The organism is Streptomyces sp. NPDC002032 (assembly GCF_042890765.1).
Classification (GTDB): Bacteria; Actinomycetota; Actinomycetes; order Streptomycetales; family Streptomycetaceae; genus Streptomyces.
The window spans coordinates 1-53,421 of sequence record NZ_JBIASM010000015.1; the positions used below are offsets into that span (position 1 = coordinate 1).

60 protein-coding genes and 3 pseudogenes (1 of these 63 only partly in view) are annotated in these 53,421 nt (G+C 73.7%); 37 read left to right on the forward strand and 26 right to left on the reverse strand.

Annotated elements, in window-relative coordinates; all coding sequences use genetic code 11:
* Positions 1-84, forward strand: a pseudogene (locus ACFYYT_RS27915) (lytic transglycosylase domain-containing protein); the annotation flags it as partial.
* A 94-nt stretch (positions 85-178) separates the two neighbouring features.
* Here ACFYYT_RS27915 and ACFYYT_RS27920 read toward each other — a convergent pair.
* The gene (locus tag ACFYYT_RS27920; protein ID WP_351826611.1) at positions 179-718 is read right to left on the reverse strand and encodes a hypothetical protein; all 540 of its coding nucleotides are present in this window, start codon (positions 716-718) and stop codon (positions 179-181) included.
* A gap of 152 nt (positions 719-870) precedes the next feature.
* Here ACFYYT_RS27920 and ACFYYT_RS27925 point away from each other — a divergent pair, with 152 nt between their 5' ends.
* The 4 genes from ACFYYT_RS27925 to ACFYYT_RS27940 all read left to right on the forward strand — a co-directional run bounded on the left by ACFYYT_RS27925 (position 871) and on the right by ACFYYT_RS27940 (position 4,775).
* Entirely contained in the window at positions 871-1,704 is an 834-nt protein-coding gene (locus tag ACFYYT_RS27925; RefSeq protein WP_385324788.1) for a DUF1206 domain-containing protein, read from the forward strand.
* Positions 1,705-1,760: 56 nt separating this feature from the next.
* Positions 1,761-2,114: a hypothetical protein gene (locus ACFYYT_RS27930; protein ID WP_351826609.1), complete on the forward strand. Its 354-nt coding sequence runs from the start codon at positions 1,761-1,763 to the stop codon at positions 2,112-2,114.
* Positions 2,115-2,199: 85 nt separating this feature from the next.
* Positions 2,200-3,696 (forward strand): carotenoid oxygenase family protein, encoded by a 1,497-nt coding sequence (locus ACFYYT_RS27935; RefSeq protein WP_351826608.1) that lies wholly within the window; start codon positions 2,200-2,202, stop codon positions 3,694-3,696.
* 269 nt (positions 3,697-3,965) lie between these two features.
* A complete protein-coding gene (locus ACFYYT_RS27940) occupies positions 3,966-4,775 on the forward strand; it encodes a DeoR/GlpR family DNA-binding transcription regulator (RefSeq protein ID WP_351826607.1) in 810 nt (269 codons plus the stop codon).
* Between the two features lie 311 nt (positions 4,776-5,086).
* On the opposite strand, the gene ACFYYT_RS27945 is transcribed toward ACFYYT_RS27940, so the two are convergent.
* Together ACFYYT_RS27945 and ACFYYT_RS27950 are read right to left on the reverse strand one after the other, a co-directional pair.
* On the reverse strand, positions 5,087-5,395 hold the full coding sequence (locus ACFYYT_RS27945) for a hypothetical protein (RefSeq protein WP_351826606.1): 309 nt from the start codon (positions 5,393-5,395) through the stop codon (positions 5,087-5,089).
* Positions 5,392-5,670, reverse strand: a complete 279-nt coding sequence (locus tag ACFYYT_RS27950; protein ID WP_351826605.1) for a hypothetical protein — start codon at positions 5,668-5,670, stop codon at positions 5,392-5,394. Before ACFYYT_RS27950 ends, ACFYYT_RS27945 begins: the two co-directional genes overlap by 4 nt.
* A gap of 91 nt (positions 5,671-5,761) precedes the next feature.
* Between ACFYYT_RS27950 and ACFYYT_RS27955 the strand changes: the two genes are divergently transcribed.
* Positions 5,762-6,244: a hypothetical protein gene (locus ACFYYT_RS27955; protein ID WP_351826604.1), complete on the forward strand. Its 483-nt coding sequence runs from the start codon at positions 5,762-5,764 to the stop codon at positions 6,242-6,244.
* Between the two features lie 32 nt (positions 6,245-6,276).
* Here the strand turns inward: ACFYYT_RS27955 and ACFYYT_RS27960 are convergent, their stop codons facing one another.
* A complete protein-coding gene (locus tag ACFYYT_RS27960; RefSeq protein WP_351826614.1) occupies positions 6,277-6,681 on the reverse strand; it encodes a MerR family transcriptional regulator in 405 nt (134 codons plus the stop codon).
* An 80-nt stretch (positions 6,682-6,761) separates the two neighbouring features.
* Between ACFYYT_RS27960 and ACFYYT_RS27965 the strand changes: the two genes are divergently transcribed.
* The 6 genes from ACFYYT_RS27965 to ACFYYT_RS27990 all read left to right on the forward strand — a co-directional run bounded on the left by ACFYYT_RS27965 (position 6,762) and on the right by ACFYYT_RS27990 (position 11,066).
* Positions 6,762-7,571, forward strand: coding sequence for an alpha/beta fold hydrolase (locus ACFYYT_RS27965; RefSeq protein ID WP_351826603.1), 810 nt, complete (start codon positions 6,762-6,764; stop codon positions 7,569-7,571).
* 106 nt (positions 7,572-7,677) lie between these two features.
* Positions 7,678-7,920 (forward strand): hypothetical protein, encoded by a 243-nt coding sequence (locus tag ACFYYT_RS27970; RefSeq protein ID WP_351826602.1) that lies wholly within the window; start codon positions 7,678-7,680, stop codon positions 7,918-7,920.
* Entirely contained in the window at positions 7,920-8,297 is a 378-nt protein-coding gene (locus ACFYYT_RS27975) for a fic family toxin-antitoxin system, toxin component (protein WP_351826601.1), read from the forward strand. The genes ACFYYT_RS27970 and ACFYYT_RS27975 overlap by 1 nt, the downstream gene beginning before the upstream one ends.
* A 127-nt stretch (positions 8,298-8,424) precedes the next feature.
* Positions 8,425-8,580, forward strand: a complete 156-nt coding sequence (locus tag ACFYYT_RS27980; protein WP_351826600.1) for a hypothetical protein — start codon at positions 8,425-8,427, stop codon at positions 8,578-8,580.
* 231 nt (positions 8,581-8,811) lie between these two features.
* The gene (locus ACFYYT_RS27985) at positions 8,812-10,314 is read left to right on the forward strand and encodes a UDP-N-acetylmuramoyl-L-alanyl-D-glutamate--2,6-diaminopimelate ligase (protein WP_351826599.1); all 1,503 of its coding nucleotides are present in this window, start codon (positions 8,812-8,814) and stop codon (positions 10,312-10,314) included.
* Between the two features lie 110 nt (positions 10,315-10,424).
* Positions 10,425-11,066, forward strand: a complete 642-nt coding sequence (locus ACFYYT_RS27990; RefSeq protein ID WP_351826598.1) for an SRPBCC family protein — start codon at positions 10,425-10,427, stop codon at positions 11,064-11,066.
* A 97-nt stretch (positions 11,067-11,163) separates the two neighbouring features.
* Here ACFYYT_RS27990 and ACFYYT_RS27995 read toward each other — a convergent pair.
* A pseudogene (locus ACFYYT_RS27995) lies at positions 11,164-11,331 on the reverse strand (2-phosphosulfolactate phosphatase); the annotation flags it as partial.
* A 338-nt stretch (positions 11,332-11,669) separates the two neighbouring features.
* Between ACFYYT_RS27995 and ACFYYT_RS28000 the strand changes: the two are divergent.
* Positions 11,670-13,373 (forward strand): trypsin-like peptidase domain-containing protein, encoded by a 1,704-nt coding sequence (locus tag ACFYYT_RS28000; protein ID WP_351826597.1) that lies wholly within the window; start codon positions 11,670-11,672, stop codon positions 13,371-13,373.
* A 91-nt stretch (positions 13,374-13,464) separates the two neighbouring features.
* On the opposite strand, the gene ACFYYT_RS28005 is transcribed toward ACFYYT_RS28000, so the two are convergent.
* The gene (locus tag ACFYYT_RS28005; RefSeq protein ID WP_351826596.1) at positions 13,465-14,454 is read right to left on the reverse strand and encodes a YafY family protein; all 990 of its coding nucleotides are present in this window, start codon (positions 14,452-14,454) and stop codon (positions 13,465-13,467) included.
* Between the two features lie 127 nt (positions 14,455-14,581).
* Between ACFYYT_RS28005 and ACFYYT_RS28010 the strand changes: the two genes are divergently transcribed.
* Together ACFYYT_RS28010 and ACFYYT_RS28015 are read left to right on the forward strand one after the other, a co-directional pair.
* Positions 14,582-14,977 (forward strand): VOC family protein, encoded by a 396-nt coding sequence (locus tag ACFYYT_RS28010; RefSeq protein ID WP_351826595.1) that lies wholly within the window; start codon positions 14,582-14,584, stop codon positions 14,975-14,977.
* Positions 14,978-15,048: 71 nt separating this feature from the next.
* Positions 15,049-16,140, forward strand: a complete 1,092-nt coding sequence (locus ACFYYT_RS28015; RefSeq protein ID WP_388609643.1) for a PP2C family protein-serine/threonine phosphatase — start codon at positions 15,049-15,051, stop codon at positions 16,138-16,140.
* A 13-nt stretch (positions 16,141-16,153) separates the two neighbouring features.
* Here ACFYYT_RS28015 and ACFYYT_RS28020 read toward each other — a convergent pair whose 3' ends face one another.
* A complete protein-coding gene (locus ACFYYT_RS28020; protein WP_351826594.1) occupies positions 16,154-16,366 on the reverse strand; it encodes a hypothetical protein in 213 nt (70 codons plus the stop codon).
* Positions 16,367-16,834: 468 nt separating this feature from the next.
* Here ACFYYT_RS28020 and ACFYYT_RS28025 point away from each other — a divergent pair, with 468 nt between their 5' ends.
* The 3 genes from ACFYYT_RS28025 (at position 16,835) to ACFYYT_RS28035 (ending at position 19,243) form a co-directional block, all read left to right on the forward strand.
* On the forward strand, positions 16,835-17,173 hold the full coding sequence (locus tag ACFYYT_RS28025) for a PadR family transcriptional regulator (protein ID WP_351826593.1): 339 nt from the start codon (positions 16,835-16,837) through the stop codon (positions 17,171-17,173).
* Positions 17,170-18,054 carry a hypothetical protein gene (locus ACFYYT_RS28030; RefSeq protein ID WP_351826592.1) on the forward strand — a complete coding sequence of 295 codons (885 nt, stop codon included), beginning with the start codon at positions 17,170-17,172 and terminating at the stop codon, positions 18,052-18,054. The genes ACFYYT_RS28025 and ACFYYT_RS28030 overlap by 4 nt, the downstream gene beginning before the upstream one ends.
* A 118-nt stretch (positions 18,055-18,172) precedes the next feature.
* Positions 18,173-19,243, forward strand: coding sequence for a substrate-binding domain-containing protein (locus ACFYYT_RS28035; RefSeq protein ID WP_351826591.1), 1,071 nt, complete (start codon positions 18,173-18,175; stop codon positions 19,241-19,243).
* Here ACFYYT_RS28035 and ACFYYT_RS28040 read toward each other — a convergent pair.
* The 4 genes from ACFYYT_RS28040 to ACFYYT_RS28055 form a co-directional block, all read right to left on the reverse strand.
* Positions 19,227-19,937: a sulfite exporter TauE/SafE family protein gene (locus ACFYYT_RS28040; RefSeq protein ID WP_351826590.1), complete on the reverse strand. Its 711-nt coding sequence runs from the start codon at positions 19,935-19,937 to the stop codon at positions 19,227-19,229. The two genes, ACFYYT_RS28035 and ACFYYT_RS28040, sit on opposite strands and share 17 nt — an antisense overlap.
* Positions 19,934-21,403, reverse strand: coding sequence for an amidohydrolase family protein (locus ACFYYT_RS28045; protein WP_351826589.1), 1,470 nt, complete (start codon positions 21,401-21,403; stop codon positions 19,934-19,936). The genes ACFYYT_RS28040 and ACFYYT_RS28045 overlap by 4 nt, the downstream gene beginning before the upstream one ends.
* A complete protein-coding gene (locus ACFYYT_RS28050) occupies positions 21,400-22,728 on the reverse strand; it encodes a solute carrier family 23 protein (protein ID WP_351826588.1) in 1,329 nt (442 codons plus the stop codon). The genes ACFYYT_RS28045 and ACFYYT_RS28050 overlap by 4 nt, the downstream gene beginning before the upstream one ends.
* Positions 22,729-23,063: 335 nt before the next feature.
* Entirely contained in the window at positions 23,064-23,705 is a 642-nt protein-coding gene (locus ACFYYT_RS28055; protein ID WP_351826587.1) for a C39 family peptidase, read from the reverse strand.
* Positions 23,706-24,305: 600 nt separating this feature from the next.
* Here ACFYYT_RS28055 and ACFYYT_RS28060 point away from each other — a divergent pair.
* Both ACFYYT_RS28060 and ACFYYT_RS28065 read left to right on the forward strand, forming a co-directional pair.
* The gene (locus ACFYYT_RS28060) at positions 24,306-24,647 is read left to right on the forward strand and encodes a hypothetical protein (protein ID WP_351826586.1); all 342 of its coding nucleotides are present in this window, start codon (positions 24,306-24,308) and stop codon (positions 24,645-24,647) included.
* Between the two features lie 56 nt (positions 24,648-24,703).
* Positions 24,704-24,865, forward strand: coding sequence for a hypothetical protein (locus ACFYYT_RS28065; RefSeq protein WP_351826585.1), 162 nt, complete (start codon positions 24,704-24,706; stop codon positions 24,863-24,865).
* A gap of 76 nt (positions 24,866-24,941) precedes the next feature.
* On the opposite strand, the gene ACFYYT_RS28070 is transcribed toward ACFYYT_RS28065, so the two are convergent.
* The 5 genes from ACFYYT_RS28070 to ACFYYT_RS28090 all read right to left on the reverse strand — a co-directional run bounded on the left by ACFYYT_RS28070 (position 24,942) and on the right by ACFYYT_RS28090 (position 28,930).
* Positions 24,942-25,217: a helix-turn-helix transcriptional regulator gene (locus tag ACFYYT_RS28070; protein WP_351826584.1), complete on the reverse strand. Its 276-nt coding sequence runs from the start codon at positions 25,215-25,217 to the stop codon at positions 24,942-24,944.
* Complete coding sequence (locus ACFYYT_RS28075; protein ID WP_351826583.1) at positions 25,217-25,702, reverse strand: DUF2975 domain-containing protein; 486 nt, start codon at positions 25,700-25,702, stop codon at positions 25,217-25,219. The genes ACFYYT_RS28070 and ACFYYT_RS28075 overlap by 1 nt, the downstream gene beginning before the upstream one ends.
* A gap of 140 nt (positions 25,703-25,842) precedes the next feature.
* On the reverse strand, positions 25,843-26,352 hold the full coding sequence (locus ACFYYT_RS28080) for a RidA family protein (protein WP_351826582.1): 510 nt from the start codon (positions 26,350-26,352) through the stop codon (positions 25,843-25,845).
* A gap of 153 nt (positions 26,353-26,505) precedes the next feature.
* Positions 26,506-27,987, reverse strand: coding sequence for an MFS transporter (locus ACFYYT_RS28085; RefSeq protein WP_351826581.1), 1,482 nt, complete (start codon positions 27,985-27,987; stop codon positions 26,506-26,508).
* 379 nt (positions 27,988-28,366) lie between these two features.
* The gene (locus tag ACFYYT_RS28090) at positions 28,367-28,930 is read right to left on the reverse strand and encodes a GNAT family N-acetyltransferase (protein WP_351826580.1); all 564 of its coding nucleotides are present in this window, start codon (positions 28,928-28,930) and stop codon (positions 28,367-28,369) included.
* 180 nt (positions 28,931-29,110) lie between these two features.
* Here ACFYYT_RS28090 and ACFYYT_RS28095 point away from each other — a divergent pair, with 180 nt between their 5' ends.
* The 4 genes from ACFYYT_RS28095 to ACFYYT_RS28110 all read left to right on the forward strand — a co-directional run bounded on the left by ACFYYT_RS28095 (position 29,111) and on the right by ACFYYT_RS28110 (position 31,511).
* Positions 29,111-29,551 (forward strand): hypothetical protein, encoded by a 441-nt coding sequence (locus ACFYYT_RS28095; RefSeq protein WP_351826579.1) that lies wholly within the window; start codon positions 29,111-29,113, stop codon positions 29,549-29,551.
* Between the two features lie 82 nt (positions 29,552-29,633).
* Positions 29,634-29,897: a hypothetical protein gene (locus tag ACFYYT_RS28100; RefSeq protein WP_351826578.1), complete on the forward strand. Its 264-nt coding sequence runs from the start codon at positions 29,634-29,636 to the stop codon at positions 29,895-29,897.
* A gap of 177 nt (positions 29,898-30,074) precedes the next feature.
* Positions 30,075-30,695, forward strand: a complete 621-nt coding sequence (locus ACFYYT_RS28105; protein ID WP_351826577.1) for a hypothetical protein — start codon at positions 30,075-30,077, stop codon at positions 30,693-30,695.
* Between the two features lie 183 nt (positions 30,696-30,878).
* Positions 30,879-31,511: a hypothetical protein gene (locus tag ACFYYT_RS28110; protein WP_351826576.1), complete on the forward strand. Its 633-nt coding sequence runs from the start codon at positions 30,879-30,881 to the stop codon at positions 31,509-31,511.
* Positions 31,512-31,534: 23 nt separating this feature from the next.
* On the opposite strand, the gene ACFYYT_RS28115 is transcribed toward ACFYYT_RS28110, so the two are convergent.
* The 3 genes from ACFYYT_RS28115 to ACFYYT_RS28125 all read right to left on the reverse strand — a co-directional run bounded on the left by ACFYYT_RS28115 (position 31,535) and on the right by ACFYYT_RS28125 (position 35,729).
* Positions 31,535-32,947 carry a diacylglycerol/lipid kinase family protein gene (locus ACFYYT_RS28115; RefSeq protein WP_388609660.1) on the reverse strand — a complete coding sequence of 471 codons (1,413 nt, stop codon included), beginning with the start codon at positions 32,945-32,947 and terminating at the stop codon, positions 31,535-31,537.
* Positions 32,948-33,123: 176 nt separating this feature from the next.
* On the reverse strand, positions 33,124-33,912 hold the full coding sequence (locus ACFYYT_RS28120; RefSeq protein ID WP_351826575.1) for an SDR family oxidoreductase: 789 nt from the start codon (positions 33,910-33,912) through the stop codon (positions 33,124-33,126).
* A 191-nt stretch (positions 33,913-34,103) separates the two neighbouring features.
* Complete coding sequence (locus tag ACFYYT_RS28125) at positions 34,104-35,729, reverse strand: FAD-binding oxidoreductase (protein WP_351826574.1); 1,626 nt, start codon at positions 35,727-35,729, stop codon at positions 34,104-34,106.
* A gap of 63 nt (positions 35,730-35,792) precedes the next feature.
* Here ACFYYT_RS28125 and ACFYYT_RS28130 point away from each other — a divergent pair, with 63 nt between their 5' ends.
* Positions 35,793-36,425 carry a TetR/AcrR family transcriptional regulator gene (locus ACFYYT_RS28130; protein ID WP_351826573.1) on the forward strand — a complete coding sequence of 211 codons (633 nt, stop codon included), beginning with the start codon at positions 35,793-35,795 and terminating at the stop codon, positions 36,423-36,425.
* Positions 36,426-36,620: 195 nt separating this feature from the next.
* Positions 36,621-37,598 carry a hypothetical protein gene (locus tag ACFYYT_RS28135; protein ID WP_351826572.1) on the forward strand — a complete coding sequence of 326 codons (978 nt, stop codon included), beginning with the start codon at positions 36,621-36,623 and terminating at the stop codon, positions 37,596-37,598.
* 71 nt (positions 37,599-37,669) lie between these two features.
* On the opposite strand, the gene ACFYYT_RS28140 is transcribed toward ACFYYT_RS28135, so the two are convergent.
* Positions 37,670-37,843 carry a CsbD family protein gene (locus ACFYYT_RS28140; protein ID WP_351826571.1) on the reverse strand — a complete coding sequence of 58 codons (174 nt, stop codon included), beginning with the start codon at positions 37,841-37,843 and terminating at the stop codon, positions 37,670-37,672.
* A 109-nt stretch (positions 37,844-37,952) separates the two neighbouring features.
* Positions 37,953-38,354: a hypothetical protein gene (locus ACFYYT_RS28145; protein WP_351826570.1), complete on the reverse strand. Its 402-nt coding sequence runs from the start codon at positions 38,352-38,354 to the stop codon at positions 37,953-37,955.
* Between the two features lie 192 nt (positions 38,355-38,546).
* Between ACFYYT_RS28145 and ACFYYT_RS28150 the strand changes: the two genes are divergently transcribed.
* The 4 genes and pseudogenes from ACFYYT_RS28150 to ACFYYT_RS28165 all read left to right on the forward strand — a co-directional run bounded on the left by ACFYYT_RS28150 (position 38,547) and on the right by ACFYYT_RS28165 (position 40,416).
* Positions 38,547-38,735 carry a hypothetical protein gene (locus ACFYYT_RS28150; protein ID WP_351826569.1) on the forward strand — a complete coding sequence of 63 codons (189 nt, stop codon included), beginning with the start codon at positions 38,547-38,549 and terminating at the stop codon, positions 38,733-38,735.
* Positions 38,732-38,797: pseudogene (locus ACFYYT_RS28155) on the forward strand (small membrane hydrophobic protein); the annotation flags it as partial. The gene ACFYYT_RS28150 and the pseudogene ACFYYT_RS28155, both read left to right, overlap by 4 nt.
* A 187-nt stretch (positions 38,798-38,984) precedes the next feature.
* On the forward strand, positions 38,985-39,479 hold the full coding sequence (locus ACFYYT_RS28160; RefSeq protein WP_351826568.1) for a cupin domain-containing protein: 495 nt from the start codon (positions 38,985-38,987) through the stop codon (positions 39,477-39,479).
* Between the two features lie 166 nt (positions 39,480-39,645).
* Positions 39,646-40,416 (forward strand): 1-acyl-sn-glycerol-3-phosphate acyltransferase, encoded by a 771-nt coding sequence (locus ACFYYT_RS28165; RefSeq protein WP_351826567.1) that lies wholly within the window; start codon positions 39,646-39,648, stop codon positions 40,414-40,416.
* Between the two features lie 111 nt (positions 40,417-40,527).
* Here ACFYYT_RS28165 and ACFYYT_RS28170 read toward each other — a convergent pair whose 3' ends face one another.
* From ACFYYT_RS28170 to ACFYYT_RS28180, 3 genes are all read right to left on the reverse strand, one after another.
* Positions 40,528-42,045: a hypothetical protein gene (locus ACFYYT_RS28170; protein WP_388609667.1), complete on the reverse strand. Its 1,518-nt coding sequence runs from the start codon at positions 42,043-42,045 to the stop codon at positions 40,528-40,530.
* A gap of 20 nt (positions 42,046-42,065) precedes the next feature.
* A complete protein-coding gene (locus tag ACFYYT_RS28175) occupies positions 42,066-43,622 on the reverse strand; it encodes a hypothetical protein (protein ID WP_351826810.1) in 1,557 nt (518 codons plus the stop codon).
* Between the two features lie 393 nt (positions 43,623-44,015).
* Positions 44,016-44,735 (reverse strand): hypothetical protein, encoded by a 720-nt coding sequence (locus tag ACFYYT_RS28180; protein ID WP_388609670.1) that lies wholly within the window; start codon positions 44,733-44,735, stop codon positions 44,016-44,018.
* Here ACFYYT_RS28180 and ACFYYT_RS28185 point away from each other — a divergent pair.
* Entirely contained in the window at positions 44,722-44,844 is a 123-nt protein-coding gene (locus tag ACFYYT_RS28185; RefSeq protein ID WP_351826811.1) for a hypothetical protein, read from the forward strand. The genes ACFYYT_RS28180 and ACFYYT_RS28185 overlap by 14 nt on opposite strands.
* Positions 44,845-44,891: 47 nt before the next feature.
* Here the strand turns inward: ACFYYT_RS28185 and ACFYYT_RS28190 are convergent, their stop codons facing one another.
* On the reverse strand, positions 44,892-45,395 hold the full coding sequence (locus ACFYYT_RS28190; protein ID WP_351826812.1) for a metallophosphoesterase: 504 nt from the start codon (positions 45,393-45,395) through the stop codon (positions 44,892-44,894).
* Between the two features lie 208 nt (positions 45,396-45,603).
* On the opposite strand from ACFYYT_RS28190, the gene pgm reads away from it, so the two are divergent.
* From pgm to ACFYYT_RS28210, 4 genes are all read left to right on the forward strand, one after another.
* Complete coding sequence (pgm, locus tag ACFYYT_RS28195) at positions 45,604-47,247, forward strand: phosphoglucomutase (alpha-D-glucose-1,6-bisphosphate-dependent) (RefSeq protein ID WP_351826813.1); 1,644 nt, start codon at positions 45,604-45,606, stop codon at positions 47,245-47,247.
* Between the two features lie 64 nt (positions 47,248-47,311).
* Positions 47,312-47,917, forward strand: coding sequence for a dihydrofolate reductase family protein (locus ACFYYT_RS28200; protein ID WP_351826814.1), 606 nt, complete (start codon positions 47,312-47,314; stop codon positions 47,915-47,917).
* Positions 47,918-48,050: 133 nt separating this feature from the next.
* Complete coding sequence (locus ACFYYT_RS28205; RefSeq protein WP_351826815.1) at positions 48,051-49,601, forward strand: hypothetical protein; 1,551 nt, start codon at positions 48,051-48,053, stop codon at positions 49,599-49,601.
* A 59-nt stretch (positions 49,602-49,660) separates the two neighbouring features.
* A complete protein-coding gene (locus tag ACFYYT_RS28210; RefSeq protein WP_351826816.1) occupies positions 49,661-50,137 on the forward strand; it encodes a hypothetical protein in 477 nt (158 codons plus the stop codon).
* Between the two features lie 104 nt (positions 50,138-50,241).
* On the opposite strand, the gene ACFYYT_RS28215 is transcribed toward ACFYYT_RS28210, so the two are convergent.
* On the reverse strand, positions 50,242-51,417 hold the full coding sequence (locus tag ACFYYT_RS28215) for a serine hydrolase domain-containing protein (RefSeq protein WP_351826817.1): 1,176 nt from the start codon (positions 51,415-51,417) through the stop codon (positions 50,242-50,244).
* A 479-nt stretch (positions 51,418-51,896) separates the two neighbouring features.
* Between ACFYYT_RS28215 and ACFYYT_RS28220 the strand changes: the two genes are divergently transcribed.
* Both ACFYYT_RS28220 and ACFYYT_RS28225 read left to right on the forward strand, forming a co-directional pair.
* Positions 51,897-53,066, forward strand: coding sequence for a 4-hydroxybenzoate 3-monooxygenase (locus ACFYYT_RS28220; RefSeq protein ID WP_351826818.1), 1,170 nt, complete (start codon positions 51,897-51,899; stop codon positions 53,064-53,066).
* Positions 53,067-53,181: 115 nt separating this feature from the next.
* Positions 53,182-53,421, forward strand: the 5' end (the start) of a protein-coding gene (locus ACFYYT_RS28225; protein ID WP_351826819.1) for a methyltransferase. It continues 1,605 nt past the right edge of the window; 240 of the gene's 1,845 nt are visible here — the first part of the coding sequence; it begins with the start codon at positions 53,182-53,184; its stop codon lies beyond the right edge, outside the window.

Below are 53,421 nucleotides of genomic sequence, written 5' to 3' on the forward strand. Positions count from 1 at the left end.
AAGTGGGGGCTGGACTACATGAACTCCCGCTACGGCAGCCCCGTCGGCGCCTGGAACTTCTGGCAGTCCCACCACTGGTACTAAGCCACCAGCGGACACCACACGCACGACAACGCCCGACCGGAACCCCGGCCGGGCGTTCTCGCGTCCCCGCCCCGCGGCCCGCGGCCCGGCCACGTCACCGCAACGCGCCTCCGCCCCCTGCCGGCTCCTGCTCGGCGAGCCGGGCGAGGATGCGCTGCGGGAGTTCCCGGCCCGACAGCCGGAACGCGCTCCAGCGATCGTTGGAATCCGGCTTCAGCGAGGCCGAGAACCGGAAGCGTCCCTTGAAGTCCGGCTTGGACACCATCTCGGCGAACGTGCGACTCGGTATCAGCCACGCCTTCATGATCGAGGCCCGCTCCACGTCCACGGCGATGAACAGCATGTCCAGGCCGGTCCGGGGCTGGAACGTCTGGGACCTTACGAGGGCCATCAGCCTCTCGTTCCGGATCTGTGCCCCCGTGGACATCCGGGCTTTCACCTGCACCGCCAAAGTCGCGGAGCTCGCGCGGCGGTGGAAGACGAGGTCGACGCCCTCGTCGTCGACGAGCGAAGTGGAAACGTTCAGTTCGCCGCCCGTGGCGAGGATGCACGAGGCCGCGACCAGGTACTCCGCGGCCTTCCCCATCCGTGCCGCCGCCGGGCTCTTCTCCAGGTAGTCCTCGTCCTCACTCATGGGCGGGAATCTAGCGCGCGCCCGTCTACGGGCCGAGGCGGACCGGTTGCGGGCGTACTCGGGACCGGGCGGTCCGTGTACTCCTCCGGTGCCGGCGGGCATCCGGGCGCCGGGTGGGAATGGAGCGGGGTGCGGGGGGTAGTGGCGGGTACATGACGGCTGGCAGTGCGGCACATGAGGGTATGAGGACGGCCTCCCAGGGAGGCACGGCCCGAGGGGTGGTGGCCCGGTGCGGGCTGGTGACACGGGGACTGCTGTACGTGCTCATCGGGGTGATCGCGGTGCGCGTGGCGTTCGGCGAGAGTCACGGCGGTGAGGAAGCGGACCGCACGGGCGCGTTGCAGGAACTGGCGGGCAAGCCCTTCGGCGGCGTCCTCGTGTGGGCCGTGGGCATCGGCCTGATCTGCATGACGTTGTGGCGGCTGTCGGAGGCCGTACTGGGCGCGGCGGGACCCGACGGGGACAAGGCCGGCAAGCGACTGGCCTCGGCGGCCCGGGCCGTGTTCTACGGAACCGTCGCCTTCTCGGTGCTGTCCTTCGCGGCGGGCTCCGGTGGTGGGCAGTCCGGCGACCAGCGGTCGCGGGACGTGACCGCCCGGGCGCTCGAGGTGCCCGGCGGCCCGTGGTGGGTGGGGGCGGCCGGGGTGGGCATAGCCATCGGCGGCGTCGTGATCGCCGTGCAGGCGGCCCGGCGAACCTTCCGCAAGCACCTGGCGATGGGACGGCAGCCCGAGGGGGTCCGCAAGGCGGTCGAGATCCTCGGGGTGGGTGGTGGTCTGGCGCGCGGCGCCGTCTTCGCCGCGGCCGGTGCCTTCGTCGTGCACGCCGCGCTGAGTTACGACCCGGCGAAGGTGAAGGGCGTCGACGACACCCTCCGCTCGTTCGCCGAAACCCCGGCGGGCCCGTGGCTCCTGGTGGTGGTGGCCGCCGGGTTCGTGCTGTTCGGACTGTTCTCCTGGGCCATGGCCTGCTGGCGCCGGATCTGACGGAGCGCACCCGCCGGGGGGTGGGACGGCCCGGGCCCGCGTGCCAGGATGGGCCCATGACCGAACCGTACGGGCTCCGTGACGACCGCTCCCGCCTCTCCTTGTGGTCCCGGGACTCGGTCCTGTCCATCGGCTCGGTCGGCTCGGTGCTGTCCATCGGGTCCGTGGGCTCGGTGCTGTCCATCGGCTCGGTGGGCTCCGCGCTGTCCGCCGCCTCCCTCGGGTCCTCCCTCTCCCTCCTCTCGGCCGCCTCCTGGCTCAGCACCGGGTCGCTGTTGTCCGCCCGGTCCCGCTGGGCGGTGCTGTCCTGGCGCTCGCGCGGCGGTTTCATGGCGGCGGGGCTCCTCACGGCGACCGCCGTCGCCGGACTCGCCCTGCGCGCCGCGCCCCCGGGCGGCGCCGAGCGGTGAGACCCCCTGGTTGCCCCGCCCCCGGCGGAGGGCTTGACTGAAATGGGGCGAGGGGGGACGCCGAGGAGATCCCCGGAGGCCGGACATGGGCACGCACACCACCCGCCCCTTCGACCCCACCCGGGTCGCCCACCTCAGCGGAGCGTTCGCCCCGGTGACGGAGGAGGTCGATGAGGTCGGCCTGGAGGTGGAGGGCCGGCTCCCCGACGGGCTGGACGGCACGTACCTGCGCAACGGCCCGAACCCCCGGTTCAGCCCGATCGGCTCGTACCTGTACCCCCTCGACGGCGACGGCATGCTGCACGGGGTGTGGATCTCCGAGGGCAGCGTCCGCTACCGCAACCGTTTCGTGCGCACCCCCGCCGTCCTGGCCGAGGAGCGGGCCGGGCGGGCCCTCTGGGGCGGCCTCGAATCGCTGATCATGCCGGGCGAGCCCGACGTACCCGCCGATCTCGCGGACACCTTCAAGGACCTCCCCGACATCAATGTGGTGCGGCACGCGGGCCGCCTCCTGGCCCTGGCGGAATCGGGCTGTCCGTTCCGGCTGTCCCCGGACCTCGACACCCTGGGCCGCGAGACGTTCGGCGGGTCGCTGCCCGCGGGCATCACCGCACACCCGAAGACCGACCCGCGCACCGGGGAGATGGTGGTCTTCTGCTACGGCATCGAGCCGCCCTTCCTGACCTGGTCGGTGATCGGTCCCGGTGGTGAGGTACGGCGCGGCCCGACGGCCATCGAGACCGTCGACGAGCCGATGATGATCCACGACATGGCGCTGACGACGCGGTTCGCCGTCCTGGTCCTGGCACCCGCCTTCTTCGACATCGAAGGGGCGATGGCCGGCACCGGCTCGTTCGTGACGTGGCGGCCAGAACGCGGCACGCGGATCCTGCTGGTCCCGCGTGACGGCGGCCCGGTGCGCCAGGCCACCGACGAGGCCTACTGGATGTGGCACACGGTGAACGCGTACGACCTGGGCGAGGACGAGGGCGAGGACGAGGACAAGGCGGACAACGCGGGTGGCGGCGGCCGGTCCGGCGGCGGGGACGTCGTGCTCGACTACGTCCAGTGGGACCACCTGGCGCTGGGACCCGCGCTCGGCGGCCCCAACCCCGGCGGCCTCGTACGCGCGGTGATCAGCCCGGAGGCGGGCACGATGCGCCGCACCCGGCTGGACGACAGCGACATCGAGCTGCCGAGGATCGACGACCGCCTCGTCGGCCGCCGCCACCGACGGCTGGCCGCCGCCGCGGGCTCGGGCACCCGGGACCTCCTCCCCGGGGAACACGACGCCCTGCGCTGGTACGACGTCCAGGGCGGCGGCAGCGAACTGTGGCCGGCCGGGGACCTGTCCGTCGGGGAGCCGGTGTTCGCGCCGACACCGGGCGGCGCCGACGGCGAGGGCCACTGGCTGACCTTCGCCACCGACCGTACGGACGGCGCCAGCTGGTTGCTCGTCATCCCGGCCGACGCCCCGGCCGGCGGCCCGCTCGCCCGGATCCGCATCCCGGTACGGGTCCCCCTGGGCCTCCACGGCACCTGGCTGCCCACGGAGGAACCGCAGGCCCCGACGGAGCGCTGACGATGCCGTTCGCCTCCGGCCGGCGGCCCGGCGTCGAACCCCTCAAGCACGCCCGGCCGGTCGGTTGCGGACTTTCGTTGGTTCTTGTTCGGTCTCCCGGGCGCGGCTCGACCGCGAGCCGCACCTGAGCCCCTTCTCCCTTGCGGCCGGGGCCCACCGCGCCGGATGATCGAACAGTAGACTGTTCGTTTGTGAGAGGTGCCGTGTGTCCCGGACGTCAGTCCTGAACCTCGTACACGGCCGACGCGCGGAGGAGCGGGGACGAGCACGTGACGGAAGCAGCACGCCTGGCCCCGCAGCGCAGGGCCCTGATCCTCGACATCGTCCGCCGTGACGGAGCGGTCCGCGTGGCCGAGCTCGTGGAACGTCTCGGCGTCTCCGACATGACCATCCGCCGCGACCTGGACGTCCTCGCCCGCGGCGGCTCCCTCGCCAAGGTGCACGGCGGTGCCATCAGGTCCACGGGCACGACGGGCGACGAACCGTCCTTCGAAACAAAGGCCGTCCTCGAATCGCGGGCCAAGGCGGCCGTGGCGGAAGCCGCGGCCGCTCTTGTGAAGCCGGGCAGCGTCGTCGCGATCTCGGGCGGGACCACCGCCTACGCCGTGGCGACCCGCCTCCTGGACGTCGCGGGCCTCACGGTGGTGACCAACTCCCTGCCCGTCGCCGAACTCCTGCGCAAGGCCGGGGCGGAGCACGGATCGGAGGGCCACACCGTGCTGCTGACCGGCGGCAGCCCGACCAAGTCGGCCTCCCTGGTCGGCCCCCTGGCGGACCAGGCCATCCGCTCCCTCCAGGTGGACCTGCTGATCATCGGCGCGCACGGCGTCACCGAACGCGCGGGCGCGACCACCCCGAACCTGGCGGAGGCGCAGACCAACCGCGCGCTGATCGCCTCCGCCGCGCAGGTGGCCGTCGTGGCCGACCACACCAAGTGGGGCGTGGTCGGCCTCAGCCAGTTCATCGCCCTGCCGGACATCGACTACTTCGTCTCCGACAGCGAACTGGACGCCCAGGCCCGCGCCGTCCTGGGCGACGCGGTGGGCCAACTGATCCTGGCCGACGTCCCGGTGACCTGACCCCGGCCGGCGGCCACCCGCTACCCGTCGGCGGCGACCAGTCCCGCCACTGCCCTTGGCGCCGGGGGGGCCGCCCGCGCGGGGGACCCTCCCCTCGCCGGATCCGCGCACCCGGCGAACACGGGCATTCCTGACTCGATCACCTCACCAGCGCAAGTTCAGAGAAGCCTGCGTCAGATGTCCCCAAAGCCACGCCTCCGGGAGATCCACGCCACCCTCGTCGACCGGCTCGGCGAGGTGGCCGCCATAGAGACCGCACAGTGGGTGACGGCCGTCTGACCGAATGCCTCGCCCCTGCGTGGCCGGTGTCCTCATACGCGGGGTGGGAGGACCTCGATGATCTCGGCGATGCCAGCGGCAGGTCCGGACTCGTGCATGGTGATGACGTCACCGGGCCTCAGATGCTGCCACTGCTCGGGCTGCAGGGGAGCCAGACGCACGTCGGCTGTTTCCCCAGGGCCGAGCTGCGGCGCGAACTCCACCCAGAGCCGCGCGATGTTCAGATCTTGTCGTCCGTCTGCGGTGCGGTTGCCGATGTCCCACAGAGGTCTGAGACGACCGTCCCCTGAGAAGGCGCTCCGGCGTCCGCCCTCGTCGGCTCCCAGCAGAGTCAGGGTCATGCGGATGGTGCCGTATTGACTTCCCAGGCCCGCCACTCGCACCAACGACAGCTGCGGTCCAGCATCATCTGTCGAGCGGCCTCGGCGAGCACCTCCCAGAAGGTGATGGACACCGGATGGACATCCGCGATCTCGATGAGCACGTCGAGCACCATCTCCCATTCCTGAAGGTCGATGTCCCTACGAACGTCTCCGACCGTCTGGCCGTTCTCTGCCACGGCATCCTCGGGCAGAAGATCGGCGGCCTGCCGAAGGAGTGTGAACGCGTCATCCATGTGCTGGATTGTCGCCTGGTCCCAGGTGCTTGTCACAGGCCTGCCCACAGCCGTTGGACAGCCCATCGCCGCAGGTGACAGGCTCCGCCACATGGAGCTACTCGACGTCCTCGCGGAACTCGCCAGATCGGGAAGCCTCGGGCCGGTTGAAAACGGCGCGGTCTGGGACCGGGTCACCGCGGCGCTCGGTGAGCCCTGGGAAGTGGTCGTCGGGAAGCGGCGGTCATGGCCGCGCCTGTTCGCTTACGGCGACCTTGAACTCAGTGTCTGCCGCTGCCAGAAGATCACGCTGATCTGCCTCCAGACCTGGCGTGATGTCATTGGCCTCCCTGCCGGCCTGGCCGGCCGGGAGAGGTTCCCCGGCCAACCCAAGTACGCCGACGTGATCGCTTCTCTCGACCGCGTCGGTTGCGCCTGGCAGCCCCACGCACCCCTCACCTTCGGCAACCAACTCGCCATCGAGGCCACGTCCTCCGGCGTCACCTTCGTCTTCGACATACCGGACGGAGAACAACCGATCCTCAACGTCGTGGGACCTCCGCCCCACCAGCACGAGTGCCCCGCGACACCGTAGGGACCTGACTGCCGTCAGCGCTGAGGGGTGATTCAGCTTGCCTCGGCAGCGGCAGGCTGGGGCGGACTCGGTGTCCCGGCGTCCCCTGAGGGGGCAGCCGTGATGATGGTGTCGAGGATCGCGCGCGACGCCTGTAGATCTTCGATGGCGCGGGTGATTCGCTCGCCCTCCCGGCGCAGTTGGGCGAGCAGGTCCGGGCAGGTGGGTACGAGGTGCCCGTCGTCCGCCCGGACACACGGCAGGACTTGGGCGATCAGCGCGGTCGGAAGGCCGGCCGCCAGCAGGCAGCGGATGCGGCGCACCGTCTCGACGTCCGACTCGCCGTAGACGCGGTAGCCGCTGGGCAGCCTGTCGGGCGCCAGGAGTCCTTGCTGTTCGTAGTAGCGCAGCAGCCGCTCATGGACCCCCGTACGCCGCACCATGTCCTTCATGCGCATGCCGCTCGCCTCGCTCCCGCTCCAGTGGTCCACGCTGCGACTTGACTCTGACATTGATGTCGGAGTTTAGCGTCGGAGCCATGAGCACTGATCACCCGCTTTCCACCTCTCACCTCGACGTTCTCGTGCAGGGGCGCGGCCCCGCACTTCTGCTCGCGCACGGCGCCGGCGGCGGCATCGAGGGGAACTTCGGCCTCGTCCTCGACGACCTCGCCCAGGACCACACCCTCGTCGGCCCGCACTACCCCGGGGCCGGTGGCTCCGCTGTGGCAACCGGCCCCCTGGACCTGGACGACCTCGCCGACCGCTTGGTCGCGGCCGCCGTGGCGGCCGGCCGGCACGCGTTCGCCGTCCTGGGGGAGTCCCTCGGCAGCGCCGTGGCCGTCCGGATCGCCACACGGCACCCCGACCGTGTCCGGGCCCTCGTCCTCACTGCCGGCTTCGCGGTCGCCGACCCCGTCCTGGCGCTCGCCGCCCGACTGGTCAAGTCCCTGGCGGCTGCCGGTCAGTGGGAGGACCTGGCACGGTTCGCCCTTCTGTCCTGCATGTCCCCGGCGGACCTGGCGGACCTCGAACCGGCCGCCCTCGACGAACCGGTCGCCCAGACCCTGACCGCGATGCCGCCGGGCACGCTGGACCACTTCGACCTGGTGTCGCGCGTGGACGTCCGGGCCGACCTGGCGAAGGTGTCCGTCCCCACCCTGGTGGTGGCGCCGACCGGCGACCGACTGGTGCTGCCCGAGAGCTCGTACCGTCTGGCGGCCGGCATCCCGGGCGCCCGGCTGATCGAACTGCCCGGAGCCGCCCACGTCCTGAACCCGGCAGACCGGGCCACCTGGCTCCGTCATGTACGCGCATTCCTCGCCGCACTCCCCGCCACGTCCGCCTGAGCGCACCACTCCTCACGGAACAGGCCGGTCCGCCCGCGAAGCCGCCGGCCCGGCCACCCCCGCCCGAGGCCTCGCTCGGGATGGTAACAGCTGTTACCATCCCGGTATGGCGAAAACACAGCTGGGCGCCCGCGTCGACGCGGACATCGCGGAACTGGCGAAGAAGCGCGCCGCCGACCTGGGCTTGAGCATCGGCGACTATCTCGCGCGCCTCGTGCAGGACGACGCCAGCGGGCTGCGGACCCGGGCCCTGGACGCCGCGTCCCGTTTCCTCGCCGAGCACCAGGCGATCTTCGACGAGGCCGAGGACGCCGCCCGGCGGACGCCCCCCGGAGCGCGTGCCGCCTGATGAACCTGCACATCGACGTCGCCTGGATCCTGCGGGTCGCCGAGGCCGCCGGGGTGGGCGACCCGGCCCCGGACGACTACGGCGTGCCCCTCTCGGCCGTCGCCCGCCACCGGGCCGAGCTGTTCGAACAGCCGCTGTACGACGGCCCTTACGCGAAGGCGGCGGCCCTCGTCCACACCCTCGGCCGCTGCCACTGGCTGGAGCGCTCCAACATGGCCGTGGCGGCGGCCACCGGCGTCATGTACCTCGAAGCCGCGGGGATCCGGGTCAAGCCCACCCGCGACGACGCCATCGCCCTCAAGGACCTGCTGCTGAGCCCGGCCTGCACCGCCGCGCAGCTCGCCGCCCTCCTGCGGACCTGGCCCACCGCCAGCTGACACTCCGGCCTTCGTGCGTGATGCGGGCGCCGCTCCGAGCGCTGTCCGCGGCGGCGCGCCCCCCCGGCCGACGGGCCGGCGGGCCGACGCGGCGTTCCGGTCACCCGGGCGCCCGTACACTCGCTCCATGAACCGCAGCCGACGCGTCACGGGAGAGTGCCTGCCACAGGCCGCCCCTGCCGCGCCTGCGGACTCCGCGGGCCGGGTGGGCGTCAGCCCCCGTACCGCCGCCGCCGGGCAGGCCCCGACGGTCGGCCGCGGCGTCGTGCACGGCCACGGCTAGCGCTCTCCCACCCCGCCCGGGGCCGCTTTCTCCCGCCCGCTCGCCGAAACGCCCCGCGCGGCCATGCCCCTACCGGCAGCCCGGCCCGAGCGCTGAGCCCCGGCCGGCCCGCGCGGCCCCCGAGGGCGCGCGAGCCCCTCCCACCCCACCACCGCGGCACCGACGTTTTGTCGGCGCTGCCACCAGGCGAGGGCCGCACGCCGGGCCGTAGCCGCCTCCGAAGGGACCACCGTGAAGTTGAGCGGGCTGTTGACCGGCCACGAGCACCACGTCATCCAGGGCGACACCGGATCGACGGGGATCACCGCGGGCCCCACCTTCGACGTCGACCGGGTCGTGCCGGGCTCGCTGTTCATCGCGGTGCCCGGCCACCGGGGCGGCGGCCCCGCCTCCATCGGTGCGGCGCTCGCACGCGGCGCCACGGCGGTCCTCGTCGACACGGCCGGAGCCGCCTGCGCCTCCCCGGGCGGGGAGCTGCCGCCCGAGGTGTGCGTCGTGCGGGTGCCCGACACCCGCAAGGCGGCCGCGGTCGTCTCCTCCCGCTACTTCGGCGAGCCGGGCCGGCAGCTGGACCTGGTGGCCGTCACCGGGACCAATGGGAAGACCTCCATCTCGTACATGGTCGAGTCGCTGCTGAGGATCTCCGAGGGCGCCTCGGTGGGCGTGATCGGTACGGCGGGCAGCCGGATCGGCGACGAGGTCATCCCCATGCCGCCTTCGGTGCTGACCACGCCGGAGTCGCCCGACCTGCAGTACCTCCTGGGTCGGATGCGGGACCGGGGGGTCCGCGGCGTGGTGCTGGAGGCCACCTCGATGGCCCTGCAGACGTACCGGATGGACGAGACCTTCGTCGACGTCGGTGTCTTCACCAACCTGACGCAGGACCATCTGGACGACCACGGCACGATGGCCCTCTACACCGACGCCAAACTACGGCTGTTCCAGGGGCTGTGCCGGCACGCGGTGGTCAATCTGGACGACGCCGTGGGAGCGGGCATCCGCGCGCTCATGCCGGACGCGGTCACGACCTACGGCATCGAGCAGGAGGCGGACTTCCGGGCCACGGACCTGATCGCGGACGCCTCGGGCACCCGGTTCGTGCTGCACCACGCCGGCCGGAGCCGCCCGGCGGCGATCCCGGTCCCGGGCCGCTTCTCCGTCTCCAACGCACTGGCCGCCGTCGCGGCCTGCCACGTACTGGGTCACGACCTGGACGGACTGGTCGCCGCGCTCGCGCAGATGCCCCCCGTACCGGGCCGGTTCGAGCGCTTCGTGACCCCCGCGGGCACCTCGGTGATCGTGGACTACGCACACTCGCCCGACTCCCTCGACAAGGTCCTCACCGCCATCCGCGGCTTCGTCCGGGGCCGGGTCATCACCGTGTTCGGCTGCGGCGGGGACCGCGACAGCACCAAGCGCGCCGAGATGGGCCGTATCGCCGGCACCCACTCCGACCTGTGCGTCCTGACCTCGGACAACCCCCGCACCGAGGACCCCGAGGCGATCCTGGAGCAGATCGCACCCGGCATCGAGGCCACCGGCACGCCGTACGTGCGCCGCGCCGACCGCCGCCGGGCCATCGCCCTCGCGCTCTCCGAGGCGCTGCCCGAAGACATCGTCCTGATCGCCGGAAAGGGCAGCGAACCGCACCAGATCGTGGGCGAGGAGCTGATCCCCTTCAGCGACATGGCGACCGTCCGCGACCTGACCTCCCAGCCGACCCAGGGGGGTTAGATGGTCTCACGCAGTCTATTGCCTATCACTCTTGCTGGTTATAGGCTCTAACAATCGATCGGGGCTCCAATTCGCGGACCGTCGGCGATTCCACGTCAAAGGGGAACCTCATGTCCGGCAACCGCCGCACCGGCCTCCGTGCCGCCCTGCCGGCCCTCCCGCTCGTCGTCGGCCTCCTCGCCACCACCGCCGCCCCCGCCGGGGCGGCCGCCTCCCCGGGCCCCCGTCCCGCGGGATCGCTCACCTGCCGAGGGGCCGGCGTCGACCCCGACGCCCGCGTCCGCCATCGGGCCGAGGTCTTCATCAACGCGCCACTGCGTACGGTCTGGAAGCTCCAGACCGATGTCGAGGGCTGGCCGTCCTGGCAGGGGCCCGTGACCACCGCCGAACGTCTCGACCGCGGCCCCCTTCACCCGGGTTCGGCCTTCCGGTGGACGACCCCGGTGCCTCCCAATCCGACTCCGGCCACCAGCCTGGAGATCACCTCGACCGTCGACCGGCTCGTGCGGAACTCCTGCATCCGCTGGACGGGCCCCGCGATCGGGGAGGGGCTGCACATCGACGGGGTCCACGTGTGGAACTTCACCGAGACCCGCGGCGGCGTCCGGGTGAGCACCGAGGAAACCCATACGGGTCCTCAGGTCGACGCCGACGTCCCCACCGCGACCGCGCTCCTGCGCCAGGGGCTCGAAGCGTGGCTGGGCGATCTGAAGGCCGCCGCCGAATCCCGCGCCCACCACGGCCCCCACTGACGGCTCCGCCGGCTCGGGCGGGGCCGCGCCGGGGGCGCTCCCCGGTCAGGCCGAAGGATCCCGGTCGGGCGGCGCGGGCACCGCGCACGGGCGCAGGACGCGCCTTGAGCGCCAGGGCCTCGTCCAGCGACTCGGCCGGCACGATCTTTTCCGCCCCCCGGGCGAAGGCCCAGGCGGCCATCGTGAAGGCGCGCATCACGTCCACCACGACTGCCACGGACGGGGGTTCGGCCAGCTCGGCGATGCCGGGGAAACGAGCGTCCATCCGGTCGTGATCACGCACGTCCCCGGCGTGCACGAGGGAGGCCCGCGACCGACGGGTTTCGTTCGTTGCATTGTGACCCGTTTGAGGCTTTTGTGGTGCACGTCGACCGCAGGGGTCCAGGCGAGGAGCTACGCATGCACGGCCATGAGCACCGGGGGAGTCCTCCTCCGCCCCGCCAGACCCCCCGCGCTCTCCTCGTCCTGTTCCTGCTCTTGGTCCTGCTCCCGGCCGTCGGCGGCAGCGCCTCGGCGGAGCCGGTACCGTCGGCCCCCGTCGGCCCGGCGCCGCACGATCGCCCGTCATCCACCCCCGCAGACGACCGCGCAGACGACCGCGCGGTGGCTCAGGCGGAGGCGTTCTGGACGCCGGAGGCCATGGAGTCGGCGACCCCGATGCTCCGCCGTAGCTCGGGGCAGGCCGGCGACCGGGACCCGGAAGACCTGCCCCGGACCCTGGGCCCGGGGACGGAACCCGGCCCCCGGGCCCAGCACTTCGGTGGTCTGAAGACGGTGGGCATCCTGTTCCTCCAGGGTGACGACCTGCGCCGGCACATGTGCTCGGCGAGCGTGGTCGACAGCCCGGGCGGCAGCCTGATCCTCACCGCCGGTCACTGCGTCACGGGGAAGCGGGCCGCCTTCGTCCCGAAGTACCGGACGGGCGGGTCCGCCCGGCAGCAGCCCTACGGGATCTGGCCCGTGCGGGAGTGGTTCGCGTACGACGCGTACACCTCCAACACCAAGGAGGCCACCTCCGACCTGGACTTCGCCTTCGGACGCGTCGTCACCAACGGCGGCAAGCGGCTCCAGGACGTGACGGGCGCGAACACGCTCGCGCGGACGGGGTCCTTCGCCCAGACCGTGACCGTCGTCGGCTATCCCGCGCCGGCCGGCGACCCCAGGGACCGGGCCGTGCGGTGCACGGTGCGGACCGGCCGGCTGCCCGGCTACCAGCAGATGCGCGTCGACTGCGCCGGCATGTGGGCCGGCGTGTCCGGCGGTCCCTGGTTCTCGCGGATCGACGAGAAGACCGGCAAGGGCGTGATCATCGGGAACGTCGGCGGCTACAACGGCGGAGGCCTGGACGTCCCGGGGAGCAAGCCCCTCTACGGCCGGATCACCTACAGCCCGGTGCACCACGACGCCTTCTTCGCCCTGTACGGGGACGCGAGGAACAACCGGCACGACCACCGGGCCGACCCCTACCGGCCGCCCTCCCCGTCCTCCCCGCCCTTCTCGCTGGGCTCCTCCCGGACCTGGCGGCACGCCAGGCTCCTCGCCTCCGGCGACTACACCGGTGACGGCAGGGGAGACATGATCACCGTCTGGGGCGACGGCGAGACCACCCTCTACACCGGCGACGGGAAGGGCGGCTTCACCGCCGAGCACCGGCTGAAGCCGAAGAACGCCACCTGGACGCACGCGAAGTCCATCACCGGCGGCGACTTCGCGGGCGGCAACGGATCCGACCTCCTGGTCGTGTGGGGCGACGGGGAAGTGTCCCTCTACCCCGACGTCAGCCGCCGGACGGGCCTGGGCCGGGAGATCACCCTGGCACCGCGCCACTCGATCTGGCGGAAGGCGGAGCAGGTGGCCGGCGGCAGCTTCGGCACCACCGGCTACGTCACCGACCTCCTGGTCCGCTGGCACGACGGAGAGGTCACCGACCACACCGGGGTCGGTGCCGCAGGCCTCGGCACCGAGCACCGGCTCCAGGCCCCGAACGGCCTGTGGAAGAACGCGTCCCTGGTCACCACCGGAGACTTCACCGGCGACGACGACTGGGACACCCTCGTGCGCTGGAGCGACGGCGAGGTCACCCAGTACCGGGACACCTCGCCCGCCGGACTCGGCGAGGAGACCCGGATGGCACCCCGCCACGGCCCCTGGGCCGACGCGAGGGCCATGACCGCCGGCAGCTTCGACGGCAACGGGTATCCGGACGACCTCCTCGTCCGCTGGCGCGACGGGGAAACCGGCCTCTACCAGGCCACCGGCACCCGCTTCGGCCGCGAACGCACCCTCGTCGCACCGCCCACGCACTGAGGCGAGCGCCCTGCCCCCGGCACCCGGCGCGGCGCTGCACCCGCCGGCCTTGACGTCACCGCCGGTCGCCGGCCGCTGCCCGGGCGGTGCTTCAGACCTCACGGGCGCAGGACGCGAGGCGGCCGGCCAGGGCGGAGACGAGGTCGCGCAGTTCGTCCGGGCTCTCGATGACGAACGGCCGGTCGAGCGAGGCGATCACCGGCGGCAGCCAGTCGAGGGATTCCGCCCGGATCTCGACGCGCAGCCAGCGCTCGGCCTCCGGATCCGCCTGCTCCGTGGGCCCGGTCTCCGCCACGCTCGCCACGGAGGCCGGCAGGCGGGCGCGGATCTGATCGACCGTCCCGTGGATCCGCAGGGTCACCGCGTACCTGTACCCGGCCGTCGCGAACCCCGAGACCACGCGCTGCGCCGGATCGAGTCCGGCCGGCACCTCGAACGAGCCGGGCAGGGTCCTGGCGGCCGCGATGCGGTCGAGCCGGAAGGTGCGGTCCTCGCCGATCCCGGGGTCCGTGCCCGTGACGTACCACCGGCCCCCGTGGGCGACGATCCCGTACGCGTGCAGCGGGCGTTCGCCGCGCCGGCCGTCGCGGTCGGTGTACCTGATCGAGACCGGTCGCCGGTGGCGCACCGCGTCGGCGAGGGTCAGCAGGACCTCGGCGTCCGGGTGGGGGAGACGGCCGGGCGCAGCCGTGAAGGCGAGGGACTCCAGGACCGCGTCGAGCCTGCGGCCCAGGCGCTCGGGCAGCACCCTGCGGATCTTGGCCGCCGCCGTCTCGCCCGCCGTGTCCGCCGTCGTCACCGGACCCGCGCGGCGGCCGGCGGCCAGAGCGAGCAGGACGGCGAGCGCCTCGTCGTCGCTGAGCATGAGCGGGGGCAGCCGGTATCCGGCGGCGAGCCGGTACCCGCCGTAGCGGCCCCGCACCGCCTCCACCGGTACGTCGAGGTCGATCAGCTGGTCGACGTACCGGCGCACGGTGCGCCCGTCGACACCGAGCCGTTCGGCGAGCTCGGCCATCGTGCGGATGCCGCCGGACTGGAGCAGCTCCAGGAGGATCAGGACGCGTCCGGTGGGTCGGGACATGTTTCCGAGCCTAGTGCCTTTAGTGGACCGATTCTGTCCAGTATTCGTCCTAGTCTGCGGAGTGCCTGCCGGAGCCGGCAGCGGCCCGCGCCGGCCCGCAGCGGCTCCGCCAACCTGGGAGAACACCATGAACCTCGTCTCGCTCCGCATCATCACCGCCGACGTCGCGCGCCTCGTCGGGTTCTACGAGAAGGCCACGGGGGCCGCGGCGGCCTGGGCCACCGAGGACTTCGCCGAAATCAGGACCCCCGGCGCGACGCTCGCGATCGCGAGCACGCGCACCGTCCCCTTGTTCGCGCCCGGCTCCGCCCGCCCGGCGGACAACCGCAGCGTGATCGTCGAGTTCCTCGTCGACGACGTGGACCGCGTGCACGGAGACCTGACCGCCTTCGTCTCCGACTTCGTCACCGAGCCCACCACGATGCCCTGGGGCAACCGGTCGCTGCTCCTCCGCGACCCCGACGGCAACCTCGTGAACTTCTTCACCCCGGTCACCCCGGCCGCCGCCGCGAAGTTCGCCTAGGCGCGAGGGGCGGGCGGCCGACTCCGTCCGTCAGGGCGCTATGCCCCTCTTGTCCGGATACTCTGGGCAGTGTGATCGAGTCTGGACGGCCGCGGCTCCGTCGGCGCTACGGCCCCGGAAGGCTTGTGCGGCTGTCGCCGGTCATCCTGACCGTCGTGATTGCCAGCCTCGCCTATGCCACTCCTCCGGAGATGGCCTTCAGTCGCCTCCTGCCCGCGGCGCCGGCCCTGGCGGCCGCCATGTGGCCGGTCCTCCCCACCGTCCTGCTCGGGACGGTCTGCCTCCTGCTGATGATCGGCCTCAGCCTCGTCTTCCCCGATCTGGGTACGTGGTGGACGGCCGCCGGGATCATCGCGGTCACCGTGGCCGCCGCGTACGGGAGCCACGCCCGGCTCCAGCGGGAGCGCACCCTCATCCAGGTACGGCTCGTCGCCGACGCGGCGCAGCAGGTGGTGCTGAGCCCCATGCCGCGCCGCCTCGGAAACTTCGAGATCGAGTCGCTGTACCTCGCGGCGGCGGCGGAGGCCCGCATCGGCGGGGACTTCTACGAGGTGGTCGACACGCCCTTCGGGATCAGGCTCCTCATCGGCGACGTGCGGGGCAAGGGGCTCCCGGCCGTGGGGGCGGCCGCCGCGATCGTCAACGCCTTCCGGGAGGCCGCGTACGCCGAGCCCGACATGGTCGAGGTCGCACGCAGGCTGGATGCCAGCAGCACCCGTTACAACGCCGCCTTCGCCCCCGACGGGCCGCTGGAGCGCTTCGCCACGGCCCTCCTCGCCGAAATCCCGCACGGGGGCCGCCACATCGACATCCTCAACTGCGGACACCCGCCACCGCTGCTGCTGAACGGCAAGGGGGTGCGGGTCCTCGAATCGGCCACCCCCTCGCCCCTGCTCAGCCTCGCGGAGCTGATCGGCGATCACTACACCGTCGACACCTTCGCCTTCGGCCCCGACGACCTGCTGCTCCTCTACACGGACGGGATCGCCGAGGCCCGCGCGCGCGACGGCGAGTTCTTCCCGCTGGCCGCCTGGATGCGCCGACAGCCGCCGACGCCGCCGCGCGAACTGCTCACGGCGCTGCACCGCGACCTCGTACGCCACAGCAGAGGACGCCTCGACGACGACATCGCCGCCCTCGCCGTACGCCTGCGCGCGCCCTGAGGTCCGGGGCGGGTCACGTGCCGTGACCGCCGTGACCGCCGTGGCCGCCGTCGAACCAGTAGTCGCCTGCGGCGAGGTAGCGCGAGGCATGGGCCCCCTGGGCGGGGTTCGCACGACGGACGTCCGGGACCGGGCCGGCGGCCGGGCGGCCCGGCCCGTCCGGAGCGTCCGACGGGAGGGCGAAGGTGACCTGGTTACGGCCCGTGAGCCGCTCGCGTTCGAGCACGGTGTTCTCCAGCTGTGGAAGTCGTCGGGATGGACCCGGGCGCCCTCGCGTTCGCGCGGGCCGGCCGGCCGGCCGTGGTGGTGGCACGGGCACGCGGCCCGGACCACGGCCACCTGTCCGCGAACCGCCGGGAGGGCGGGGAGGGCGGGGAGCGGGGGCCGGTTCTTCGAGCCCGGGGGCGGGGGAGCGGAATCGGTCCGTCGCGGGACCCGGCCGGTCTTCGTTGACCGGCCGGGCCCCGCGTGAGTGGACCTCTCGTCGCCCTGTCACCGTGACACGCGCGGGCGCGCAGCGCTCGGCCGGGAGCCGTGGGTGTAGGCCAGTCGGGGGACCCCCGGGCGCAGGACCTGCTCACGCTCTTCGTGGAGCCGGCCCCGGCCTTCGCCGACGGGGCCGGGCCCGGCCACCCCGGCGCATCCAATGAGTCGGTCATCGACACATGCCGCTTACCGGGCTATCGTGCGGGATGTGAATGACAAACCACTGCGCGAACCGACCCTGCTCATCCTCACCGCGCTCGCCGACGCCCCCCGGCACGGGTACGCGATCGCCCAGGAGGTCGGCAAGATCTCGGAAGGACGCACGAAAATGCGCACGGGAACGCTGTACGGCGCCCTGGAACGGCTCCTGGAGGAGCAGCTCATCGCCGTCCACGAGGAAGAGGTCGTCGACGGGCGCCTGCGGCGCAGCTATGCGCTCGCGCCGCGCGGCCGCGAGGTGCTGGCGGCCGAGGCGGCCCGGATCGCGCGTACCGCGCAGGAGGCCACCCGCCGACTGGCCCTCGGTGGCCGGGGGGTGACCGCGTGAGCGCGCTGGTGAGGCTGTACCCGGCCGCCTTCCGGCGGGAGTTCGGCGACGAGATCGCGTACACCTACCGGGAGGCAACACGGGGAGCGGGCCGGCGGGTCCGGATCCTGGAGGCGGGCGGTGTCGTCGGCCACGCCCTGCGCCTGCGGCTCGGGCTGGGCTCCGCCGGGCGCCCCGGGAAACTGGTGGCGGCGGTGGCGCCGTTCGCCCTCGTCTCGGTCGCGGCGGCCTCGATGAGCTGGGCGAGGATGGGCTGGTGGGTGGTCACCGGCGGCGGCTTCGCGATCGGCGACCCGTTCTCCCAACTGCTGGCGGCCCAGCTCGTCACCGTGCTGGGCGCGTTCCTCGCCCTTGCCGGGCGGTGGGCCGCGGGCACCTGGACCATGGCGGCCGGCGTCGTCGCGGCCATGGTGGCCGACGGTTTCCGGCCGGGCGGCGATCCGGTCGGTTCGGTCCTCCTCTTCAACGGACCGCTGCTGGCCCTGGCCCTGGCGGCCCTGATCTGCCCGCCCGACCTGCGGCCGGCCCCCCGGACCCGTACGCGGACCGGGACGGTGGCGGTGCTGGTGTGGGCGGCGGTGGTGGCCGGCGCGGTGGTGGCGCTGCCGCCGTCTGCCCTGCCCCCGGGGCTGAAGTTCGCCGGCCCCCTGGCCCTGGGGGTCGTCCTGGCCGGGCGGCAGGCGTTCGCGCGGTTGCGCACCGCACCGGCCGTCCTCCTGGCGGGCCTGCCCCTGGTGTTCCTCGGCGTCATCCCCGGCGGGGTGGCCCCGTCGCTCCTCACCGGCGCGCTCGGGCTGCTGCTGGTCGCGGCGGTGGCGGTGAGCGTCCGGCGCCGCCGCGCCGGCCGGAACCCGGCCCTCGACCAACTCGGCGGTCTCTGAACGCCTCCGCGCGACGGCACGCGCGCGATGGATCTTGCGGGAGGGGCGGCGGGGTCCCGGCCCGTCGGGGAAGATGGCGGGGTCAGCCGTTGTCGAGACGTGGGGAGCGTGCGCGTCGATGACGCCGTCCGGACTTGGGCCCAAGCCTCCGACGATCGCCGATGTGGCGCGCGTCGCCGGGGTGTCGCGCACGACGGTCTCGCACGCGCTCAACGGGCTCGGAAAGGTCGATCCCCGGACCCGGGAGCGGATCAAGCAGGTCGCCGCCGAGCTGGGGTACCGGCCCAACCTGCGGGCGCAGCGGCTGCGGCGGGGGCAGGCCAAGGCCATCGCGCTGGCCTCGTCGATGCCGTTCGCCGTCGCCGGCGGGACCTCGCGGCTCGGGTTCTACATGGAGATCGCCGCGGCCGCCGCCGAGACCGCCCTCCTGCACGACTACGCCCTCGTCCTGGTGCCGCCCGTGCGCTCCGGGTCCGGGCTGCACTCCGTCGACATCGACGGGGCCATCGTCGTCGAGCCGGACGTCGGCGATCCGGCGGTGGCGCTGCTGCGGGAGCGCGGACTGCCGTACGTGGCGCTCGGGCGGCCCGTCTCGGCCGCGGAGGAGGCCCCGTACGTGGACCTGCGCGGCGGGCTCGTGGCCGAGATGCTGCTCGACCACCTGCGCGAGCAGGGCGCGCGGCGGCCCGCGCTGCTGATCGGATCCGGCGAGCGGCACTCCTCCGTCGACGCGCGCGCCGCGTACGAGCGGATGGCCGCGCGGTACGGATGGACGCCGGTCGTGGCGTCCGCGCCCGAAACGGGCGGGGAGCAGGCCGGGTACGAGCGGTGCGCGGCGCTGCTGGCGGAGCATCCCGGCACCGACGCCGTGTGTGCGCTGGTGGACGTGTTCGCGGTGGGGGCGGTCCGGGCGATCCGGGAGAGCGGCCGCTCCGTACCGGATGACGTCATGGTCGTCACCCGGTACGACGGGCTGCGCGCCCGGACCTGCGATCCGCTGCTGACGGCCGTCGACCTGCACCTGGACCGGGTGGCGGCCGACGCGGTGGAACTGCTGCTGGGGCGCTTGCGGGGCGGGGCGGGGGCCACCGCGTCGGTGGCCGCGCCGCCCGCGCCTCGGCTGGTGGTGCGGGCGTCCTCGCTGCGGGCGGGCCCGCCGGTGGCGGCTCCCGTCACACCCCCAGCATGAGGACGAGGCCGGAGACCAGGGCGAAGACCAGGACGAACAGCCGCATCCTGCGGGCGTCGAGCCGGTGGTGGACCAGCCGGCTCAGCCATGCTCCGGCGCCGATCGCGGGCAGCAGCAGGAAGGCGGGGCCGAGGTCTCCCGGATGCCCCCTGCCGGTCGCGAACAGCAGGACGAGCGAGGCCACTTCGCCGATGAGGAAGCAGACCGCGACGGTCGCGCGGAGTTCGGCGGGCGGCCGGTGCTGGTACACGAGGGCGAGCGGGGGCCCGCCGACACCGGTCGCGGTCTCCGTCAGTCCGGTCACCGCCCCCGCGCCGACGTAGGCGAGCCGCCCGGGGGTGAAGGCGGGCGCGGCGAGGCTCACCACCGCCGCCAGGACGGTGGCGGCGCCTACGAACAGGCCGATGCTGCGGTCCGGGATCAGCCAGAGCAGCGCGAGGCCGCCGGGGGTGGCGGCGAGTCTGGCACCGGTGATCCAGCCCGCGCCCCGCAGGTCGAGGGCGGCCCGTTCGCGCCAGGCGACGTACAGGTTCAGCGGGATCATCGACGCGAGGACGAACACCGGGAGCAGGCCCGGGTCGAGGATCCCGGCGACGGGCGCCACGATCAGGGCGAAGCCGAGGCCGCTGCTGCCCTGGACGAAAGCGGCCACGGCAACCGTGAGGGCGAGGACGGCGAGGGTCGCGGTGCTCATCGCGCGGCGCCCCGCCCGCTGCCCAGCCCGGCACCTTGCCCGGCGCCCAGCCCGGCGCCCCGCGCGGTGCTCCGCGCACGGGCGGCGGCGGAAGTGGGGTGGGCCCGGGTGATCGGGGCCCGTTCCACCGCGGCGCGGGCCAGCCCGACGGCCCGCCTGACGAGCGCGGAGCCGTCCCAGCCGGTCGGCAGCCCGCGCCACATGCGCAGCCGGCCCGCGACGAACACCGCGTCGATCTGGTCGCGGTTGCCGCGCCGCACGAGCTCCCAGGGAAGGTCCCAGGACAGCGCGAGTTCGGGCGTGGTGACGTCGACGAGGAGGAAGTCGGCGGCCAGGCCCTCGGCGACGGCGCCGGTGCGGGCGCCGAGGCCCACCGCGTCGGCGCCGCCCCGGGTGGCGTGGTCGAGCCAGGTCCAGCCCGCCCCGCAGGAGGAGTCGCCGGTGGCCAGGCCATAGGCGATGCGTTGGGCGAACTCGGCCGCCTCGGTCAGCCGGAAGCCGTCGCCGCGCGTGCCGTCGGTGCCGAGGCCGAAGCGGATGCCGCGTTCGGCCAGGGTGGTGGCCGGGGCGACGGCGTTGCCCTTCCAGGCGCTCGCCACGGGGTTGTAGCTGACGGCGGTGCCGGTGTCGGCGAGCAGGGTCAGCTCGCGGGGGGTGAGCAGCGTGGCGTGCGCGGCGAGCAGATGGGGGCCGAGGGCGCCGATCTCGTACAGGTGCTCCAGGGGACGCAGGCCGTGCCGGACGAGGGAGCGTTCGACGCCGGCCAGGTGTTCGTTGACGTGGATCTGTACGGTCGCCCCGGCCTCGGCGGCGAGGCGGGCCGTGCGCCGGAGCGTGGCGGTGGTGGCGGCCTCGGGGACGGAGACGGCCAGGGAGGCGTGGACCAGGGGGTCGCCGTCGTAGCGGGCCAGGTGTTTCTCGGCGCGTTCCGCGGCGCCGGAACGGGGATCCCCGGACCCGCTCCCGTCGGGTGCCGCGTCGTCGCAGATCAGGCCCAGTACGCAGCGGATACCGGCGTCGCGTGCCGCCGAGGCCACGACGTCGACGTCGACGCCGGTGCGGTTGCCCGCGTCGGTGACGGTGGTGAATCCGCCGCGCAGCGCTTCGAGCGCCGCCAACTTGGCCGCCGTGTAGGCCGATTCCTCGTCCAGGGCGCCCTCCAGCGGAACCCAGACCCGGCGGAAGATCTCCGACGGCTCCCCGTAGGCGAGGGCCGAGCCGAAGGTCTGGGCGAGGTGGTGGTGGGCGTCGACGAAGCCGGGCATCAGCAGGTGCCCGGGGAGCCGTACGGGGTCGAGGTGGGCGTGGGCGCGCCGGATCCGCTCCGCGTCGCCGACGGCGAGGAAGGAGCCGTCGCGGACGACGACCGCCGTGCCTTCGGCCGGGCCCTCGGGCAGCAGGACGGCGTCCGGTACGAGGAGGAACGGGCCGGGCCCGTCGAGCAGGTCTCGGGTGAGCTGGTTCATCGGTTGCTGTCGTCGCTTTCCGTACGGCCGGCGGCCACGCGCGCGGCGATGCCGGGCCGGATGTGGTGGAAGAGGAGGTTGAGTACGGCGGCCGTGAACGCGCCGACGGCGACGCCGCTTTCGAGGAGGATGCGGAGGTTCGGCGGGAACCCCGTGTACACGCCGGGAACGAGGATGGGCAGCAGGCCGAGCGCGAGGGCGACGGCGCAGACGAAGGTGTTGGTGTGCTGGTCGAGGTCGCAGCGGCCGAGCATCTGCACGCCGAGCACCGTGATGACGCCGAAGACGACCATGGCGGTCCCGCCGATGACGGCCGACGGGATGACGCTGATGGCGTGGGTGACGGGCGCGAGGAAGCCGATGACGATGAGGACGACGCCCGCGGCGGCGGCGACGTAGCGGCTGCGGACGCCGGTGACCCGGACGATCCCGATGTTCTCGCCGCTCGTCACCATGAGGGGCAGGCCGAAGCACCCCCCGATGACGGAGGTGAGGGCGTCGCCGCGGATGGTCTTGGGGACGGCCGTGCGCCGGTCGATGTCCTTGCCGACGGCCTCGGCGTTGATGACGGTCTGGCCGGTGGCCTCGGCCATGGAGGCGAGGCTGTAGAGCATCAGGGGCAGCGCGGCGACGAGGTCGAACCGGGGGGAGCCGAAGGGCAGTGGCTGCGGCACGCTGAAGAGGCCGCCGCCGGCCGCGCTCCCGAAGTCGACGGCGCCCACGGCGGCGGCGAGGGCGGTGCCGGCGAGGAGCCCCAGCATGACGGCGAGCTGGCGCAGGATGCCGGCGGACAGCAGGTAGAAGAGCACGGTGAAGCCGATGGTGGCCATGCCGAGCCCGAGGTTCACGGGGTCTGCGAAGCCGGGCCGGCCCGGCCGGCCGGTGACGAGGACGGCGCCGACCTTCACCAGGTTGACGCCGACGATCACGATCATCGTGCCGATGACGAGGGCGGGGAAAAGGGTCAGCAGCCGCGAGAAGAGGGGGAGCACGACGAAGGAGAACACGGCGGTGAGGATGACCGCGCCGCCGGCCGTGCGCAGGCCGTGCTGGTCGGCGATGGCGAGGAAGAGGATGAGCGGCGCGCCGCCCGGGAGCATCACGAAAGGCAGGCGGGGGCCGAACTTCCAGGGTCCGAGCGACTGGATCAGGGATCCGACACCGGAGAGCACGAAGGCGGCGGAGAGGAGGTTGACGGTCAGGGCCGGCCCGAGGCGGAGGGTGGCGCTCATCAGGAAGATCGCCGAGATGGGAGTGGCGGCCATGACGAGCACGTGCTGGACGCCGAAGAGGAGGATCCGGGCGAGCGGGCGGGACTCGTCCACGGGGTGCACGGCCCGCCGGGCGGGGGCACCGCTTGGGCCGACGGGTTCGGCCGGCTCCGTGCTGGGCGGGGGTTGCGTACCGGGGAGGGCGGGGCGGGGACTTGACACGTTCGAGCTCCGATCGGCGTTCGACACGCTTGGGTTCAGCCGCGATCCGGCCCTGGACGGAGAGCCAAAGCGAAGGGGCCAAATCGATTTGGCCGCCAGTATGTGAGGGCCCCGGAGTGCCGTCAAGGGTTCTGACCATGCCCGTGCGCGAGGGCGTCGACGACTCGGGGGCCGGGCCGCGGACGAAAGCGGAGATCAGCGTTCCGTGCGCCGGTGCGCGGCGGGGGTTACGGCCGGTCCTGCGGCGCGGCCCCCAGGACGACGCCCCGCCCCGCGAAGAACCGTCCGAGGTCCGCCTTGGGTACCCGGTGGAACCGCTGCGAATGGTCCGGGAAGCCGGAGGGATTGTGGATCGTGATGTGGTCCGGGCCCGAACCCACGGCGAGCACCAGGTGCCCGCCGCGACCGGCCGGCCGAGGGTCGAGCGTCCGGATGGTCTTGTACACGGAGATCAGCACCAGGCGCCCCCGCGAGATCTCGGCGTCCACCTCGTCCACCGACAGCCGGGGCCGCGCCTCGGCGAACAGCCCCCAGCGGGAGGCGACCCAGGTGGCGAAGGGGGCGTAGATCAGCCCCTGTACCTGATCGCCCTCGCGTACGTACGCCCCGGCGGCCAGGGCCTCGCGGACCAGCGGCACCGACGCGGGCACGGGCCGCCCGAAGTGGCCGAGCGCCATCCGCAGGCACGCCATGCCGCACATCCGGGGCGCCCAGAAGGCGTACTCGGCGGCCGTACCGGCACCGGAGGACCGCCACAGCGGATCGTCGGCCGCCGCGACGGAACCCGACACGAAGCCGGGCACCAGGGCGGACGACTCCCACTGGGAGAAGTACGGGACGCGGTGGGTCGTGGTCGCGGTCGCGGTCATGCCTGGCTCGCTTCTCGCTCGGAGGGCCGGTGGGCGGCGGGTGCAGGGGGCGGCGGCGCGGTCGCCGCGCCGGACGGCCACCGGACCGCACCGCCGGACTCCCGCAGCCGCGTTCCGCCACGCTACCCCCCGCTCCGACGCCCGCCCGGGCCGCACACGGCCGTGCCCAGCAGGCGGTGCGGGCGGTGCACGGGGTGCGGGCGCCGTCGCGACGGCTCATGGCCCGTCAGGATCGGCCCCAGACCTGGTTCGCGGCACCCGTGCAGACGGCCTGACGGACCTCGCGGCTACGGTGATCATGGAGGCCGGTGCGGACCGGAAGGGCCTGCGGCCGGTCCCGTGTGCCGGTCCCGTGTGCCGCTCCCGCACGTCGATCCCTTGGAGAGACGTCGGTGTTGCGCATCCACTTCACCGCCGAAGACCTCACCCGCGTCCGCATCGCCGGCGCGCCCGACTGCCTCGCCCAGACGGTCCTGAGCCTGCCGCTCCTCCCGGCCGGGGAGCCGGGGCGGCCGGCGCCCGTCGCCCTGGGCGGATGGCGCGAGCGCACCCGCCGGGCTGGAACTGGCCCCCGCCGGCCCGGGCGAGTACGTACCGGAGGTGTTCGCGCACGCGGCCACCGCCGGCCTCGCCGACAGCCTGGAGCACACCTGGTCCCTGCCGTCCGTCCAGTGGGCGACGGACCGGCCGGTCACCCGGACCCTGCGGCCCGCCACCTCGCGCTGGATCCATGCCCTGCACCACGGGGACCGCGCCTGGGGCGAGCTCGTACGACGCCGGCTCCACGGCTACCACGCCCTGGCCGTCGCCCCGTACTGGTCCCGGCTCCTGGCGACGGCGAACGCCGAGCGCGGCCGGCGGGCCCTGGCGGCGGTCGACACCGGCGTCGAGGGCTGCTCGGCACGCTGCACCCGGAGATCTCCAGGTCGCCGACCGTCCTGACGGTCCCTTGCGAGCTGGACGCGGACCTGGAACTGGCGGGCCGGGGCATCCTGCTCGTGCCGACCTTCTTCTGTCCGCGGCCGCTCGTCCTGGTCGACCACGCCGACGCCGGGCGTCCGCCGGTCCTGCGCTATCCCATGGCCCGGTCCCTCGCCGACCGCGCGTCCGTGGTGGCCCCGGGGACGCAGGGTACGGGCGAGGGTCTGACCGACTCCTGACGACCTGTCGGGACGGCCCCGCGGTCCGTCACACCCTCACGCCGCTGGGCCGCGCCCTCCTCGGCGGCTGACGGCCTCACGCGCCCGCGGCCTCCGCGGCTTCCCCGGCCCGCCCGGCTTCTCCGGGCCGCTCGGCCTCCGCGGCTTCCTCGGGCTCCCAGCGGAGCAGGTCACCCGGCTGGCACGCGAGCACCTCGCAGAGCGCGGCGAGCGTCGCGAAGCGCACCGCCTTCGCCCGGCCGTTCTTGAGCACCGCCAGATTGGCGGGCGTGATCCCCACACGGTCCGCGAGCTCGCCCACGGACATCTTCCGCCTGGCCAGCATCACGTCGATGTCGACGGCGATCGGCATCAGATGACCTCGTCCAACTCGGCCCGCATCCGCGAGGCTTCGACGTCCCGCGCGACGGCCTGGGCGAGCAGCATGCGCAGTACGAGCACGATGAGCGCGACCCCCAGGATGGCCACGCCGATCCCGCCCATGATGAGGGTGACGCCGGGGTCTTCCCGCTGTCCCGGCGCGTTGATGGCCGTGACCGCGAACCACATGAGGGCGATCGAGGTGATCGCGCCGATCACGACGTCCACGTAGCGGAAGGCGGTGTCGGAGAACACGGTTCCGCGTCGCACCATCGTCACCAGCCGCCATACGCAGATCAGGGCGGCCTGGACCGACACCATGCCCAGGACCACGATGGCGCGCAGCGGGGTCAGCGGGAGCGACCCGTCCTCCGGATCGGCGACCAGTGCCCACACCATCGATACCTGAATGAACACGGTGCCCACGAGCAGCACCCCGAGAACGGCGCGCAACGCACGCACTGCCAGCTTTCCCACGACCCATCCCTCCATCGAGTTACGATGGGAATCTATCGAGATTCGATAGGTAGGGCAAGGGGGGTGGTACGGCGGGCGGCGGACCACGGCTGCGTGGCCCGCGCCGCTCGGCGCCTACGGAAGCGGCACGGCCCCTCGGGTCAGGAGCGGGGTGACGTCAGCGCGACGGCTTCGATCTCGACGAGCTGGTCGGGGAAGGCGAGGTCGGTGACGCCGAGGATGGTGTCGGTGGTGCGGTGGTTGCCGACGTACTCCTTGTGGAGACGGGCGGCGGTGTCGAAGTTCTTGCGCAGGTCCTTCGTGTAGATCTTCATGCTGATGATCTGGCTGCGGGGGATGCGGTAGTGGGCGAGGACCTTGTCCAGGTTGTCGAACGAGGTGCGGACCTGCTTCTCGAAGTCGCCGACGCCGACCAGGTTCCCCGCCGCGTCGTGGGAGAGCTGGCCGGAGATGTAGATCGTGTTGCCGGCCTTGATCGCCTGGGAGTATCCGTAGGACTCCTCCCACGGGACGCCGTGTCCGAAGTGGTCCCAGCCCCGCCGGCCCTGGTCCTGGGCGACGGCCCCGGTGGGTCCCGAGACGGTGATCATCGCGGCCATGACCGCACCCACCACGGTGGCGATTCCGAGCCTGCGTCCCGACTTGGTCATTTTCTTGTCCCTTCGTCCCGAGTGGCGCCTGGCGCGATGATGCTGGCACCGCGGGAAAGAGGACTCCTCGAAGGGCGATCGACCGGCCGTCGAACCGCCCGCCCGGGCCGGGGGCACGGCGGTATCCGGAGCCGGGTACGGCCGTGCAGCGGCTCAGCCGGACCGGCCGTCCGGCCGCCGGGGCAGGAAGAACATCAGGGCCCACATCAGGGTGAGGGCGGCGCCGACCCACCCGAGGACTCCGGTGAACGCGTCGCGGTTGATCGCACCGTCGGACGAGCCGTCCGTCGCGGAGAAGAACACGAGGGCGGTCAGCGCGGTGCCGAGGGCGATGCCGAGATGCATGGCGGTGTTGAACAACCCCGAGGCGGAGCCGGCGTGCTCGTGCGGGACCGTGGCGAGCGACATGTCGGCGAGCGGCCCCCCGACCGTCCCGAGGCCGAAGCCGAGCAGCACGACCGGGAGGGTCATGGCGAGGAGGGTCAGGTCGGCCTCTCGGCTGCCGACCTGGAATCCGTAGGCCGCGACCGAGGCGAGGGCGATCAGGGATCCGGCCTGGGGCAGGAGGCGCCCGAGACGGCCGGCGGTCTTCATCGCGACCGTCGCGCCGCCCAGTTCGCCGAGGGCGAGCAGTACGAAGGCCGCGGCGGCCCCCAGCGGGCCCATGCCCAGGCCGAGCTGGAGGTACAGCGTCCAGGTCATGAAGAAGAGCCCGCACAGCAGGCCGAGCACCAGCTGCGCGGACAGCCCGCCGCAGAACTGCCGGTCCCGGAAGAGGGACGGTGCCGCGAGCGGGGCGTCGTCCTGCCCGCGCCGCTGGTGGCGGACGAAGACGCCGAGCACGAGCGGTCCGGCGGCGAGCATGGCGAAGCACCACAGCGGCCAGTGGTGGGTGCGGCCCTCGGTGAGCGGAAAGATGATGAGGACCATCGCCAGGGCGGAGAGCAGCATGCCGGTGAGGTCGAGCCGGCCGGCCTGCCGCGCGGTCGACTCGGGGACGAACCGCCGGCCGAGGACGATCACGGCGAGACCGACGGGCACGTTGATCAGGAAGATCGGCCGCCAGGACAGTCCGAACAGGTCCAGCTGGGTGAGCAGGCCGCCCAGCACCGGCCCCAGGACGCCGGCGAGCGACAGGACGGCCCCGTACAGGCCGAAGGCCTTGCTGCGGTTCTCGCCGTCGAAGGTGACGTGGAGGGTGGCCAGGACCTGCGGGATCATCAGTGCGACGCCGGCCCCCTGGAGCACGCGGGCGGCGATCAGCACACCGGCGCCGGTGGCGGTGCCGCACAGCAGCGAGGCCAGGGTGAACGCGACGGTGCCGACGAGCAGGGTCTTGCGCCGGCCGTGGAGGTCACCGAGGCGTCCGCCGGTGATCAGCCCGACGGCGACGGTCAGCGAGTATCCGGCGGTCAGCCACTGCACGGCCGCCGGTCCGGCGCCGGTCGACTCCTGGACGGCGGGGAGGGCGGTCAGGACGACCGACTGGTCGAGGATGTCCATGAGCTCGGCGACCAGGAGCACCACCAGGGCGATCCGGGCACCGGTGGCCGTTTTCGAGGGATGGTGCGGCGTGGTGTGAGCCGGGGGCTCGCCGAGGTGCTGAGGCTCGTTGCCGAGCGCGGGGGAAGACACGGGTGGGCTCCTGATCCGGGAATCGGGGAGCCCTGCCGCAGCCGGCGCCGGGGCCGGAGCACACGGATCCCGGGGCGGACGGCAGAGCTGCACCCGGGGAAAGACAGGGAACGACGGGGGAGGGTGACGCGGCTCAGGCCGGTGCGACGTCCGCCCCCGGACACGTTCGACGACTCAGAACGTGGGGGAACGCGGACCGCTACAGGGCCTGGGGGATAGGAAGTCACCTCGGGATCGGAGCGGAAGGAACGGCAGGATCAGACGCCGCCGCCGGATTTTCCGGCGCCGGGACCGGTCCACCGTACGACATCGCACGAGCGGACGCGACGGCCGGACCCGCACCCGCACCACGAGGCGGTCCGCCGTCCGCCCCGTCCCCTCAAGGGCAGGGCATGCTCATGAAGAGCGCCTGCTCGCCCTCGGACCGGGTGCCCTGGTAGAGGGCGGTGTCCAGGCCGCAGAAGGCGAAGCCCAGGCGCCGGTAGGCGTGGATGGCCGGGGCGTTGACGTTGGTCACCTCCAGCCAGAGGTGTCCGGCGCCGCGCTCCCGGGCGAAGTCCACGGCCTGCCCCATCAGTGCGCGGCCGACGCCACGGCCCCGGTGGCCGGGGGCCACCTCGATGTCCTCGATGGTCAGCCGCCGGTTCCACGGGGAGTAGGAGACGGCGGCGAACCCGGCGACACCGCCGTCGGCCGCCTGGGCCACGAACGTACGCCGGTCGCCGCCCCCGTCTTCCTCGACCACTTCCTCGTCCTCGTCCTCCGGGAACACCTTGAGCAGCGGCGGGTCCACCGCGACCTCGCGCAGGGCGAATCCGTCCGCGGCCACGGCCACTTCGAAGACGGTTCCGGTGGTGAAGGAGCCGTCGACGGCCGCGATGGCCTCGGCGTCCTCGGGACGGGCGACGCGGAGCGTGTACGTCGTGCCTTGGGTCGTGGTCATGCCCCGAGGCTATGCCCGGCCCGACCCGGCGTGAGTCCGGGGCCGCCCGGCCGAGCGGGGTTCGAGGCCCGCTCCTCGCGCCTCGCCGCCGGCCCCGGAGTCCGCGCGGCCGTAGTTCCTTCGGGGGGACGGGAGCTCCGCGTGGCATACGGGACGGCCCGCGGAGGGCATGTGCGCAGCATGACGTCGAACGAAGAGCGCCCCGACCGTGCACACGAGCGCCCCGAGGGAGTCGGCGACCTGACCGTCGAAGCCCTGGGGTCGCTGTCGAAAGCGCTGGAGACGGTCGAGCGGGCGCGGGGCCACCTCTACGGCTTCCACCAGCTGACCGGGACGGCTGACCTGGAACTGGACCGGACGGTGCGGCTGTTGCGCGAGGCGGGGCATGCCCAGTGGGCGGACCGCGTGGAGCAGGAGGTACTGGGCCGCAACGTGATCCCGGGCCACTGGACCTTCCAGATCGTCGAGGCGTACGACCGCACCTACTACGAGCCGTTCCGCGATCTCGATCGGCAGGCGGTGGACGACCTGGCCGCGGGCCGCGCTCACCTGTACGAAGCGGAGATGAAGGAGGCGCGCCGCACCGCCGGCCACCCCGATCACACCTCGCGCCCCGCCTGAACGGCGGCAACAGGGTGGAGCGGCTCGTAGAATTCCTCAGCCCCGTGCTGTGGTCCCGGGGGAAGGGCAGGCGGCGGGCGGGATGAGCACGGTGGATGACCGGGTGTACTGCGGTGACGAGGGCTACTGGGTCCGGCCGGCCCCGGGCCGTTTGTACGTGAGGCTGACGGGCGGGCCCCTGGACGGCCAGCTCCTCGACGTGACCAGCCTGCCCGACCAGGAGCGGGCGGAGGGCGTGCTCCTGATGACCGACCGCGGCCTCTACGGGCCCGGCGGACGGGCGCTGTACAGCCCTTCGGAGACCGACCCGGACGGCACCTTCTGCTGGGACGGCGACACGCCCTGACGGGGCGACGCCCCGGCGCGGCGGACCGGGCTCCCGTCCGGCTCACGTCGCGCCGTGGACGTTTACCCGCGGGAACCGGTGGAAGAGTCGATTCCGACGTACGGACGACCGGCCGGCCGGGCCTCATCCGGCCGGGACCGGCCGCCTTCGCGCCATGACCCGGACGGGAGCCCGCCGATGCGCCTCTACGCTCAGACCCCGGCACGCCGCAACCGCCAGGTGCTCGGGGACCTGGTCGCCGTGGCCCTGATGGCCGCCGCCGTGTGGTTCGCCCTCGCCGTACGGGATGCGGTCATGCTGCTCGCCGAACCGGGGCGGAAGGTCGAGAGCTCGGGCGACGGCCTCGCCTCCGAGCTCGCCAAGGCAGGCGACGCGGCCTCGCGGGTCCCGCTCGTCGGCGACCTCCTGAAGAAGCCGCTCCAGTCGGCGGCCGACGCCAGTACCGGGTTCGCCGACGCCGGGCAGTCCCTCCAGGACACCGTCGGCCAGATCGCCGACCTGACCACCGCCGCACTCATCGCCGTCCCGGTGGCCTTCGTCCTGCTGCTGTGGCTGCCCCCGCGCCTTCGCTGGATCCGGCGCAGCGCCACCGTCCGGCACCTCCTCGACGCGCCCGGCGGCGCCGACCTGCTCGCCCTGCGCGCCCTCACCGGGCCGCCGGGCGACCTCGCCGCACTTCCGGTGCCCGCGGGCGGTCTCGCCGACGCCTGGCGCCGGGGGGACCAGCAGGTCATCGCCGACCTCTCCGCGATCGCGCTCAGGAGGGCGGGCCTGCGGCCCGACGGCCCGGCCCGGTGAGGCGGAAGGCCCGCAGGTACCGGCCGGAAGACCGGTCCTGTGCGAAGTGCCGCGCCCCGGGCCGCCCGTTCAACGGCTGTACACAGGACGTCCACCGGATTCCGGCACGCTGGTGGTGTCGTGCAGCCGCCGTCACCGGCCCGCCAGGGGAGGACCGGTGCCGCACCGCGAGGGGGATCCGCCATGGCCACCGCTTCGATCACCGGGAACGTCGTCAACGTCGACATCGAGGGCGCCACGCCGCTCCGACTGGGCATGTCCCTGCAACGCCATTCCTACCGGCACTGTGCCACCAGTCCGGCCGCCGTCGCGCTCAACAGCCTGTACCACTCGACCGTCGACGACGCCACGATCATCGCGGAGGCCGTCGAGGTCGGCGAGCAGGCCGAAACGCTGCTCCTGAAGGCCGGGGGCAAGTGGGCCGCCCTGTTCGGCAAGACCCTCACGGTCGGCTCGCGCCGCACCTACCTCGTCGACAACAGCGCCTTGAACCCCAACGGTTCGCCCAACCACTTCTTCGTCACCGGCGGCGACGGCGTCTGGGCGAAGATCCCCCAGCTCGACTACATCGCCGCCCGCGACGTGCGCCGCGTCGAGGAGGCGATCGCGGCCCGGCAGACGCGCAAGGACAAGTACGACTACCTGGACCCGAAGAAGTTCGCCGCCAAGCAGGCGGAGTCGGGTGGCGGGGACAACCCCGTCGTACTGGCGGTGGTCGCGGCGCGCGTGAGCATCGCCCTGGCCTCCCCGGACGACAAGGCGCTCCTCGCGGCCTCGGGCCGCAAGGACATCGTGGACCTCATCCGCAACCGCTGAGCGCCCCGCCCGGACGCCGTCCCTCAGGCCCCGCGGCCGACCGGACGGTTGAAGGCGAGCCGCAGGACGTGGCGCCAGTCGAGGGCCGGCGGGGGCGGGACGGCGCCGGGCCGCGTGCGCGGCAGGACGACGCGCAGGACACGGGGCTTCAGCACGCAGACGACGGGGGAGGGCATGAGCAGGGCCTCGCCGTCCACGGCGACGGGGATCTCGTCGCCGCCCGCACCTTCGCCCCCGCTCCCGCTCCCGCCCCCGCCGAAGACCTCGACCCGGCGCCCCGTGGTGACGAGCAGCCCGGGGGACTGGGCTCCCCGGAGCGCCAGGTCGGCCGCCTGGGCCGCGGTCTCCACATGGATGCCGAGGACGCCCAGCACCCCGGTGTCGAGGCGGGGCCTGAGGCTCGCGCCCCCCAGGACGTCGGGGGCGCGGTACGGGTTGTTGCTGACCAGCAGGGCCTGGCGGGGCGGAAGCGCGACCCCGTCCACGCGGGCTCCGACGTGGTCCGCGCTCCCGGCGAGGAGGTCAGGGAGCAGCCCGAGGGCGGTCTCCGCCTTGGCGTCCCGGTACTCCGGGCGCTGCACCACGTCCGCGTACACGCCGAAGGACACCGTGTTGACGAAGGGCCGGCCGGAGACGAAGCCCAGGTCGACCCGGAGTTCCTCGCCGTCGGTCAGCGCGTCGAGGCAGCGCGCGGGATCGGTGCGGTCCAGGCCGAGGTCCATGGCGAAGTGGTTGCGGGTGCCCGCCGAGATCACCAGGAAGGGCAGGCCGTATTCGGCGGCGACGGCCGCCACTTCCGCCTGCGTGCCGTCCCCGCCGGCCACCCCGAGCAGGTCCGCTCCCTCGGCGACGGCCCTCCGGGCCAGACCGGTGACGTCCACCGGATGCGAGGGGTCGAGCAGGACCACCCGGGCGCCCAGCGCCTCGGCGCGCGCGACGAGGCCGAACCGTTCGACCTTTCCGCCACCCGATTTCGGGTTCATGATCAGCACAGGGCGACGCGGCCGCGCGGCCGGACGGGTCCGCGGCGGACGCGTGGGACGTGAGCGGCGCAACGCCTCCCGCGCCGCACCCACCATCGCGGCCCAGCACACCCCCATCATGAGGGCCCACTGCCACATGCCGGACACGGTCAGCAGGGCCAGCGCACCGCTCGGCGACGCGACCGCGACCACGGCGCCGAGGGCCCGGACGGGGCCCCGGTGGGCCAGGAACCACCACACCCCGGCGGCGCAGGCCACCAGGGCGGCGAAGGTGAGGGCGACGACCGCGAAGCCCCCGCCGCCGCCCGCGAACACCAAGGCCGCCACCACACCGGCCGCAGCGAGCACGGCCGCCCGGGCCGCCCACCGGCCCGGAGCACCCCCACCGCGCCCCGGCCGTCCCGGCCCTGCCGACCGCCCCGCGCTGCCGGTGCGGTTCTCGTCGTCTGCCACGCTCTGGCCCCCAGTTCGCCGTTCCTCGGCCGCATCCGTGCGCGCCGCCCCGTACGTATACCCGGGGACCGTCCGATGCCACGGGCACCACCACCGGACTCCGGGTGCGCGGCGGGCAAGATCCTACGGCTCCGGGCCGCCGCAGCCCCGCGCGCGCGGACGCGACGCGGCGGTGGTTACGGCAGGATGGAGTCCACGTACCCGCCGTCCACCCGGAGCGCCCCGCCGGTGGTCGCCGAGGCGAACGGTGAGGCCAGGTACACCACCATGTGGGCGATCTCCTCCGGCTCGATCAGCCGCTGGAGCAGCGACTGGGGCCGGTGCACCCGCATGAACTCCCGCTGCGCCTCGTCCCAGGGCAGGTCCCCGCCCACCAGCTCGCGGACGAACTCCTCGACGCCGCCGGTGTGGGTGGGGCCGGCGATGACGGAGTTCACGGTCACACCGGTACCGGTGGCCTCCTTGGCGAACCCCCGGGTCACCGCCAGCAGCGCGGTCTTCGACATCCCGTAGTGGATCATCTCGGCCGGGATGACCACCGCGGAGTCGCTCGCGATGTTCTGGATCCGGCCCCAGGACCGCTCCTTCATGCCGGGCAGGTAGTGCCGGATCATCCGGACGGCGGTGAGCACGTTCGTGTCGAAGTACCGCCGCCATTCGGCGTCGTCGATCTCCAGGGCCGGCGCCGCTCCGAAGACGCCGAGGTTGTTGACGAGGATGTCCACCTGCGGGACCGCCTCGAAGACGGACCTGGCCCCCTCGTCCGTGGTGATGTCCCCGGGCGCCGCGAGGAAGGCGCCGCCCGCCGGGCCCAGACGGCCCACCGCCTTCTCGACGGAGGCGACGGAGCGCCCGTTGACGGCCACCCGGGCGCCCGCGGCGGCCAGGCCCGCCGCGATGGCCGCGCCGATCCCCTGCGTGGACCCGGTCACCAGGGCCGTCCTGCCGGAAAGGTCGATGAGCATGCCTGTACCTGCCTGTCCTGCCGCGGCGCGGCCCGTCGGGTCTCCCCCTCCCTTCACCGCTTCCCCGTCCGGGCGGATTCATCACGGGCCCGACGGCTCGTGACCGCGCCGGTGACCACCCGCATGCCGTACGGGGCGACGGAACCCGTCACCAGGGTCCCCCAAGTCCCCGGCCCCGGCCGGGGCGCCGTTCAGTCGATCAGCACGCCCGGATTGAGGATCCCGTGCGGATCCAGGGCCCCCTTCGCGGCCCGCAGGGCGAGGGCGAAGGGTTCGGGGCGCTGACGGTCGTAGCCCGGACGGTGGTCGCGCCCGACGGCGTGGTGGTGGGTGATGGTCGCCCGGTGGCGGTGCAGGACGTCGACCGCGACGGCCTTGAGGTCGTCCCACAGGCCCACCTCGTCCCCGGGACGACCCGCGGCGAGCACCGTGAAGTAGGGCGCGGCGCCGTCCGGATAGACGTGCGTCAGGCGGCAGTTGATCATCGCCGGATGGCCGGTGGCCTTGAGTGCCGCCCGGCCCACCTCGGTGCGCACCGCCTCGATTAGCCCCGGGACGCGGTCCCAGGTGGCCGCCGTCTCGAAGGTCTCGGCCATCGCTCCCATCCGCGCCAGGCCGTCGCGGAGGTAGGGCATCCGCAGGAAGGCGGCGCGCCAGGCGCCCACGGCGGCGTCCCCGGAGCCCCCGTCCGCGCCGCCGCCGCGTCCCGAGCCGCTGCCCGGCCGCGTCCCGGTCCGGCCGCCATGGGAGCGGGCCAGGTCGAGGGCCTGTTCGAGGCGGGCGCCCACCGGTTCGTCCGCCGATTCGAATCCCAGCACCAGTACGGCCCCCGTACCGTCGCCCGCGCCGGCCAGCGCGGCCTCCCCGGCGTCCAGGAGACGGCAGTTGGCGGGGGAGAGGTCGCCTTGGGCCAGGGCGCGCACGGCCCGGAGCGCGTCCTGGAAGCCGGCGAACGTCACCGAGGCGGACTCCCTGTGCCGGGGGCGCTGCTGAAGGCGCACCCACGCCTCGGTGATGACGCCGAGGGCGCCCTCCGAGCCCAGGAAGAGCCGGTCGGGGGAGGGGCCGGCCCCGGACGCGGGCAGCCGCCACGAACTGCTGGTGCCGGCCGGGGTGACGACGTTCAGCGACTGCACGAACTCGTCGATGCGGGTGCGGCCGGTGGCGTAGTGCCCGCCCGCCCGGGTGGCGAGCCAGCCGCCCAGCGAGGAGAACTCGAAGCTCTGCGGGAAGTGACGCAGGGTCAGCCCGTGCGGCCGGAGCTGGGCCTCCAGGCTCGGGCCGAGGGTGCCGCCCTGGATGCGCGCGGCCCGGCCCCCGGCGTCGACCTCCAGTACGCGGTCCATGGCGGTCAGGTCGAGGGAGAGCACCGCCCGGTGCGCGTCGCCGCGGTACTCCACGCCCCCGGTCACGGAGGAACCGCCGCCGTACGGGATGACGGCCACCCCCCGGCCGCCGGCCCAGTCCAGCAGGTCGGCCACGTCCCGGTCGTCCACCGGACGGGCCACCAGGTCGGGTATCCGCCCGGGCCGGCCGCGCAGGGCCCGTACGACGTCCCGGTACGCCTTGCCCATCGCGTGGGCCGCGCGGTCCGCGGGATCGGTGGCGACCAGGTGGGCGAGGCTGCGCGGCGGCTCCACCGAGGGGGCGCCGACGCGCAGGTCGCCGACGCGCGGTACGGGGAGCGGGCGGGCGAGGGTGCCGGGCAGCAGGGAGCCCATCGCGGTGCACTCCGCGTCGTCGGGATGCGCGTCCGCCCAGCCCCAACCCCACCAGGAGCGGATGCGGGACGTCGGCTGCGCGGTGGTGCCGGCCATGGGGCGCTCCGGTGCTCGAAGTAACTTACCTTGAGGTAAATTACCTACTGATAATATCCGTTCATGGCAACCCCTCCTCCCAAAGCCGGCACCAAGGGAGTCCCGCGCGAGCACCGGCGGCAGCAGATCCTGGCAGCCGCCACCCGGGAGTTCGGCACCCGCGGCTACGCTGCCGCCTCGCTCCCCGCGATGGCCGCGCGCGTCGGGGTCACCAAGACGCTCCTGCACCAGTACTTCGGCACCAAGGAAGACCTCTACATCGCCTGCCTGGTCCCCGTCGGCGACCGGCTCCTGGAGACCATCCGCACGGCGATGGGCCCGGACGGGACCACCGCGCAGACACCGCTGCGCGTACTGCACGCCCTCTTCACCGCCCTGGAGGGGCAGCGGGAGGCCTGGTTCGTGCTGTACGACTCCTCGCTGCCGCCCGGCGGCGAGGCCGTGCGCCGGGCTTCGGAGTACTGGTCGGCCATCGACCGTCTCGCGGCCGGCGGCACCGCCGAACTGCTGCGCGCCGCCGGGTCCGCCGATCCGCTGGACGCCGACGCGCTCACCTATGTCTGGCAGGACCTCGTCGCCACCCTCGTGCGCTGGTGGGTGAAGCATCCCGACCAGACCCCGGCGGCCATGACCGAGCGCTGCGCCCGCCTGTTCGCGGCCGCCGCCACCCTCACCGCCGACGCGCACCGCGGCTGACCGGGCCCACCGGCCCCGGCCCGGACGGCCGGCCGCCCACCGCGGCCCCGCCGCCGTGGCTCACCCCTGCGGCGGGGCGCGGTGCTCGTCCTGCTTCCCGTCCCGAACGCCGGACAGCGGCGGGGCCGTTCCCGTACGGTGGGCGCGTCCTGAGCCCGCGCCCGTGTGGGCGCCCGTGCCGGTACCGGGGGGAACATGGCCACCGCCACGACCGTCGTCCGCCGGGGACAACGCGCCTGGCTCGTACTCGCCGCGACCGCCGCGGTCGTCCTGCCCCTCACCGCGCTCTCGGACATCAGCACGCCCTGGCCGGAGCTGCTGCCCCGGCTCTTCGCCGACATCCTGGCGGAGGCCGCCGTGCCGGGCGTCATCGCCCTGAGCCAGTACGTACTGCTGCGCTCCGGCCGGATCGAGCTCGCGGTGGTCGGCGTGGCGGGCCTGAGCGGAGCCGTCATCGGCGTCAACAGCGCCCACGGCAACGCGGGAGTTCTCCAGGGCATCCTCCTCGCCGCCCTGCTGTGCCTGCCCTTCGCGCTCGTCAGCGCCTTCCTCGCGGTGAAGGCCGACCTCGGGTACGCGATGGCCGCGGCCGTCGCCGTGCTCGTGGGGGCCGGGCCACTGGTGTCGGAGGTGGCCCCGCAGACCGTCAACGCGGACGCGGGGCTGCTGGCCGGGCTGGGCACCGTCACGCCCGTACCCGTCCCCTTCCTCGCGGCCGCCGCCCTGTTCGCCGTCGTCGCCTGGTCCGCGCCCAGACAGGAGGCGTGCCTCGGGGGCGGCGGCGCGGGATGGGTCCGCGTCGCACTCGTCCTCTACGTCCCCGCGTTCCTGCTGGCCGTGTGCGCCGGCGCCCTCTACACCGCGCGGGTGCGGGCGGCCGTGCCCAAGGGGCTGGGCGACCGCTTCGTCCTCCTGGCCCTGCTGGCCATCCTGGCGGGCGGCGCCAGCCTGCGCGCCCGCCGCGCCACCCTGGCCGACATCGCCGTCGGATCCCTCTTCGCCGCGTCGTTCACGGTGTTCCTCCAGCTCAAGGGCGTCGGCGCCGCCCGCTTCGGCGTCTACGTGTCACTGGCCTGCGTCGCCTTCCTCATGCTCGACACCCTGCGCCTGCGCCGCCTCCCGAGCGCCCTCCCCGCGCCCCTCCCGGCCCCGGACTCGCCTTCCCCCGCCTGAGGGCGCGAAGAGGCCCCCGACCCGGGGGAGTGGGTCGGGGGCCTCCCCGTGGAAGGGGCCTGCCGCCGGGTTCAGTGGCGGAAGGCGTCCTTGGTCTTCTCCTTGGCCTGACGTGCGTCGCCCTTGGTCTGCTCGGCGCGGCCTTCGGCGGTCATCCGCTCGTTGCCCGTCATGCGGCCGATGGCTTCCTTCGCCTTGCCCTTGGCCTGCTCGGCGGTGGCCTTGCTCTTCTCGGTGCCCGACATGGGGACCTCCTCGCGTCGTACCGGATCGGTCGTGACTCCTCGCCTGCTCACATCCGGCGCCCGTAAACGCAGCGACCTCCAGCAGCCGGGCCGGGCGCAGCCGCCGGGCTCAGCCGCCGGGCTCGACCGGGGCCGCGCACCAGGGGCTGCGCCACCGCGCGGCGATCTCCGCGGCGCGGGCGAAGTGCGGCGCCGCCTCCTGCGCGCGGCCCAGGAGCAGGGCCAGTTCGCCGAGGGTGCGGGCGAGCGGGCGGACCGCCACGGTGAAGCCGGGCGTGGGCGGCGGCGCGTTCCGGCAGGGCAGCAGCGCCGCGTACAGTTCCCCGGCGCCCGCCCGTTCCCCCGGCATCACCAGGGTCATGGCCCGGAGCGTGGCGAGGAGTTTGAAGAGGTAGTCCGTGCGCAGCGGGCCCGCCAGGGCAAGGACCTCCCGCGCCTCCCGCGCCTCCCCGGCGGCGGCGAGCGACGCCGCGAGGATGTCGCCCGCGGGCGGCCCGAAGTCCGCGTACACCCGACGGGCCCGCGGCAGTGACTGCCGAGCCCCTCCCGTCCGCGGCTCGCCGGCAACGCGGCCGTCGCGAGCGCCTGGTGCCCCCGGGCGTGCGGCGAGCCCTGCCTCCGCAGGGTGCGCGTCGTCCGGCAGCCCCGCTGACGTCCGCCAGCCGTCCTCGTCATCCGTCCCACCGCCCCCAGGAGACCGGCCATGGCCCGCAAGCACGTCACCACCGCCCTCGCCGCCGTCGGCGCCGCGTTCATCCTCTGCGTCGGCCTCGGCTACCTGTTCGCCCCGCAGTCCATGGCGCCCGACTTCGGCATTCCGGCCTGGCCACGGCAGGACGGCGCCGCCTTCCCAAGGTCAAGGGCGTCCGTGACATCGCCACCGGCTTGGTGATCCTGGCCCTGCTGGTCACCGGCCACCGCCGGGCACTGGGCCGGGCCATGGCGGCCATCGTCTTCGCCCCGGCCGGTGACATGCTGATCGTGCTGTCCGAAGGCGGACCGGCGGGTACGGCGTACGGGTGCACGGGGCCACCGCCCTGGCCGTCGCCGTCACGGCCGCCCTGCTGCCGCGCGAGCGGCCGACCGCCTCCGCCGCCCCCTCACCCGTCGCCGTCACCCACCGAGAGAGCGAGATCCCGAGATGTCCTTTGCCGTGCCCTCCTTCGACGAATCCGTGGTCGTGCGCTCCGCCGACGCCGAGACGACCGGCGCCGCTCCGGCCACCATCCGCCTCCTCGCCGACAGCAGCGCCACGGGCGGCGCCCTGTCCACCCAGCGCGTGACCCTGCTGGACGGCGCGAACGGCGCCGCGCCCCACCACCACTCCCGGTCCGCGGAGATGTTCTATCTCCTCGACGGCACCGCGCAGCTGCTGTCGGGCGAGCAACTGGTGACCGCCGAGCGCGGGGACCTCGTGATCGTGCCGCCCGGCACCGACCACGCCTTCGCCGCGGCGCCGGGCGAGAACGCCGACATCCTGATCGTGATCACCCCGGGCATCGAGCGGTTCGAGTACTTCCGCCACCTGGAGCGGATCGCCTACGGGAAGGTTCCGCCGGAGTCGCTCCTGGACGTGCAGGAGCTCTACGACACCTACTTCACCCGCAGCGAGACCTGGACCCTGGCCCGGGGATGACGGGGGCGGCAGGTCCGGCGCCGGAAACGGCGAACGAATCAGCGAATGCCCGATCGGCCCGATCTTCGTGATCAACCGTCGCGACGGCCGTTGGTTCCCTGACAGGTCCGGGCGGCCGTGGGCAGACCCGCCGCCGGACAGCGGCGGAAGACGGGTGTCGACAAACATGACCGAAGTGTTCGATCTGGCCGGATCCGAGTTCCGCTTCGTCCGCGGACTGCTGGGCGGGGCAGGCCAGGAGGCGTGGGAGCGGCTGCTCGAATGGTTCATCGACGACTACTTCCGCCTCGACCTGCTGGGGCTGGAGAACATTCCGGCCGAGGGGCCGGCCGTCGTCGTCTCCAACCACTCCGGAGCCTGGGGACTGGACGCCTTCGTGTTCCAGAAGGCCCTCGCCCGGGCACTGCGGCGTCCGCTGAGCGTGCTCGCCGCCCCGCTGGTGTTCCGGCTGCCGGTACTCGGCGGGTACGCGGCGAAGAAGGGCGCCGTGCCCATCGACCCCCGGGTGGGAACGGCGCGGCTGAACAACGGCGAGCCGGTCGCCGTGTTCCCCGAGGGAATCTCCGGGCTGGAGAAGCCCTACCGGGACCGCTACCGGCTCCAGCCGTTCAGTGCGGGATTCGCGGTGGCGGCGATCAGCTCGGGCGCGCCCGTGATTCCCGCCGCCATCATCGGCGCGGAGGAATCCAGCCCCAAACTGGGCGAGATGCCCGCCCTGGCCCGGATGCTGGACCTGCCCTACCTTCCCCTCACCCCGCCCTTCCCGTTGCCCTCGAAGTGGCAGATCGTCATCGGTGAGCCGATGGCGCCGCCGGTCCGGCCGGAGGGGATCAGGGCGCGCTCCGAAGCGGCCCGCCGGTGGTGCGTCGAGGTGCGGGACACGGTGCAGGAGATGATCGATCGCGAACGCGGCCGGCGGATTCCGCCCCAGGGGTAGGGCTCCGGCGGACCGGAGGCGGCCGACGACGAGCGGTACGGGCGCCCCCGGGCACCGCCGCGCCCGGGCCGACGCCCGGGGCCGTACCCGCCGGCACGGCCCCGGGCGGAGTCAGTCCGAGAGCCGGCGCGCCGCGCGCCGTACGTCCGAGGCGGCCTGCGCGCAGCGTTCCGCGTGCCCCAGCAGGACGGTGCGGAACTGTTCGCCCGCCCCGTCGGAGCTCCAGCCGCTGTGCAGCGCGCAGTTCTCCAGGTCCCGCGCGTGCCGGTCGAGCAGATCGGCGCTGGCCGAGGCGAGGGAGCCGTACGCGGCCGGGGCGCGGCCGCGCCCGGTGACGGCGGCCCGGGCCGCCACGGCGGCATCCCCCGGCCGGGCTGCGGGCACCGGACCCAGGGCCACGCGCAGGGTGTCCGGGTCGAGGCGCAGGGGCAGCCGGTCGCGCGGGATCCGCGGCGCGAGGAGGACCGGCCGGGAACGGGCGGCGATGCCCGCGACGATCTCCTCGGCGATGCGTGCGGCGAACGCGCCGGCCGCGCAGGGCGTCGGCGCACCGCACAGCGGCGAGGGCTCCCCGGCGGAGGGCGGGCCCGGTACCGCACGGGCGGCGGGAACGGCCGCGCTGGTCTCGCGCAGCCGGGCGGGCATGGCCAGGACCTCGGTTCCCGAGGCGACGGCGAGGCCCTCCCAGACGAAGTCCGCCCGGACGGGGTGCGCGACGGCATCGACCGGCGGGTAGTGGTGGAGCGCCGAGGCGACCGCTTGGGCGGGGGTGTCCGTGACCTCCGCCGCGAGCAGGGCCAGGGCCTGGGCGGCCGTGTCGCCCGCCGCCCGGGAGGCCACCGCCAGCAGGTGCGCCACGGCCGGTCCGGCGTCATGGGCCCGGGCAGCGCCGATACGTCCGGCCACCGAGGCGGGATCGGGTTCGTCGAGGTACGGGGCCAGCCTGCGCATCAGCGCCGCGTCGTACCGGTCCCGCTCCCGGGGGCCGACCGCCTCGCCCGCGCGCCGCAGTACCTCGCTCAACAGCCGGTCCTCGGCCGCCGCAGCGCCCACCACCACCCGGCGGACGGCCCGCGCGGTCCAGGCCAGCCAGTCCGCGCGGCCGGGGATGCCGTCGCCGGGCCGCCCGTCGAGGAGGCCCCGCAACTCCTCGGCGAGCGGGCCGCCGATGTCGCCGTCGGCCGGCAGCGCTTCGACCGGGGTGTCGGTGTGCGGGTACAGGCCCCGGCGGTGTCCGGAGGGGGTGAGCAGCGTCCCGGGCCCGAGCGCGGCGCAGGCCGCACCCCGGGCGAGCAGGCTCGCGGTGTCCTCGGGGGTCAACGGCACGAGGAAGCTGCCGAACAGGGTGCTGATCAGCACGGGCCTGCCGTCGCGGCTGCGCCTGAGGTGGGCGAGGAGCTGGCGGGTGGCGCCTTCCTGGGTGAGGGCGTCGAGCCCCAGCAGGCGGGCCGGGGCATCCGTCCAGGGCAGCCGGCGTCCCAGCATGGCCGCGCTGAACAGGGCGTTCTCCAGGGGGCGGGCGGTGCGCGGCCGTCGTCCCGCCGCCACGGGCGGTGACACGGACCCGGCCGTCCCGGCGGCGGAGGGGGCGGCCGGGGTGGCCGTGGAGTCGGGGAGGGTGCTGTTCATGGGAGGCGTCCTCAAGGGGGTCACTTGTCGCGCAGCATGTAGGGCTGGTTGGCCGTGATGTCGCCGTCGTACGCCGTCAACAGCGCGTTGACCTCCTCGCGCAGGGGGGCCTGCGGTCCGCGGAGGCTGTCGGAGTACGCCTGCGGGGCGTGCGAGAGCGGGTAGTCGTACGTCGCGTCGAGCCAGGCGAGTTCCAGCCAGTGCTCGGGGACGTCGTTGGGCGAGGCCGGACCGCGGCCGTCCAGGGTCGGGATCACGTCGTGTTCGTTGACCAGGCTGATGACCCGTGTCGTGTGGTCGGCGGGCCGTTTCGCGTCGATGGGCGAGCCGAGTGCGACGACATGGGTGATCCGGTACTCGGAGGCGACGGTGACGTCCGAGGCCAGGTTCATGGCGGTCAGCCCGCCGAGGCTGTGTCCGACCAGCATCAGCTCGGCTCCGGCGGGCACCCCCGCCCGGGCCAGGAGCGCCTTGACGGCCCTGGTGTAGGTGGTGTCGGTGCGCAGCAGGCCGTCGAAGGCGCCGATCACGTCCTGCGGCGTGCTGTTGCTGAGCAGTCCGAAGCTCGTACCGGGCAGCAGCAGGACGTACCGGACGGCGCCGTCCGCGCACGCGACGCGTCGCAGCAGCACGAGCCCGTGGTTGCCGAGTGCGCCGATGTCGTTGACGTAGCTGACGATGTCGTTGGCGGAACCCGCGAGCACGGACGCCAGGATCGGGTCGGCCTCCGCGCGCTCCGCCCGGCCGGGACCGGGGTTGAGGAGCCCCAGCAGCGAGCTGGGCAGACCGAGGAAGGGGTCGGTGGCGGGAACTCCGCCGGCCAGGGTCACCCAGGAGAAACCGTCGTTGACGGGGTTCTCGTCCAGGAGGCCGGTCAGCGCCAGCAGTTCCATGATGACGGGGCTGACGGTGGTGAGCGCGCGGGTCACGCCCAGCCGCTCGACCAGCGCGAACAGGGCGCGGAGCGCCTCCAGACGGTCGCCGCGCACCAGCGCGTCGGTGAGCCGCCGCGCGCAGGGGGTGTCCAGATTGGGGTGGGTGGCGGCGGCTGCCGCGATGCGCAGGGCGAAGGCGTCCACCGCCATGGCCACCGCGGCCGGCCGCCGGCGGGTGACGTTCCCGGCGACCCGGGCCAGCTCGCCCGCGACGCCGCCGTTCGCACCGAAACCCAGCCCCTGCGGAGAGGTCAGGGCGCGGGCGCAGGACAGCACGCTGCCCAGGGCCCAGGCGGGGTCGCGCAGGGCCCGCATGCCGGAGCGCCAGCTGCTGAGGGCTCCGGTGAGCTCCGCGCCGGCCTGCCGGGCGGCCAGTGCGGCATCGGCCAGCAGCAGGGAGGCCGCGACGAGCAGTTCGGGCTCCGTCGCACGCGTCGGCGCGATGCCCGGCGCCGCGTAACAGCCGGCTCCGCCGGTCCCCGTTCCCGTTTCCGTGCCCGTTTCCGTTTCCGTGTCCGTCCCCGACACCGTTCCCGGCCCGGGGACGGCCCGAAGCCCGCTCCCGGCCGGTGCCGCGTCGGCCGTCTTGCGCTGCCCGGTGAGGAGCTGCGGATTCGGATGCCCGGTCGCCTGGGGTGTCACGTAGCAACCTCTCGTCGCTGAGGGGACGGTGCTCTCCGCCCCACTGCCCGTTCGTCGTGACACATGGTGACAGTCGCCGTGATCGCGCCGACCTGGATTTCCGGTGGCGATCCGCCTCCACGGGTGCGATCGCTCCTGCCCGTGGGCACGTTGAGGCGGTCTCGGGCCGCCGGAACACGCGGAGAGGGCCTTCACTCACGGTAGTTGTACGAGAGGTCGGAGTTCCCCGGGCCCTGGGGACTGACGCGGCGGACCGCGGTTGACGCGAACCGACGCCGCCTGCCCGCCCCGGCGGCGGCGGGCTGTTCCTGACGGAGGATCCGGCCGCCCCGTCCGAGTCGTCCTGCGGGGTGCGGTCGGGCCTCCGGCGACGCGGCCGACCCGACGGTCCGGCTACACCACGGTCCGGCCGGGGTGGCCTGCGCGGGCCGGCGCCGGACCGGCTTCCGGGGCGGGGGCGCGCAGCCGGAGGGCGAGTACCGCGCCGATACCCGAGGCCACCGCGATCAGCGCGCCCGCGAGCAGCGTCGGGCCGTCCGGGGAGGCCGGCGGCACGCCCCTCAGCGCCTGCGTGACGAGCAGCGTCAGCACCGCAGCCTGGGCTGCGCCCGCCACCAGCGTCAGGCGCAGCCGTACGCGCTCCTCGCGCAGCCGTGCGTACCGGGCGGCGAGGGCGGTCAGGCCCATGACGAACAGCGGCAGGAACTGGAGGGCGTGCATCCCGAAGAAGTGCGGGACCCGCAGGTCCCCGCCGGTGGTGGACCAGCCGGTGAGCGGCATCCCCGGACCCCCGTCGGGTACGCCGACCGCGTGCGCCCCCGTGACGGGCGGTTCCCCGCCCCCGGCGGCCGCCGTCTGAGCGGAGGTGGGACGGGTCATCAGGAAGCCCAGGCCCGCCCCGGCCAGGGCGAGGAGCGCCGATATGCGGATGGCCCAGGTGAGGGCTCGGTCGGCGAGGGGCGCCCGGAACAGCAGCACCGCGATCACCAGGGTCGCCGCCCACAGCACCACGACCGTCGCCGCCATCGCGTCGTACAGGCTCGCGTCGAAGGGGGTGGACCGGCTGAAGTGGCTCTGACGGCCGCGCACCACCTGCCAGGTGATCAGCACCATCTCCGTGGTGCTGGCCGCCGCCACGACCGTGCCCGCCCACAGCCGCCAGACGTGGGTGAGCCGGGAGGCGGGCGGGGGCGGCGATGCCGCACAGGACGTGCGTCACTGAACGCCCGGGACGTGAGCCGGCCCCGCCGGGCCGGGCCCGGTGCGGTGTCAGCGAAGCGGCGGCAGCCGGTGCAGCCGGACCTCGGTCAGCGCGCCCCCGGACGCCACCGCCGTGATGTACGTGTGGAACGGCTGGCGGCGCCGGTCCGTCGGCGAGCCGGGGTTGAGCAGCCGCAGACCCCCGGGCGCGGTGGTGTCCCAGGGGATGTGGCTGTGGCCGAACACCAGGACGTCCAGGTCCGGGAACCGCCGGGCGCAACGCGCCTCCCGCCCCGCCGCGGCCCCGGTCTCGTGCACCACGCCGACCCGCACCCCCTCCAGTACCGCCCTCGCCACCTCGGGCAGCCGCGCGCACAGCCCCGGGGTGTCGTTGTTGCCGTGCACCCCGAGCAGCTCGCGGGCGTGCTCCGCGACCAGCGCGTACGCGTCCTCGTCGGTCCAGTCACCCGCGTGGATCACGACGTCCGCCCGGGCGCACTCCTCCAGCAGGACGGCGGGGAGCGCCTTCGCGCGCTTCGGCAGGTGCGTGTCGGAGATCAGCAGCAGGCGCATGCCGACACGCTACGGTCATCCGCCCGGCCCGTCCTGCCCGACGCGGACGCCGAAATCGGCCGGTAGGCGCGGTCCGCGCGGGGTAGGCCGTGTGCGCGGGACCTGGCGCGGTGGCGGGGCGTCGGCCCCGGCCGCGGGCGCCACCCGCAGGACCATGGAGCGGCGCGGACCCCGTCGGGGGTCCCGATCAGTACGGAGGAGCGAACGGATGCCGAACGAGCGAGCGGGTCAGCAGGCGCGAGCGGAGGACCTCATCGACGTGTCCCGGCTGGTGACCGCCTACTACGCCCTGCACCCGGATCCCGCCGATCCGGCCCAGCGCGTCGCTTTCGGGACTTCGGGGCACCGGGGATCGTCCTTCGACACGGCCTTCAACGAGGACCACATCGCCGCGACGAGCCAGGCCATCTGCGAGTACCGGGCCCGTCAGGGCGTGGACGGCCCGCTGTTCCTGGGTGCCGACACGCACGCGCTGTCCGAACCCGCCCGGGTCACGGCCATCGAGGTCTTCGCCGCCAACGGCGTGAGCGTCCTCCTGGACACCGCCGACGGGTACACCCCCACCCCCGCCGTCTCGCACGCCATCCTGACCCACAACCGCGGCCGGAGCGGCGCCCGGGCCGACGGAGTGGTCGTCACGCCCTCGCACAACCCGCCCGGCGACGGCGGGTTCAAGTACAACCCGCCGCACGGCGGACCCGCCGGGTCCGAGGCCACCGGCTGGATCCAGGACCGGGCCAACGAGATCATCACCGGCGGCTCCAAGGACGTGCGGAGACTGCCGTACGCACGGGCCCTCGCGGCCGCCACCACCGGGAGGTACGACTTCCTCGGCACCTACGTCCGCGACCTTCCCTCCGTACTGGACCTGGACGCCGTCCGCGCCGCGGGCGTCCGCATCGGCGCCGACCCGCTGGGGGGTGCCTCGGTCGCCTACTGGGGACGCATCGCCGAGGAGCACCGCCTGGACCTGACCGTCGTCAACCCGGAAACCGATCCGACCTGGCGGTTCATGACGCTGGACTGGGACGGGAAGATCCGCATGGACTGCTCCTCCCCGTACGCGATGGCCTCGCTGATCGAAGGCAGGGACCGCTTCGACCTGACGACCGGCAACGACGCGGACGCCGACCGGCACGGCATCGTCACACCCGACGGCGGGCTCATGAACCCCAACCACTACCTCGCCACCGCCATCGACTACCTCTACCGCCACCGCGAGGGCTGGCCGGCCGCCGCGGGCATCGGCAAGACGCTCGTCTCCTCGGGAATGATCGACCGGGTAGCCGACGACCTCGGCCGCGCACTCGTGGAAGTACCCGTCGGCTTCAAGTGGTTCGTGGACGGGCTGGCCGACGGCGCCCTCGGGTTCGGCGGCGAGGAGTCCGCAGGCGCCTCCTTCCTGCGCCGCGACGGCTCGGTGTGGACGACCGACAAGGACGGCATCCTGCTCGCCCTGCTCGCCTCGGAGATCCTCGCGGTGACGGGCGAGAGCCCCTCCGCCCGGTACGCGGCCCTCACCGCCCGGTCCGGCGAGCCCGCGTACGCGCGCATCGACGCCCCGGCCAGCCGGGAGGAGAAGGCCGTGCTGGCCCGGCTCTCCCCGGACCAGGTCACCGCGGACACGCTGGCCGGCGACCCGGTCACCGAAGTGCTGACGAGCGCCCCGGGCAACGGCGCGCCGTTCGGCGGGATCAAGGTGAGCACGGACCGCGCCTGGTTCGCGGCCCGCCCCTCGGGCACCGAGGACGTGTACAAGATCTACGCGGAATCCTTCGACGGGCCCGAACACCTCGCCGAGGTCCAGGAAGCGGCGCGCTCGGTGGTCTCGGCGGCGCTCTCCGCGCGGTGACCGATGACTTCTCGCCGGTTGCGGGGTCTACCCACCGACGACAAGACGACCAAGGGAGCCCACCATGCGCAAGATCATCGTTTGCACGTTCCTGACGCTCGACGGCGTCATGCAGGCGCCGGGCGGTCCGGACGAGGACGCGGAGAGCGGCTTCGAGCACGGCGGCTGGCAGAAGGCGGCGTCCGACGAAGAGGTCGGCGCGGGCATCGCCGGCTGGTACCAGGGCTCCGACGCGATGCTGCTCGGCCGCAAGACGTACGAGATCTTCGCGTCGTACTGGCCGGAGGCCGATCCCGCCAACCCGTTCACCGAGCGGATGAACGGCATGCACAAGTACGTGGCCTCGCGGACCCTGACGTCCGTGGGGTGGCAGAACTCCACGCTGCTGGAGGGCGACGTGGTCGATGCCGTGCGCCGGCTGAAGGCCTCCGACGGTGGCAGCATCAACGTCGTCGGCAGCGGCGACCTGGCCCAGACCCTCATGCGGCACGACCTCGTCGACGAATACCGGCTGAGCATCCACCCGGTGATCATCGGCACCGGCAAGCGGCTGTTCGCCGACGGAGCGGTCCCCACTTCGCTGGAGCCGGTCAGCGTCTCGACGACGAAGGGCGGCACCGTCCTCGCCGTCTACCGGCCGAACGGCAAGCCCACCTACGACAGCTACTGATACGACAGCTGATGAGGCGTCCGTCGGCGCATCCGGCGCCGGCGGACGTACGTCCGCCTTTCGGCCGCGGGGATCCGGTCTGCGACCTGCAGGATGTGGAGCTGGATCAGCAACCGGAGCGAGCCGGGGAAGCGTGAACCGGACCGCGTTCCGCCCCGTCGATCCCGCGCGCTCGCGCCTCGTGGTCATCGGTACCCCGCGCTACCGCGACGAGCGCCTGCCCGACGTACCCGCCATCGCCCACAACGTGGCCGACCTCGCGGCGGCGTTCACCGACCCGGAGCTCGGCGGATTCACCGAGGGGCACTGCCGTACCGTGCCCGCGGCCGCGGACCTCCCGCAGGCCGGTGACATCCTCACGACCGCCGCCGAACAGGCCGGCGACCTGCTGCTGGTCTCCTACAGCGGGCACGGCCTGATCGACCGTCGCGGAAAGCCGTACCTGAGCCTCGCGGCGACGCGCCCCGACCGGCCGGCCTCCTACGCGCTCTCGTTCGAAGCGGTCCGCGAGACCTTCCTCGACAGCCGCGCGGACAACCGGGTCCTCATACTCGACAGCTGTTTCAGCGGCCGCGCCATCGGCCGGCCGCTGGCCGCCGAGGCGCAGTCGCTGCTCAGCGCGCTGGAGGTGTCGGGCAGTTACACGCTGACCGCCGCCACCGCGAACCGGGTGGCGCTCGCGCTGGACGGTGAACGGCACACCGCGTTCACCGAGCGGCTGCTCCGGCTGTTCCAGAACGGCAGCCCCACGGCCGGGCAGATGCCGACACCGGCCGACACCCACCGGCACCTTCATGCCCAGCTGACGGCCGAGGGCCTGCCGGTGCCACAACAGCGGGGCACCGACACCGCCGGGCAGCTGGGTCTGGTGCGCAACCGACAGGGCCTCACAGCACGTCAGTTCCTGGTGCGCGAATCCCTCCCCGTGCTCGTGAACGCGGCCGTCACGGGCCGGACCGCGACCGCCGGGGCATCCGGGCCGCAACCGCCGGGCGGAACCGCCGCCGCCGAGGGCCGGGCCACCCCCCCTCGCGCCGGTCGTCGCGGCGGTGGCCGAAGAGCAGGCCCCCCCTGGCCATCGCCGCGACCATGTCGGATGAGGACCGGCGGCAGTCCGTTCTGGCGGATGTCGGCGGTGGTCGTCGCCACCGCCGACATCTTCCGCGGCATCAACATGCTGATCAACGGCCATGAGCCCTACCGGACCACGGCGCCGGCCGACATCGTACGGAACCACGGGCTGCGCGATCCCAAGGACGGCGAGTACGTCCTGGACACCTATCTCCTCCGCGGCCCCCGGCCTCCTCGGAGAGCGGACGCCGTGAGTGAGACGGCCCGGGCGGTCGCCGCGTTCGCGCCCGACCGGGCCGAGGAGATCGCCGCGGGCATCGCCGAGGAGCCTTCCCGTGCGAACGCCCTGGCCGGGATCGCCCTCGTGGTCGCGGCCGCCGGCCTCGACCGGGCTCTGGAGATCATCGCGGTCGTCGGCGACCCGGCCCTGGGGCAGGCGGCGCTGGCGGACGTCGCTCCGGCGGTGGCCGCGCATGACTTCCAGCGGGCCGTGCAGCTCACCGAGGCCGTCACCGGCACGCTGTGGAAGGTCTTCGCACTGACGGGCATCGCCTCCGTGCACCTCGACACCCGCCACCGGCGGCCGGGCGCGACCGGCCTGGCAGCTCTCTGACGGCGTGCGGCCCGCGCGCTCGTCCGCGTTCGGGTGCCGTGATTGGCTAGGCTGATCAGGTGTTCGAACGAGTGGAAGCCGAAGAGTCCGCAGCCCTGGAGGCCCTCGCCCGGAAGGTCCGCGACGAGTTGGCGGCGGCGGGCCTGCCCGTGCTGCCCGCGGGGCTCAACCCGGTCCTGTCCGGTGGCGCCGAGGTGGACGTCGACGACGGGGCGGACGCCGCGGGCGGCGTGTTCGTCGGCTGGCAGGCGAGCCCCCGCTTGAGGGCCCGCGCGAGCCACGCGTTCAGGACGGGGCACCTGGACGATCCCGTCGTGCGGCACTCCAGCGCGATCGGGATCGCGATGATGCAGGCGATGTCGGCGGTCCTGGCCTCCGCGGGCTTCGGCGTCGAGGACGCGCGCGACGAATACCGCCCGCACCAGCTGCGGGTCCTGACCGGACCGCCGTCCGGGCAGCCCCCGACCTGGCAGCTACGGGACGACGAGCTGGCCATTCCCGGCCGGCAGGACCACGCGGCTACCGAAGCCGACTGAACCCGCCCCGGACCGGCCGCCGTGCTGATGCGCGTGGTCCGGGGCCTCAGAACAGCAGCCGGCACCCTACCGCCCTGTGCGGAGCCTCGGCGCCGGGTTCATGCTCACGTGGCGCGGCACAGGGCGTGGTCGATGAGGGTGTTGAGCGCTTCTTCCTGCCGGGCCGCGGTCTGCGGATCCGCGGAGCGGCTGTGCGCGGAGACCGTGAGCGTGCGCCGGCCGTCGGTGGTCGTGGCTGCCCGGGTGACGTATCCGAAGCCGTTTCCGCCGTGTCCCAGGTAGCCGCCGCCGCAGGACAGAGGGGTGAAGAACAGGCCCAGGCCGTCCCGGGTGCCTTCGGGGTGGCCGCTGTCCGGAGGCATCGCCACGGTGTCCCGCATGACGGCGAGTTCGGCGGGTTGCAGCAGCCGTCCGCTCGCCAGCGCGTGGAAGAAGCGGTTGAGGTCGGCGGCCGTGCCGGTCATGGAGCCGTCGGCCCCGCTGTCGAAGGGGCGGTAGGGGAGCGTGGTGTCGACCAGCGGTCCGTTCACCGCGAACTGCTGGTAGTTGGAGGCGTGCGGGGCGGGCAGGAAGGGCGACGTGCCGGGGGTGTCGGTGTCGTGCAGGCCGAGCGGACGCAGGATGCGGTCACGGACCTGTTGTTCCCAGGTGTGGCCGGTGACCTTCTGGATGATCATTCCGGCGAGCACGTAGTTCGTGTTGGAGTAGGACCAGCGGCTGCCGGCCGGGAAGGCGGGCTCGTGGCGCAGGGCCAGGGCCACCAGCTCTTCGGGTGTGTGGGCGCGCCACCGGTTGGTGAAGTAGGTCTGGGCCGTGGGCTCGGGGAAGACGTCGTAGACGTAGTCGGACAGGCCGCTGGTGTGCTGGAGCAGGTCACGAAGGCGGATGGTCCGGCCGTCGTTCCCCGCACCGGACACGACCCCGGGCAGCAGCTCCTCGACCGTCTGGTCGAGGGAGATCCGCTTCTCTCCCACCAGTTGCAGGACGACGGTGGCGACGAACGTCTTGGTGGTGCTGCCCAGGCGCAGGTACCCCTCCGGGGGGACCGGGCGGCGGGTTGCCAGGTCTGCTACCCCCGAGCGGACCGAGACCGTCCCGCGCTCGGATTCCAGGCGGGCCGACACCCCGGTGACCCCGGTGTCCCGTAGCGCGTCGGCGTCACGCTGCACGGACCGGGCGATGTCCGACGGGCCGGGCGCGGCCGAGGCCGCGACGGGCGGCAGAGCGGACAGTGCCAGTGCCAGCACCGCGGTTGATGACCATGAACGAAGAAGGACCATGCACCGAGGCTAGGAAACCGCAGAGGCTCCGGGCCATCCGGAATGCGCCACTTCGGAAGGGGTGCCAGCCGGATGGACAACCCGCCCGCGCGGCCCGTTCCCTGTGCCGCATACGCCCCCCGAGCGAGCCCGCGCGTACCGCTGCCTCCACCGTACCGACCGTTGTGCGCCGGTGTATGACCCGGCGCACATTCGCGCGAATTCATGGAATGCGCGCCCCGGAACGGAAGCTTTTCGAAATCACTGCCTCGACCCCCTCCACCGTGCTCACCTGGACCGACGTCGCCGGAGTTCCGGTGAACCGACCACGCTCCGGCGCTCCGTGGCGCTCCCCGGTGTGGCCGATGCGAGGTTGTTGCGTAAGTCATTCTAATGCTGCATCCGGATTGTTCATGATCGTCTGCGCGTTTTTCCGTGCTTATGATTCCCGCGCCATGAAAGAGAGCCGAAATCTCCCAGCGTTACGTGAATCAGCCGACGTGGTCGTGCTCGGGGCCGGGCCCGCGGGCTTGCTGCTCGGCAATCTCCTGGTCGCCGCCGGCATCGACTGCGTCGTCCTCGAACGCGCCACCCGCTCCCACGTCCAGACCCGGGCCCGGGCCGGGTTCCTCGCGCCGAACACCGTCCGGGTCCTGGAGCGCCACGGCCTCGCCGATGGCCTGCACCGCGACGGACGGACCCACGGTGCGTGCGAGTTCCGCACGGCGCGGGGCTCTTTCCGCCTCGACTACGGAGCCCTCGGCCGGGGCGAACAGCACACGGTCTACCCGCAGCAGCACCTCGTCACCGACCTCCTGGAGCACTACCTCGACGCCGGTGGACGCATCCGGTTCCGCACCGAGGCCCTGCGGGTCCAGGACGCCGACGGGCCCCGGCCCTACGTCACCACCCGAGAACCGGACGGCCGTTCCGCCCGGTGGGACGCACGTTTCGTCGCCGGCTGCGACGGCCGGCGCGGCGCGGCCCGCCGTTCGCTGCCGCACGGCACCTCCCGCCACCACCACGACCACGGCGTGAGCTGGCTCGGCCTGCTCGCAGAAGCGCCGCCCAGTCTCGACGCCGTCGGCTACGCCGTCCACGACCGCGGCTTCGCCGGTCACATGGCCCGCAGTCCCAAGGTCACGCGCTACTACCTCCAATGCCCGCGCGGTGCCCGGGCCGATGCCTGGTCCGAGGAACGGATCTGGGACGAACTCGACCTGCGGATAAGGGCGGTGGAGCACGGCCCGCTGCACAGGGGACCGATCGTCGAGCGCGCCGTCGTCGACCTGACCTGCGACGTGGTCGAACCGCTGCGCCACGGCACGCTCCTGCTCGCCGGCGACGCCGCGAGCCTGACCGCACCGGCCGCGGCGAAAGGGGCCAACCTCGCCGTGCTGGAAGCGGAGCTGCTGGCCGAAGCCCTGGCCGATGCCCTCGTCCGGGGAGACGACGCGGCGCTCGACCGCTACGCGGCGCGTGCTCTGGCGCACATCTGGCGCGCGCAGGAGTTCACCGCGTGGATGACCGGCCTGCTGCACGAGACCCCCGCCCGGGACACGTCAGGCGGATCGTTCTTCCACACCTCCCTGCGGCACGCCCGCCTCGACTCCCTGCGCACCTCGCGCGCACACCAGGACTGGTTCGCCGAGAACTACGTCGGCGTCTGACCACGGCCTCCGGGCGTCCTCCGCCCACGGCCCACCGGCCCGCGCACCCGTACGCGATGCCCCGCAAGCCTCCGCTCCGGCCCCCACCCCCGCACCCACCAAGGACAGTTGCGCGATGACGACGACCCTGCCCGACGAAGCGACACGCCCCGCCGCCCCGGTGCCACCGGGCGAAACGACGCTCGTCCACGACCCCGGCCCCGGCCCAGCCCACGACCACAACCCCCGCCACGACCACGACCACGACCACGACACCGTGCGCCTGCGCGCGGCCGCCGCCTTCGTCCGGGAACACGGCACGGCGACCCTGCTGCCCCGCCTGCTGCCCGGCCTGTGCGGCCCCGAGCTGGCGGCG

What these genes read in the sequence shown, in the direction of transcription:
- ACFYYT_RS27920 (WP_351826611.1), bottom strand. Translation starts at nt 718, where the DNA reads ATGAGTGAGGACGAGGACTACCTGGAGAAGAGCCCGGCGGCGGCACGG.
- ACFYYT_RS27925 (WP_385324788.1), top strand. Translation starts at nt 871, where the DNA reads ATGACGGCTGGCAGTGCGGCACATGAGGGTATGAGGACGGCCTCCCAG.
- ACFYYT_RS27930 (WP_351826609.1), top strand. Translation starts at nt 1,761, where the DNA reads ATGACCGAACCGTACGGGCTCCGTGACGACCGCTCCCGCCTCTCCTTG.
- ACFYYT_RS27935 (WP_351826608.1), top strand. Translation starts at nt 2,200, where the DNA reads ATGGGCACGCACACCACCCGCCCCTTCGACCCCACCCGGGTCGCCCAC.
- ACFYYT_RS27945 (WP_351826606.1), bottom strand. Translation starts at nt 5,395, where the DNA reads ATGACCCTGACTCTGCTGGGAGCCGACGAGGGCGGACGCCGGAGCGCC.
- ACFYYT_RS27950 (WP_351826605.1), bottom strand. Translation starts at nt 5,670, where the DNA reads ATGGATGACGCGTTCACACTCCTTCGGCAGGCCGCCGATCTTCTGCCC.
- ACFYYT_RS27955 (WP_351826604.1), top strand. Translation starts at nt 5,762, where the DNA reads ATGGAGCTACTCGACGTCCTCGCGGAACTCGCCAGATCGGGAAGCCTC.
- ACFYYT_RS27960 (WP_351826614.1), bottom strand. Translation starts at nt 6,681, where the DNA reads ATGCGCATGAAGGACATGGTGCGGCGTACGGGGGTCCATGAGCGGCTG.
- ACFYYT_RS27965 (WP_351826603.1), top strand. Translation starts at nt 6,762, where the DNA reads ATGAGCACTGATCACCCGCTTTCCACCTCTCACCTCGACGTTCTCGTG.
- ACFYYT_RS27970 (WP_351826602.1), top strand. Translation starts at nt 7,678, where the DNA reads ATGGCGAAAACACAGCTGGGCGCCCGCGTCGACGCGGACATCGCGGAA.
- ACFYYT_RS27975 (WP_351826601.1), top strand. Translation starts at nt 7,920, where the DNA reads ATGAACCTGCACATCGACGTCGCCTGGATCCTGCGGGTCGCCGAGGCC.
- ACFYYT_RS27980 (WP_351826600.1), top strand. Translation starts at nt 8,425, where the DNA reads ATGAACCGCAGCCGACGCGTCACGGGAGAGTGCCTGCCACAGGCCGCC.
- ACFYYT_RS27990 (WP_351826598.1), top strand. Translation starts at nt 10,425, where the DNA reads ATGTCCGGCAACCGCCGCACCGGCCTCCGTGCCGCCCTGCCGGCCCTC.
- ACFYYT_RS28005 (WP_351826596.1), bottom strand. Translation starts at nt 14,454, where the DNA reads ATGTCCCGACCCACCGGACGCGTCCTGATCCTCCTGGAGCTGCTCCAG.
- ACFYYT_RS28010 (WP_351826595.1), top strand. Translation starts at nt 14,582, where the DNA reads ATGAACCTCGTCTCGCTCCGCATCATCACCGCCGACGTCGCGCGCCTC.
- ACFYYT_RS28035 (WP_351826591.1), top strand. Translation starts at nt 18,173, where the DNA reads ATGACGCCGTCCGGACTTGGGCCCAAGCCTCCGACGATCGCCGATGTG.
- ACFYYT_RS28040 (WP_351826590.1), bottom strand. Translation starts at nt 19,937, where the DNA reads ATGAGCACCGCGACCCTCGCCGTCCTCGCCCTCACGGTTGCCGTGGCC.
- ACFYYT_RS28045 (WP_351826589.1), bottom strand. Translation starts at nt 21,403, where the DNA reads ATGAACCAGCTCACCCGAGACCTGCTCGACGGGCCCGGCCCGTTCCTC.
- ACFYYT_RS28055 (WP_351826587.1), bottom strand. Translation starts at nt 23,705, where the DNA reads ATGACCGCGACCGCGACCACGACCCACCGCGTCCCGTACTTCTCCCAG.
- ACFYYT_RS28070 (WP_351826584.1), bottom strand. Translation starts at nt 25,217, where the DNA reads ATGCCGATCGCCGTCGACATCGACGTGATGCTGGCCAGGCGGAAGATG.
- ACFYYT_RS28080 (WP_351826582.1), bottom strand. Translation starts at nt 26,352, where the DNA reads ATGACCAAGTCGGGACGCAGGCTCGGAATCGCCACCGTGGTGGGTGCG.
- ACFYYT_RS28090 (WP_351826580.1), bottom strand. Translation starts at nt 28,930, where the DNA reads ATGACCACGACCCAAGGCACGACGTACACGCTCCGCGTCGCCCGTCCC.
- ACFYYT_RS28095 (WP_351826579.1), top strand. Translation starts at nt 29,111, where the DNA reads ATGACGTCGAACGAAGAGCGCCCCGACCGTGCACACGAGCGCCCCGAG.
- ACFYYT_RS28100 (WP_351826578.1), top strand. Translation starts at nt 29,634, where the DNA reads ATGAGCACGGTGGATGACCGGGTGTACTGCGGTGACGAGGGCTACTGG.
- ACFYYT_RS28105 (WP_351826577.1), top strand. Translation starts at nt 30,075, where the DNA reads ATGCGCCTCTACGCTCAGACCCCGGCACGCCGCAACCGCCAGGTGCTC.
- ACFYYT_RS28110 (WP_351826576.1), top strand. Translation starts at nt 30,879, where the DNA reads ATGGCCACCGCTTCGATCACCGGGAACGTCGTCAACGTCGACATCGAG.
- ACFYYT_RS28120 (WP_351826575.1), bottom strand. Translation starts at nt 33,912, where the DNA reads ATGCTCATCGACCTTTCCGGCAGGACGGCCCTGGTGACCGGGTCCACG.
- ACFYYT_RS28125 (WP_351826574.1), bottom strand. Translation starts at nt 35,729, where the DNA reads ATGGCCGGCACCACCGCGCAGCCGACGTCCCGCATCCGCTCCTGGTGG.
- ACFYYT_RS28130 (WP_351826573.1), top strand. Translation starts at nt 35,793, where the DNA reads ATGGCAACCCCTCCTCCCAAAGCCGGCACCAAGGGAGTCCCGCGCGAG.
- ACFYYT_RS28135 (WP_351826572.1), top strand. Translation starts at nt 36,621, where the DNA reads ATGGCCACCGCCACGACCGTCGTCCGCCGGGGACAACGCGCCTGGCTC.
- ACFYYT_RS28140 (WP_351826571.1), bottom strand. Translation starts at nt 37,843, where the DNA reads ATGTCGGGCACCGAGAAGAGCAAGGCCACCGCCGAGCAGGCCAAGGGC.
- ACFYYT_RS28150 (WP_351826569.1), top strand. Translation starts at nt 38,547, where the DNA reads ATGGCCCGCAAGCACGTCACCACCGCCCTCGCCGCCGTCGGCGCCGCG.
- ACFYYT_RS28160 (WP_351826568.1), top strand. Translation starts at nt 38,985, where the DNA reads ATGTCCTTTGCCGTGCCCTCCTTCGACGAATCCGTGGTCGTGCGCTCC.
- ACFYYT_RS28165 (WP_351826567.1), top strand. Translation starts at nt 39,646, where the DNA reads ATGACCGAAGTGTTCGATCTGGCCGGATCCGAGTTCCGCTTCGTCCGC.
- ACFYYT_RS28170 (WP_388609667.1), bottom strand. Translation starts at nt 42,045, where the DNA reads ATGAACAGCACCCTCCCCGACTCCACGGCCACCCCGGCCGCCCCCTCC.
- ACFYYT_RS28180 (WP_388609670.1), bottom strand. Translation starts at nt 44,735, where the DNA reads ATGGTGCTGATCACCTGGCAGGTGGTGCGCGGCCGTCAGAGCCACTTC.
- ACFYYT_RS28190 (WP_351826812.1), bottom strand. Translation starts at nt 45,395, where the DNA reads ATGCGCCTGCTGCTGATCTCCGACACGCACCTGCCGAAGCGCGCGAAG.
- pgm (WP_351826813.1), top strand. Translation starts at nt 45,604, where the DNA reads ATGCCGAACGAGCGAGCGGGTCAGCAGGCGCGAGCGGAGGACCTCATC.
- ACFYYT_RS28200 (WP_351826814.1), top strand. Translation starts at nt 47,312, where the DNA reads ATGCGCAAGATCATCGTTTGCACGTTCCTGACGCTCGACGGCGTCATG.
- ACFYYT_RS28215 (WP_351826817.1), bottom strand. Translation starts at nt 51,417, where the DNA reads ATGGTCCTTCTTCGTTCATGGTCATCAACCGCGGTGCTGGCACTGGCA.